The organism is Streptomyces sp. NPDC048389 (assembly GCF_040706335.1).
Lineage (GTDB): Bacteria > Actinomycetota > Actinomycetes > Streptomycetales > Streptomycetaceae > Streptomyces.
In genome coordinates this window covers 8,523-64,459 of the sequence record NZ_JBEZKP010000023.1, presented here as the reverse complement: position 1 = coordinate 64,459, position 55,937 = coordinate 8,523, and the positions used below count along the sequence as shown (strand labels likewise).

Sequence of the window (55,937 nt, the reverse complement as noted above, 5' to 3'; positions counted from 1 at the left end):
CCGTCGAGGCGCTGCGCGGCGCGGACGCCTCGTACAACGCGGACGTGGCGCGCCGGCTGCTGGCGGGCGAGACCGGTCCCGTACGCGACGCGGTGCTCCTCAACGCGGCGGCCGCGCTGGCCGCGCTGGAGCAGGCGGACGGCACGCTGAACGAGCAGCTGGCGGCCGGGATCGCGCGCGCCGCCCGGTCGATCGACTCCGGGGACGCCAGGGCGGCGCTGGAGCGCTGGGTGGCGGCCAGCAACGCGTAGCCGTCCGCGGGGGAGCGGTCCGCATGGCGGACCTCTCCCTTGCGCTGTCCGCGACGTATGGCAGGATGCTTCCCAAGGTCATGAGTGACAGCGACTACGGCCCCGGCCCGCTGTCCGGCAACCCTCCGTCCGTGGCGGGGTGCCCCGGGTGAAGACCAGGCCGCAGGCAACAAGGTCTGCGGCAAGCGCGGACCCCCGCGGTGTCGTCGAACGCCGTGTCCCCGGGGTCCTGGTCCTCAAGGGAGCAGCCTCGTGAGCAAGCGAATGCGATAGGGCGTCCGAGCCCCTTCTTCACCATCCTCCGCACGGCGGACGCCGTGCGTCGAGGCACACCCGTATCCGGGTTCCTGAAGCCGATTCGCCTCATCCGCCGGGAGATACCGCCATGTCCGCGTACCCGAACACCGCCGAGACCGCTGCCGCCGACACCGCCGCCGGCCCGTCCCTGTGTCCCCCGCTGCCGGTCCTCGGACGGGACGTCACCGTCCCGCTCGTCACCGGCGGCGAAGTCACCTATGCCGCCCTCGACTACGCGGCCAGCGCCCCGGCGCTCCAGCGCGTCTGGGACGACGTCGCCGCGTACGCCCCGTACTACGGCAGCGTGCACCGCGGCGCAGGGTACCTCTCGCAGCTCTCCACCGACCTGTTCGAGAACAGCCGCACCCGGGTGCACGAGTTCCTCGGGTGCCGTGAGGACGACCAGGTCGTCTTCACCCGCTCCACCACCGACTCCCTCAACCTGCTCGCCGGCGCGCTCCCCGCCGGATGCCGGGTGTTCGTCTTCGAGACCGAGCACCACGCGTCGCTGCTGCCGTGGCGGGACGCCCGGGTGACGTACCTGAACGCGCCGCGTACGCACGGCGAGGCCGTCCGCACGCTGGAGCACGCACTCGCCGACCGCGACCCCCACGGCCCCGCCCTGGTGTGCGTCACCGGCGCGTCGAACGTCACCGGTGAGCTGTGGCCGGTGAAGGAACTGGCGGCGGCGGCCCACGCCCACGGTGCCCGTATCGTCCTCGACGCCGCTCAACTGGCGCCCCACCACCCGGTCTCCGTCGAGGAGCTGGACGTGGACTGGATCGCCTTCTCCGGGCACAAGCTGTACGCGCCGTTCGGTTCCGGTGTGCTCGCCGGGCGGTCGGACTGGCTGCGGGAGGCGGAGCCGTACCTCGCGGGCGGCGGTGCCTCGCGCGCGGTGGCACGGCGGGCCGACGGAGGAGTGGACGTCGAGTGGCACACCGGCGCCGCACGGCACGAGGCGGGTTCCCCGAACGTGATCGGCGTCTACTCGATCGCCTCCGCCTGCAAGGCACTCACGGAGGCCGGGTTCGACACCCTGGTCGCCCGTGAGCAGCACCTGATCGCGAAGGTCCGGACAGGACTCGCCGATGTGCCCGAGGTCAGGGTGCTGTCGTTGTTCGGCGACGACGCCCCGCGGGTCGGTGTCCTGTCCTTCGTCGTGGACGGCTGGAACAGCTCGCACTTCGCCGCCGCGCTGTCCGCCGAGTACGGCATCGGCGTACGCGACGGCCTGTTCTGCGCCCACCCGCTCGTGCGCACCCTGCTGGGCAGCGACCCGCAGGACGTCGGCGAGTGCGGCGCGCCGGAGACGGAGCCGGGGGAGAGGTCCCTGAACGCCATCCGCGTCAGCTTCGGCGCGGGCACGCCCGACGAGCACGTGGAGCGGTTCGTAGGCGCCGTGAAGGAGCTGGTCCGCGACGGCGCGCAGTGGAAGTACCGCACCGAGGACGGGCGTTGCGTGCCCGACCGGGGCTGACTCAGGCCGCCAGCCGGGTGCCCACCAGCACCATCCGCAGCGCTCGCTCCGCCGCGTCGGCGAGGAACTCGCCGGCCCGGTCCAGTGCTTCCGGCAGCGGTACGGGCGCCGGCACGATCGAGCCGTAGGCGTCGACGCCCGCCGCGGTGACCTCGTGGACGCCCTGGCCGAGCGTGCCGGCGAGCGCCAGCACCGGCACTCCTGCGGCGCGCGCCCGGTGCGCGACCTCGGCCGGGATCTTGCCGCGTACGGTCTGGCCGTCCAGCGCGCCCTCCGCGGTGATCACCAGGTCGGCGCGGGCCAGCCGGGTGTCCAGGTCGACGTGGTCCAGCAGCACGTCGAAGCGGGGCAGCAGCCGGGCGCCGAGCGCGGCGAGCCCGGCGCCGAGACCGCCCGACGCGCCGGTGCCCGGGGCGCCGCGCAGATCGACCGCGGCCGGCAGTGCGGCGGCGAGGCGGGCCGCCCAGTGCTCGAGGGCCGCCGACAACTCCTCGACCTGGGCGGGGGTCGCGCCCTTCTGGGGGCTGAAGACACGGGCGACGCCGAGCGGTCCGCACAGCACGTTGTACGGGTTGCAGGCGACGAGGACCTCGGCCGCGGCGACCCGCGGATCGATGCCGCCGGTGTCGATCCGTGCCAGGCGCCGCAACTCCCTCCCGCCCGGGGGCAGCTCGGTCCCCTCGGTGTCCAGCAGCCGCACGCCGAGGGCCTGCAGCGCGCCGGCCCCGCCGTCGGAGGTGCCGGAGTCGCCGCAGCCGACCAGGATCCTGTGCGCGCCGGCGTCCAGCGCTGCCCGGATCAGCTCGCCCACCCCGTACGTGGTGGTGGCGCCCGGGTCGCGGCGGCCCGGCGGCACCAGGGCGAGACCGGCGACGGCCGCCATCTCGACGACCGCGGTGCCGTCGCCCAGCAGCGCGAAGTGCGTGGGCACCGGGTTGCCGAGCGGGCCGGTCGCGACACGCGGCACGAGCCGGCCGCCGGTCGCGGCCGCCAGCGCCTCGGCCGTACCCTCCCCGCCGTCCACCAGCGGGATCAGGTCGATGTCGGCGTCCGGCGCGGCCCTGCGCAGGCCCTCCGCGATCGACTCGGCGGCCTCACGGGCGGTCAGCGACTCCTTGAAACCGCTGGGCGCGACGGCGATGCGGTACGGGGCACGGGTCATGGCCGGGTCTCCAGAAGAACGGGCACGCCGAGCAGCGGCCAGACGGTGAGGGCGAACAGCAGCACCACGGCGGCGCTGAGCGGCGCGAGCAGTGCGGACAGCCACAGCAGATCGCGCGGGGTGAACGTGGGCACACCGTCGGGCGGGTCGGAGAAGAGCGTGACCGGCTTGGCGGAGGCGGGCAGCGTGTGGCAGAACCCGGCCGCGGCGGTGGAGGCGAGCGCCGCGGAGACCGGGTTGACCCCGGCACCGGCGGCCGCGGCCACCACCAGCGGGACGAGGACGGCGGAGCGCGCGGAACGCGACTGCAGGACCAGATGGGCGGCCGTGCCGACCACCACGGTCACCGCGAGGAACAGCCACGCGGGCAGACCGTCCGGCAGCCGTCCCACCAGCCACCCGGCGGCGCCCGAGTCGGCCAGCGCCACTCCCATCGCGGCCGTCGCGGCCATGAAGAGCAGCAGCGGCCACGGCACGGTCCGCAGTCCGTCCTTCAGCCGTACGGTCCCGAGAGCGGGCGATGCCGCCACGACCGCGCCGATCAGCGCGACCACGGCCGGCGGCACCCCGTGCAGCGGTTCGCTGCACCACAGGGCCACCACCGTGCCCAGCAACATCACGCACCGGCTCTCCGCGGTCGTCAGCGCACCGGTCACCGGAGTGGGGGAGTGCTCCTGGAGCAGCTCGGGCGTGATCTTCACCGGCGCGCGCCGCTCCGCCCGTGGGGTCGTCGTCAACAGGACCGCCTCCGCGGCCAGATGGGACGAGACGACTGCCAGCGGCAGCCCCAGCAGCAGCCATTCGACGAAGCCGAGCCGCTCACCGGTCTGCTCCCACAGCACGCTGACCGTGATCAGATGCGCACCCGCGCCGATGAGGGTCGCGACGGCGGACAGCAGCACGACCGTCGGGAAGAGCAGCGCCAGCATCACCACCAGCCGCCGCCGGTCGGCGAGCACCTTGGCGAGCGCGAGGAAAACCGGCATGGCCAGCGCCGCACGCCCCGAGGTGGCCGGCACGGCGAACGCGGTGACCACCAGGGCGGCGGTCGTCAGATGCACCAACTGCCGTACCGTGCGCGCCCCGCTGACGAGGAACGCCGCCGCACGGCCGGCGAGTCCGGTCCTCGCCACGGCGGCGGCGAGGACGAAGGCGCAGATCAGCAGCCAGACCGTCGCGTCGCCCAGGGTGGCGAAGAGGGTCTCGGCGCTGATCACCCCGGTCGCGGTGAGGGCGAGCCCCGCCCCGAGCGCCGTGTAGGTGTCGTCGACCGGAGCGACGGTCCAGGCGCAGGTGGCGAGCGCGAACACGGCGAGGGTGAGCCGGGCTTCACCGTTCAGCGACGGGAGGACCGTGGGGACGGCGAGCAGCGCGCAGACACTGAGCGCCGTGCACAGCCAGACCGCCTGGCGAAGGGAGAGGACCACGACGATCAGTCTGGCAGCGGGCCGTGAGCCGCGGATGAGCCGCCGATGAAGGAAGGTTCATCCGTGATCATGCTCTTTGCGCCTTCTACGGCATTCGGTAGCCCATGCCCCGTACGGTCTCCAGTCGCCCGGCGCCCAGCTTCTTGCGCAGCGCCCGCACGTAGACGTCCACGATGTTGGAGCCGGGGTCGAAGTCGTAGCCCCAGACGTGGGAGAGGATCTGCTCCCGGGACAGCACCTGGCCGGGATGGCGCAGGAACAGCTCCAGCAGCACGAACTCACGTGCCGTCAGGTCCACGGTCCGTTCGGCCGCCCGCGCCCGCCGGGTCCGCAGATCCAGGCTGAGGTCACCGCTGCGCAGCACGGTGACCTCCGGGGCGCGGGCCGCGGTGCGCAACCGCAGCCGTACCCGGGCCAGCAGCTCCTCGAACCGGAACGGCTTGGTCATCCAGTCGTCGGCGCCGCCCTCGAGCCCGGCCACCGTGTCCCGCACCGAGTCGCGGGCGGTCAGCACGACGACGGGCAGCGTCATTCGGGCCTCGCGCAGCTCCCGCAGCACGGTGAATCCGTCCCTGCCGGGCAGGCCGATGTCCAGCAGCATCAGGTCGAAGCCGCCGGTGACGGCGTAGTCCAGGGCGGTGTCGCCGTCGGCGGCGACGGTGGTGGTGAAGCCGTTGGAACGCAGGCCCTTCTCGACGAAGGACGCGATCCGCTCCTCGTCCTCGGCGATCAGAATCCGGTTCATCGAGCTTCCTCCATGACGAGTACGAATGTCGCTCCGCCACCGTCGGTGCGGCGCAGTTCGACGCGGCCGCCGCGGTGCCCCTCCGCGATGGCCCGGACGATGGACAGGCCGAGCCCCGCGCCGCTGGTGCGGGCGCCCCTGCGGGCGGTGCCGCGCCGGAAACGCTCGAAGATCACCTCGGCGTCCTGTTCCTGGACGCCCGGGCCGCTGTCGGCGACGTACAGCTCGATACGGCCGTCGAGGTCGCGTGAGCCGATCCGTATCCGGGCTCCGGGGACGGTGTGCTGGACGGCGTTCTGCGCCAGCTGCACCATCGCCTGGGTGATGCGCTGCGGGTCGAGCACGGCCTCGCGGTCGGCGACCTGGTCCAGGACCCAGTCCCGTTCGCCCAGTGCCCGCGCCTTCACGAACACGTCGGCGGTCAGCTCGCCCGGCTGCACCGGCTCCGGGCGGACGAAGTCGGGCCGCTCCGCCTTGGCGAGCAGCAGCAGGTCCTCGACGATCCGGCTCATCCGGTCGAGTTCGTCGGTGACCAGCCGGATCGTCTCGCGCTGCTCTGCCGGGTCGTCGCCCATGACCTCCAGATGGCCGCGGACGATGGTGATGGGGGTACGCAGCTCGTGCCCGGCGTCGTCGACGAACTGGCGCTGGCCGGCGAAGGCCCGCTCGAGCCGGTCGAGCATGGCGTTGAAGGTCTCGGCGAGCGCGGCGATGTCGTCCCGGCCCTGGACGGGGATGCGCTGGGTCAGGTCCTGCTCGGTCAGCTGCTCGGCGGTCGCCCGCACCAGGCGTACGGGCGCCAGGATGCGGCCGGCGACCGCCCAGCCGACGCCGGTCGTGAGCAGCAGCGCCACCCCGGAGATGACGAGCAGGGTGCGGAAGGCGTTGTCCGCGACGGACCGCTCGCGGTCGGCGTGGAACGCGACGACGAAGGCCGCCGGGTATCCGTCACCGGCGGCGTCGATCGGCACCTTCGCCCAGCGCACCTCGCCCGCCGGCCGGTGCAGCACACCGGAGGCGGCCTCGGAGTCGAGGATGGCGGAGAGGGAGGTCCGGTCCGGGTGGAGCGCGACGGAGGCGCGGATCTCGCGCGACTGCCGTATGACGTGGAGGTCACGCCCGGCCGGGCGGGTCAGCCCGAGCAGCTCCTCGTCGGGGTCGGAGTACTGGCGTTGCAGGAAGACGCGCAGCAGCTTCTCCGGGTCGGTGAAGGTGCGGCCGGTGTCGGGGTCGACGCCCTGGGGGACGAAGTTCCCGAACTCCTGGGTCTCCTGGGTGAGCAGCTGGTTGATCCGGTGGTCGATGTCGCGCAGCAGCAGCGACCGGGTGGTTGTGGCGACGGCCGCGAGGGCCACCGACATCATCAGCAGCAGCCAGAGCAGGATGCGGACCCGGGCGGAGATCCGGCGGTCAGTTCTCTTCACCGATGTCGTCGTCGTCATCGTCGTCGGTGGCCGGGGGGCCGGGCACGACCGCGTCCGTGGTCGGGGCGGGTGTCGCAGGTGTACCGGCCGGGGTGGGCGGCGGGCTGCCGGAGGGGCCGTCCGCCGGCGGCGAGGCCGGCCGCGGGGTGCCGTCGAGCTCGACGGCGGGCGGCACCCGGGGCGTCTCGGGGGCGTCGGTCAGGGCGTAGCTGGTGGCCGCGATGCCGAGGGGGATGGCGACGACGGCGGCGAGCGTCACCATGCGTTGGGTGAAAGCCATGCCCGTCATCCTCGGGCCCGGGGAGGAAGCGCGGATGAGGCGGGGATGAGGGTTTCTTCATCTTCCAGCCTCTGCCCCCGGCACCCCTTCAAACGTGTGTGCGGCGCGCAGTCTGCGGCCGTCGGGCGGGGAGCCCCGGGTTACGCGTCGAGGCCGATGGCGAACGCGGCTTCGAGGTCGTGCTGGGAGTAGGTGCGGAACGCGACATGGGTGTCGGTGCCCTCGACGCCCGGGATCTTGCTGATCCGCCCCGGGATCACGTCCGCCAGGTCGTCGTGCCGGGCCACCCGCACCATCGCGATCAGGTCGTAGGTGCCGGTGACCGAGAAGACCTCGCTGACACTGTCCAGCGCCGCGATCGACTCGGCGATCTCGGGGATACGGTCCACGCTGGTCTTGATGAGCACGATCGCGGTGATCATGGCTGGCTCTCTCCCTCGGTCGCTGAAGATGCGCTCACTCTAGTCCCACGTCCGTAGCGGCCCCACGCGTAGACGAAGCCCACTCCGAACCCCACCAGGTGCGCAAGGTAGGCGACGCCCGGCCCGCTCCCGGCCCCCCTGGCCGCCAGCCACTGGAGCACGAACCAGAAGATCAGCACCGCCCAGGCGGGGAACCGCAGCGGCAGGAAGAAGAGGAAGGGGAAGAGGCTGGTGACGCGGGCCCTGGGGAAGAGGAAGAGAAACGCCCCGAGTACGGCGGAGATCGCCCCGGACGCCCCCACCAGGGTCTGCGCGGAGTCGGCGTTGACCGCCGCGTAGACGAGCAGCGCGAGACAGCCGGCCCCGGTGTAGAACAGCGCGAAATGGACCTGCCCCATCCGTTCCTCGGCCATCGCGCCGAAGACGAAGAGGAAGAGCATGTTCCCCAGCAGGTGCAGCCAACTGCCGTGCACGAAGAGCGCCGTGAGCGGGGTGAGCAGGGCTTCGGTGGAGCCCGCCATCAGCTCCGCGGGGATCACTCCCCAGCGTTCGAAGTACGCCGCCTGGGCCGCGAGCACCCGGTCGCCGGTGCCGTACGAAAGGTTCAGACCCGAGACCGGGCTGATGGCGAAGATCGCGCAGCACACCGCGATCAGGCCGTACGTCACCGCCGGTCCCGTCGCCGCGTTCTTCACCGCATCCCTGGCCGTGCCCCACCGACTGATCATGGACATAGCATGGCTTAGCGGGACTGAGCGGTACAGAGTGCCTCGCCGCGACATCGGGCAGGCGTGAGGCCGTAGGGTTACAGGCAGTACATCCGCAGTTCGACGGCGCACCGCGGTACCCGACGGCATGAGACAAGAGGACGGCACGATGACGACGGTTCCCTCGCCGACCGCTGACACCAGGTGGCGCTGCACGCTCTGCGGCAATCTGACCCGCTTCGACGTCACACGCTCCTCCAAGGTCGTCGAGTACGTCCATCTGGACCTGGCGGGCGAGCCGAGCGTGGAGGAGCGCGAGGTGGTCAGTGAGACCATCGAGTCCGTCCGCTGCCGGTGGTGCAACGCGGTGGACCGGATCGAGCTGGTGGACAGGCCGGGCGCCGGTTCCTGAACGGAGCGGCCCGCACGGGTGGTAGGGGTGAACGGATCGTGGAGCAGCCTGACAACGGCGCCGAGCCGGCCGGTGCGGCCGGTGACGCCGCCGAGGCGCTCGACCGCCCGCTGCCCGAAGGTGTACGGCGACGGGTCGTCGCCCTCGTCTCCGACGCGTTCGGCGGCCTGACGGTCGCCGAACTCCCCGCCCAGCTCCGCCAGTACGCCCGGTTCACCCCGACCCGGCGCGCCAAGTTCGCGGGGAACGCGATGGCCGCCGCCCTGGACGGCGACGCCCTCTTCCGCCAGCGCATCGGCGAACGGCTCGGCAAGGCGCAGCCCGAGCTGGCCAAGGCCCTGGAGTCCGGATCGCCGCCCGCCGCCGCGGACCCCGTGGACGTCGCGGCGGCCGCCTATGTGCTGCGCCCTCCGGGCTGGGTCAAGATGGTCGCCGCCGCGGGCGAGGAGGTCCAGCGGGCCGACGCGGAGCGGGCCGACGAGGCCGGCCGGCGCGAGCTGGACCGGCTCCGGGAGGAACTGGCCGAGGCGCGCGGCCAGATCAGGTCGGAGACCGAGCGGCTGCGGGCCGAGCTGGACGGCGCCCGCAGGGAGAGCGAGGCGCTCCACCGCAAGCTGCGCAGCGCCCAGGCCGACGTGAAGCGCGGCGAGGCGGCCCTGCGCCGCAAGGAAGAGGAGCTCGACGGCGTCCGCGCGCAGGCCGCGGCCCGGGTCTCGGCCGCGGAGAGCGAGTCGCGGCGGCTCAAGGCGCGGCTGGCGGAGGCGGAGGCGGCGGTGGAGGCGGGCCGTCGGGCCGCCCGTGAGGGCCGTTCCGTCGAGGACATGCGGCTGCGCCTCCTCCTGGACACGGTGCTCGACGCGGCCCAGGGGCTGCGCCGTGAACTCGCGCTGCCGCCCGCGGGCGTGCATCCGGCCGACACGGTGGACGCCGTGGAGCCGGGGCGCATGTCGCCGAAGGACATCGCGGCGCGGGCGCTGTCCGAGACGGACCCGGCGCTGCTCGACCAGTTGCTGGCGCTGCCGCAGGCGCATCTGGTCGTCGACGGCTACAACGTCACCAAGACCGGCTATCCGACGATGCCGCTGGAGAAGCAGCGGCTGCGACTGCTGGGCGGCCTCTCCATGCTCGCCGCCCGCACGGGAGCCGAGGTCACCTGTGTGTTCGACGGGGCGGAACTGGCCGCGCCGGTGCTGCTGGCGCCGCCGCGCGGCGTGCGCGTGCTCTTCTCCAAGCCGGGCGTGACCGCGGACGAACTGATCCGTCAGCTGGTACGGGCCGAGCCGCCCGGACGGCCCGTGGTGGTGGTCTCCACCGACCGGGAGGTCGCCGACGGTGTCGCGAAGGCGGGTGCCCGGCCGGTCGCGTCCGCTTTGCTGTTGAAGCGGCTTTCGCGCGCCTCGTGACCCTGTCGCAACTCCCACGGCTTATGCCCGATTTGGTGTCACCCGGGGTGGGACGTTGCGTCAAGTGTCCATCACTGCGCGTGTGGTGAGAGTAAAGAATGGTGTTCGCGGGTAAGAATTTCCCATGGGGATTTGAAGTGATCACGGGAAGGTCACTAGTGTCAGGCTTCGAACCTTCGCGCGGTTGATCGCCCATCCGGGGCGACAGCGAAGGAACCGCCGAGTTCGTACAGTTCGACCCTATTTCCCCCGGGGACCCGACGTGCGGACGCCGGGGACCGACCATCCCCCCACTGCCCGGTAGGCGGCTCGAGGAAGAAGGAGCTCGCCTTCGTGGCGTCCCACCGTCGTCCCAAGCAGCCGAGCCGCACCCGCGTGACCGTGCTCACCGCGACCGCCGCCGCAGCCGTCGCCCTGACCTCCCAGACCGCCCAGGCCGACCCGAAGCCGAGCAAGAGCGAGGTCAAGGAGAAGGTCGACAAGCTCTACGAAGAGGCGGAGAAGGCCACCGAGAAGTACAACGGGGCCAAGGAGCAGCAGGAGAAGCTCGACGACCAGATCGACGCGCTTCAGGACAAGGTCGCCCGCGGACAGGACGAGCTCAACACCCTGCGGGACAGCCTCGGTTCGGTCGCCAGCGCGCAGTACCGCACGGGAGGCATAGACCCCTCCGTCCAGCTCTTCCTCTCCGGCGACCCGGACACCTACCTCGACAAGGCGTCCGCGCTGGACCAGCTCGGCGCCAAGCAGACCGAGGCCATCCAGGAGATCCAGGCCAAGCAGCGCACCCTCGCGCAGCAGCGTCAGGAGGCCCAGAGCAAGCTCGGCGACCTCGCGGAGACGCGCAAGACGCTCGGCGAGAAGAAGAAGGAGGTCCAGGGCAAGCTCGCGGAGGCGCGGCAGCTCCTGAACTCCCTCACCGCCGCGGAGCGCGCCGCGCTTGCCGCCGACGAGAGCCGCGCCAACCGCGCCAGCGCGCGGGTGGACCTCGGCCCGGCCGTGCCCGCCTCGCAGCGCGCGTCTGCCGCGTTCGCCGCCGCGCAGTCGCAGATCGGCAAGCCGTACGTCTTCGGCGCCTCCGGCCCGAACTCCTACGACTGCTCCGGCCTCACCTCCTGGGCGTTCGCCCAGGCCGGCGTCTCCATACCGCGCACCTCGCAGGCGCAGGCCAACGCCGGCACCCGCATCTACTCGCAGAGCCAGCTCAAGCAGGGCGACCTGGTCATCTTCTACGGCGACCTGCACCACGTCGGCTTCTACGCCGGCAACGGCCAGGTGCTGCACGCCCCGCGCAGCGGCACCGTCGTGCGCTACGAGTCGATCAACAACATGCCCTTCCAGTTCGGCGTGCGCATCTGACGCACGGCCGATCCGGAAGGCCGGGCGGATCGTTCGACGGGATCCCACACCCGCCCGAACGGGGGAATTCGCCCTTTCCATACTGACGCGACGCCCCGCCGGTGACCTGTGATCTCCGGCGGGGCGTCAGTTTGTATGCCCGGTGGGGTCTTTGGCCGCCGGGTGTTCCCCCGGCTACTCTCTGCCGCGCACCGAACCCCGGTTCCCCGGAAGTCCTGCGGAAGGGAGCGCGGCACGTGGTTTCCCACCGCCGAGCCTCACAGCCCGGCCTCACCCGAAGCGCCCGCGGCACCGTACTGTCCGCCGCGGCGGCGACGGCGGCCGCGGCCCTCGCAGCCGGTGCCGCACCGGCCGGCGCCGAGCCCGGGGCCGGGGCGGAGGCGACCCGCGCCAAGGTCGACCGGCTCTACGAGGAGGCCGAGCGCGCCACGGAGCGGTTCAACGAGGCCGGTGAGCGTGTCGAGCACCTCAGGGACAAGGTGGCGCACGCGCAGGACAGGGTGGCCCGCAGCCAGGAACGCATCAACCGGATGCGCGAAGCGCTCGGGTCGGTGGCCGGCGCCCAGTACCGCTCCGGCGGTGTGGACCCGGCGCTCGCCCTGCTGCTCTCCCAGGACCCCGACGGCTACCTCGAGGCCGCGGCCACGCTGGACCGCATCAGCGAACGCCACTCCGCCACGCTGCAGGATTTCCACCGCGAGCAGCGGGACCTCGGCCAGGAACGTGCGGAGGCCACGCGCGACCTCGCGGAACTCGAACGCAGCCGGAACGCGGTGGCCGACCACAAGCGCACCGTCGAGCGCAAGCTCGGCGAGGCCCGCCGGCTGCTGAACACCCTGCCGGCCGGGGAACGCGACCCGCACGACCGCCCCTCGCGTTCCGGCCGCGACGCCCTCCCCGACCTGTCCGGCCTCGCGGCCGGCTCCCCGCACGCGGCGGCCGCGACGATGGCGGCGCGCGGCGCCGTCGGTCGCCCCTACGTCTGGGGCGCCAACGGTCCCTCCGGCTTCGACTGCTCCGGCCTCGTCCAGTGGTCCTACGCGCAGGCGGGCGTCGGTCTCCCGCGCACGTCCCAGGCCCAGGCGAACGCGGGCCGCCGTGTGCCGCTGTCGCAGGCCCGGCCGGGGGACATCGTGACGTACCGCAGTGATGCGAGCCATGTCGGCATGTACGTGGGCAACGGGCAGGTCGTCCACGCGCCGTATCCGGGCGCGTCCGTCCGGTACGACCCGGTCGGGATGATGCCGGTGCACGCGGTGACGCGGGTGTAGGGGGCGAGGCGGGTGCGGGGCCCGCGGCGGGCGTGTTCCCCCGCCTGTCCCTTCTCCGCCCGGACCCGGTACGGCGCTTCGCGCGGTGGCCTCAATCTCCCCCCTGCGGCCTGGTGGCCGTGGGAGGTGCCCCCGGGCCGGGCTGGATTTCCCTCCGCGACGTCAGCCTCGGCGGCGATCGAGGCGCGGAGGCCCGGGGCAGAGCCCCCGGTTCGGGAAGGGGCGGGCAGGGGAACAGGCTCCGCGCAGCGGTCCGCGTACCCGGCCGGTTACGTACCATCGCAGGATGGCAGGCCACCCGCACAAGCAGCACGCCACGCCCGCAGCCGCCGCTGCCGCGCTCCTGCTGCTCGCGGGCTGTGCCGCCGCCGACCCGCCCGTCGACCCCGCCGTCGAGGAGATCCGGCAGACGCTGGACGCCCGCGCCGCCGCCCTGCTCGAGCACGACCGCGCCGCCTATCTCGCGGCGCTGGAGCCCGGTGCCGACGGCCTTCGGGCAGCGCAGGGCGAGGAGTTCGACAACCTCGCCGAGGTGCCGCTGCGTTCCTGGGAGTACCGGATCAAGGGCGTGCGCCACCAGGGGGCGACAGCCGTCGCGGACGCCGAGGTGCACTACCGCATCGCGGGCTACGACGCCGCCCCCGTGACCGCCTCGCGCACGCTGGAGCTGGCCGAGCGCGACGGCCGCTGGTTCGTGACCGCCGACCGGGCGAGCGCCGGCACTCCGCAGCAGCTGTGGCAGCAGGGCGACGTGGACGTCGTACGAGGCAGCCGCAGCATCGTCCTCGGCGTCGGCCAGGACGAGCAGCGGCTGCGTGAGCTCGTGGCGGTCGCCGACCGCGCCGTGCCCGCCGTGTCGGACGCCTGGCCGTCCGAGTGGGCGGGCCGGGTGGTCGTGCTCGTACCGGACTCGACGGAGGGGATGGGCAGGCTGCTGGGCGCCCCCGGCGCCGGTTACCGGGGCATAGCCGCCGTGACCACCGGTGAGACCGGTCGCAGGGCCGCGGCGCCGGCCGACCGGGTCGTCGTGAACCCGGAGGCGTACGGGCTGCTCGGCGACTTCGGGCAGGCCGTGGTGCTCACCCACGAGACCACCCATGTGGCGACCCGCGCGCACACCACCGCCGCGACCCCGATGTGGCTGTCGGAGGGCTTCGCGGACTGGGTCGCCTACCGCGGCACCGGCCGTACCGCCGCGGAGGCCGCCCCGGCGATGCAGGAGGCGGTCCGGACGGGGGACGTCCCGGCGGGACTGCCCGGTGACCGGGACTTCGCCTTCGGCGGGGACCAGGACACGATCGCGCGGGCCTACGAGAGCGGCAGGCTGGCCTGCGAGCTGATCGCGGAGCGCTGGGGCGAGGAGAAGCTCACGGCGTTCTACCGGACCGTCGGCGAGGGGCGGCACCGGGACGGCGCGGTGGAGCGCGCGCTGAGTGAGGAACTGGGCGTCACGTCCGCCGGGTTCACCGTCATGTGGCGGGAATATCTGACCGCGGTTCTGGGCTGAGAGCTGTCGCCGCCGGGGCGTCGCCACCCGGTCCGTCCGCCGGGGTCTTTGCCGCCGTGGTGCTGTCGGCCGGGGTCTTTGCCGCCCCGGGCCTGGGCGCCGCTGTGACCGTCTGCCGCCACAGTTTCCGGCAGGCGTCGACCGCCGCGGCCACCAGCAGTCCGTTGCGCACCACGAGCAGCGCGATGCCCGGCAGGTCGCTCGCCACGACGTGCGAGAACCACACCGGGAACTCGAGGAACGTCACAGCGGTCGCCGCCAGGACCAGCAGGGCGGGCCGGAGCATCCGGCTCGACCGGTGCACCAGGCACACGGCGGCCAGGCCGACCAGCCACACCATGTACTGGGGACTGATCACCCGGCTCGTGGTGGTGAACAGCAGCACGGCGGCGAAGGCCGCGTCGCAGGGCGTGGCGGCCGTGAACTCCCGCGCCCGTACCCGCCACACCGCCAACCAGCCGAGCGCGGCGACGGACAGGGCCAGGGCCAGAGCGCTGACCAGCGGGACGTACGGGCCGAGAAACTCGACGGAGCCGTAGTTGAGCAGCACCTGGCCCTGCCACCCGAAGTGGCGCCAGACATGGAAGACGAGCGCGCCGAGCGACTCGATCTCGGTGCCCCGGTCACGCTGGAAGGCGAGGAAGGCCAGGGCGCCCGGCACCGCGGCGGCCGTCACCAGAGCCGCCGACACCGTGACCGCCGCGGCCGACCAGGAACGGCGGGTCGCCCTGCCGCCGGGCGTGCCGAGGAGCACCAGCAGCGGCCACACCTTCAGCAGCGCGCCCACCCCGGCGAGCGCGCCCATCACCCGGGGCCGGTGCACCCCCGCGAGGAGGGCGCCGACGGCCACGGCCGTCACCATCAGGTCGTACCGGGCGTACACGGTGGGGCCGAGCAGCGGCACGCCCGCCACCCACACCCAGGCGCCGCGCCGTGCGGCGCGGCTGCGGTCCGTACGCAGCAGCATCACCAGGACCAGCAGGTCGCACAGGAGCACGAGCAGGAAGAACGCCGAGGTGTAGCCGAGGCCCGGCAGCAGACCGGGGGCGAGGATCGCGAGCGCGGCGCCCGGTGGGTACTGCCAGGTGACGTCGTCCAGCGGATAGGTGCCGGTCCGCAGGATCTCGTGCCAGCCCTGGTAGATCACCGAGACATCGGTCGTGACGTCGGGTCCGGGGAGGGTGAAGAACCCCAGGACGAAGAGCAGCAGTACCGCCCTTGTCACGACCCACACCGCGACGGGATGCCGGGCGACGCTCGCCACCGTCATACAGTTGTGCCCCTTTCGTACCGGAACGGGCATCCTCATGATGCCGGGCGGTCCGGTGCCCGGAGGTGAGGCGTGGCCGTGCCGGAGCCGGGGCGCGGGCCGTTCGGTACGGAGGCCGACGGCGTTCGGTACTGTCGGCGGCGATGCACAAGACCTTGATCGTGACCAACGACTTCCCGCCCAGACCCGGCGGCATCCAGGCGTTCCTGCACAACATGGCGCTACGGCTGGACCCCGGGCAGCTCGTCGTCTACGCGTCCACGTGGAAGCGGAACCGCGAAGGGGTCGAGGCGACCGCGGAGTTCGACGCCGAGCAGCCCTTCACCGTCGTCCGGGACCGTACGACGATGCTGCTGCCGACCCCGCGCGTCACCCGCAGGGCCGTGCAGCTGCTGCGCGAACACGGCTGCGAGTCCGTCTGGTTCGGGGCGGCCGCCCCGCTCGGACTGATGGCCCCCGCCCTCCGCAAGGCGGGCGCGCGGCGGCTGGTGGCCACCACCCACGGCCACGAGGCCGGGTGGGCCCAGCTGCCCGGGTCCCGGCAGCTGCTGCGCCGGATCGGCGAGGGCACGGACACGATCACCTATCTGGGTGAGTACACGCGATCACGCATCGCAGCGGCGCTCACCCCGGAGGCGGCGGCGCGGATGGTGCAGCTGCCGCCGGGCGTGGACGAGAAGACCTTCCACCCCGCCTCCGGCGGGGACGCGGTCCGCCACCGTCTCGGACTGAGCGACCGCCCGGTCGTGGTGTGCGTGTCCCGACTCGTGCCCCGCAAGGGGCAGGACACGCTGATCCGGGCCATGCCCGCGATCCTTTCGCGGGTGCCGGACGCGGTGCTGCTGATCGTCGGCGGCGGGCCGTACGAGAACGAACTGCGGGGCCTTGCGGCGGAGACCGGGGTCGAAGGGTCGGTGCGCTTCACCGGCGCCGTGCCGTGGTCCGAACTCCCCGCGCATTACGGTGCGGGTGACGTCTTCGCCATGCCGTGCCGTACCCGCCGGGGCGGACTGGACGTCGAGGGCCTCGGCATCGTCTACCTGGAGGCGTCGGCGACCGGACTCCCGGTCGTGGCCGGTGACTCGGGAGGCGCGCCGGACGCCGTGCTCGACGGCGAGACCGGCTGGGTGGTGCGCGGCGGCTCGCCGGAGGAGTCGGCCGACCGGATCGTCACGCTCCTTCAGGATCCGGACCTGCGACGGCGGATGGGCGACCGGGGGCGGGCCTGGGTCGAGGAACGCTGGCGGTGGGACCTGCTGGCGGAACGGCTGGTGGCACTGCTGTAGGGCGCGGTGGACGCGTGGCGCCTGCGGCGGGCGGGCCCCTCCCCGCCCTTCCCGGCGGCGGGCTTCGCCCGGACCCGGTACCCCTCCGGGCGGTGTCTCAGGGCTTGGCCCCGGCCCTTGCTCTGCCGTGCGAGCGGCGCACCGGCCTGACCGGTCGCGGCAGGTCCTGCGGGGTGTGTCGGGGTTGGCCCCGGTCTCGGTGTCCGCTCCGGGGGTGTGTCGGGGTTGGCCCCGGTCCCGGTGTCCGCTCCGGGGGTGTGTCGGGGTTGGCCCCGGTCCCGGTGTCCGCTCCGGGCGTGCGCCGAGCTTGGTCCGGGGGCGTTTGTCGTTCCGTGTCGGGCTTCGGGGCTTCGCCCACGCCCGGTACCGCGCTTCGCGCGGTGGCCTCGAACGCCCGCCGGGCCGGATGTGCCCGGGGACGACTCCAGCCGCATCCAGCCGCACCGGGGAAGCTCCCGTACGGGGAGTCCGGGGCGCCGGGGCGGGGGCGGGGCCCGACGGGAACGGCGAGTTCCAGCCCCGCCGACGTCCGAGGCGCCGGGGCCGGGGCGGAGCCCCACGCACCCCCGCGCACACCGCTCAGGCGCGGTAGATCGCTTCGATCTCTTCCGCGAAGTCCTTCGCCACCACGTTCCGCTTCAGCTTCAGCGACGGCGTGATGTGCCCGGCCTCCTCCGTGAACTGCGACGGCAGGATGCGGAACTTGCGCACCGACTCCGCCTTGGAGACCGCCGAGTTGCCGTCGTCCACCGCCTTCTGGACCTCGGCCTGGAGATCCGCGTCGTCGCGCAGCGAGGCCGCCGTCGAGCCGGCCGGCTTGCCGAGGTCGGCCGCCCAGCGGGCGAGGAACTCCTCGTCGAGGGTGACGAGCGCGGCGACGAACGGGCGGCCGTCACCGACGACCATGCACTCGGCGACCAGGGCGTGTCCGCGGATGCGGTCCTCGATCACCGCGGGGGCGACGTTCTTGCCGCCGGCGGTGACCAGGATCTCCTTCTTGCGGCCCGTGATGGCGAGGTAGCCGTCCTCGTCGAGGGTGCCGATGTCGCCGGTGTGGAACCAGCCGTCGGTCAGCGCCTCCGCCGTCGCGGACTCGTTGTTCCAGTAGCCGGCGAATATGTGCTCGCCGTGCAGCAGCACCTCGCCGTCGTCGGCGATGCGGACCACCGAGCCGGGCAGGGGCTGACCGACCGTGCCGATCTTCTGCCGGTCCCACGGATTGAACGCGGTCGCCGCGCACGACTCGGTCAGGCCGTAGCCCTCGAGGACGGTGAAGCCGATGCCGCGGAAGAAATGGCCGAGCCGTTCGCCGAGCGGCGCGCCGCCGGAGACCGCGTACTCGCCCCGGCCGCCCAGCACCCTGCGGAGCTTGCCGTAGACCAGCTTGTCGAAGACCTTGTGCTTGAGCTTCAGGCCGAGCGACGCGCCCTGCGGGCTGCCGATGGCGCGGCTGTAGGCGATGGCCGTGTTCGCGGCCTTGTCGAAGATCTTGCCCTTGCCGTCGGCCCGGGCCTTGGCCCGCGCCGCGTTGTAGACCTTCTCGAAAACCCGCGGCACACCGAGGATCAGCGTCGGCCGGAAGGAGGCGAGCTCGTCGGTGAGGTTCTTGATGTCCGGTACGCAGCCGAGCTTGATCGGCGCCATCACGGCCGCGATCTCGACCATGCGGCCGAAGACGTGCGCGGCCGGCAGGAAGAGCAGCACCGAGCTCTCGCCCGTACGGAACAGCGGCTTGAGGCGCTCGACGAGGTTGCCGCACTCCGCGAAGAAGGCGCGGTGGGTGAGGACACATCCCTTGGGGCGCCCCGTGGTGCCGGAGGTGTAGACGATCGTCGCCGGGTCGTCGGCCTTGGCGCTCGCGCCGTGCTCGTCGACGGTGGCGTCGGAGATCTCCGCGCCGGCGGCGGTCAGTTCGTCGATCGCCCCCTTCTCGAGCTGCCAGACGTTGCGCAGCGCCGGCAGCGAATCGCGTACGGACTCGACCGCGGCGGCGTGCGTGCCGTTCTCGACGATCACGGCGGCGGCGCCGGAGTCGCCGAGGATCCACTGCACCTGCTCGGCGGAGCTGGTCTCGTAGACCGGCACGGTCACGGCACCGGCGCTCCAGATCGCGAAGTCGAGCTGGACCCACTCGTAGCGGGTGCGGGACATCACGGCGACCCGGTCGCCCGGCCGGATGCCCGACGCGATCAGGCCCTTGGCGGCTGCCCGCACCTCGGCCAGGAACCGGGTGGCGGTGACGTCGGCCCACGCACCCGCGACCTTGCGTCCCATCACCGCCACATCCGGGTGCTGCGCGGCATTGCGGCGGATGAGATCCGTCAGGTTGCCGTCCGTCGGGACCTCGTACAGGGCCGGAAGGCTGAACTCGCGCAAGACTGCTGCTCCTCATCGGGCGCCGGCGCCACGGCTCTGTGTGATGCACCGGCTGCGGTCCAAGATCGGGCAGGTGCTCGGTGGGGGTGAGCACGACTGGACTGCCCGGACGTTACCCACCAGTACTCAGTTCCCGATAGGGGTTCCCGGCCAATGTTCTATGCGTCACACGTTGATGGCTGTACTTCGCGCAGCGTATTCCACTCCCGCCGCAGAGCCCAAGTAACCGCAGGCAGGGCCCCTCTACCCAGCGCGGATGGGGCGCTCTAGGGTGATCGTCATGCGAGGCATGCGAGTCAACGTGGTCAGTGACGTGCACGGGAACGCGAAAGATCTCGCCATCGCCGGCGACGGTGCCGACGCCCTCATCTGTCTCGGTGACCTGGTGCTCTTTCTCGACTACGCCGACCACTCGCGCGGCATCTTCCCCGACCTGTTCGGCACCGGGAACGCCGATCTGCTCGTGGAACTGCGCACCGCCCGGCGTTTCGAGGAGGCGCGGGACCTCGGGCGCCGGCTCTGGGCCGGACTCGACACGGACCGGGACACGGCCATCGAGTCGGCGGTGCGCCGCCAGTACGCCGAGTTGTTCGCGGCCTTCCCCACCCCGACGTACGCCACCTACGGCAATGTCGACATTCCGTCCCTGTGGCACGAGTACGCCCGCCCCGGCACCACCGTCCTCGACGGCGAGCGCATCGAGATCGGCGGCCGGGTCTTCGGTTTCGTCGGCGGCGGACTGCGCACCCCGATGCGCACGCCCTACGAGATCTCCGACGAGGAGTACGCCGCCAAGGTCGAAGCGATCGGCGAGGTCGACGTGCTCTGCTCGCACATCCCACCGGACGTCCCCGAGCTGACGTACGACACCGTGGCCCGCCGCTTCGAGCGCGGCAGCCGTGCCCTGCTGGACGCCGTCCGCCGCACCCGGCCGCGGTACGCGCTCTTCGGCCACGTCCACCAGCCGCTGGTCCGCCGGATGCGGATCGGCGCGACCGAGTGCGTGAACGTCGGGCACTTCGCGGCCGGTGGACGCCCCTTCTCCCTGGCCTGGTGAACTCCCGCCCCACCGGTCCGACGACCTCCCGTCCCATCCGCCTGGTGACCTCCCGTCCCACTGCCCGGTGACGTCCCGGTGTCGCCCCGGGCCACGCGCCGGTCGGTGCTGCGGTCGCGATAGCCTGCACCCCGTACACCAGCCCGGTCCGTACCGCACTGTGAGGGAGCCGCAGCGATGGCGGAACACACCAGCTCGAGCATCACGATCGATGCGGCGCCGGCCGAAGTCATGGGCGTCATCTCCGACTTCGCCCGCTACCCGGAGTGGACCGGCGAGGTGAAGCAGGCGGAGGTGCTCGCCACCGACGCCGAGGGCCGGGCCGAGCAGGTCCGCCTGGTGCTGGACGCCGGTGCCATCAAGGACGACCACACGCTCGCCTACACCTGGCACGGCGCCGACGAGGTCAGCTGGACCCTGGTGAAGTCCCAGATGCTGCGGGCCCTCGACGGCTCGTACCGTCTCGCGCCGACCGGTGGCGGCGACCGTACCGAGGTGACGTACCGGCTCACCGTCGACGTCAAGATCCCGATGCTCGGCATGATCAAGCGCAAGGCCGAGAAGGTCATCATCGACCGTGCGCTGGCCGGCCTGAAGAAGCGTGTCGAGAGCGGCACCGGCGCCTGATGCGCAAGGTCCTCGTCACCGGCCTCGGCGGCGCGGGCCGCACCACCGTCGCCGCTGCCACGGCGCTCGCCTGCGCCCGCAACGGCAGCCGCACACTGTTCCTTTCCGTCGATCCGGGCGACGTGCTCGGCGCACCGGTCACCGCCGGCCACGAGCGACCCGCCCGCGTCGCGGGCGGTCTGTGGGCCGCCCGCATCGACGCCGGTGCGGACTTCCGCGCCGAGTTCCTGGACCTCCAGGAACGAGTCTCCGCGGCCCTCGACCTGCTGGGTGCCGCCCGGCTCGAGGACGCGGAACTGACGCCGCTGCCCGGCAGCGACCAGTTCGCCCTGCTGCGCGCGCTCGCCGTCGCCTCACGCGGCGACTGGGACGTGCTCGTCGTCGACATGCCGCCGCTGCGCGAGACGATCGCGCTGCTCGCGCTGCCGGAGGAGCTGCGCCGCTATCTGCGCCGCCTGCTGCCGCCGGAACGCCAGGCCGCCCGCGCCCTGCGCCCGGTCCTCGCCCAGCTCGCGGGCGTGCCGATGCCGGCGCAGTGGCTGTACGCGACCGCCGGGCGCTGGGACACGGAGCTCGCCGGCGTCCAGTCGGTCGTGGAGTCCTCGGACACCACCCTCCGCATCGTCGCGGAGCCGGGCCCCAGGGCCGCCGCTGCCCTCCTCGAGGCCCGCACGGGGATCGCCCTGCACGGACTGCGCGTCGACCTGCTCGCGGCGAACCGGATGCTGCCCGAGGAGTCCGCCGACCCCTGGATCGCGGCGCTCACCGCACAGCAGGAGAAGTGCCTGCAGGAGTGGCACGGCACCTGGCAGCCGGTCTCCTCCATATGCGAGGTGCCCCACCTCGGCCGCGACCCGCAGGGCCTCGACGACCTCGCCCTCCTCCACACCCGCGCGGTCACCGCGGCCGGCGAGGACCCCGGCGACGGCGGCGGACTCGCCGTCGCACCGGAGCGGGACGGGGCGCAGCCGGCCGGCGGCCCCGGCCGGATCACCGGACCGCCGGCGGCCGGTCACCCGCCGCGGACCGGGGACGCCGTCTACGCGTGGGAGCTGGACCTCCCCGGCGCCGTCAAGGAGACGCTCTCCCTCGTCCGCCGCGGGGATGAACTCCTGATCGCCGCGGGCCCGTTCCGCAGGAACCTGCCGCTGCCCTCGGCGCTGCGCCGTTGCACCGTCGCCGGAGCGGGCCTCGCGGACGGTGTGCTCAAGGTCCGTTTCACGCCCGACCCCGGACTGTGGCCACGGACACCCTGAACGCCCTGCCACCGTTCGGGTAACGTCGAAAGCACACCATCCCCGTCGCGGCACACCCAGGAGTACGTCATGAGCGAAGCGACCGAGCGCCCCGACGCCGACGCCTGGGCCTCCGCCTGCGAGGAGGACCTCCGGGAGGAGCAGGCCCGGCGCCGCGCACAGTACGGCCCGCCGCCCGGCTCTGCCGCGGAGGAACTGCGTAAACTCTTCGACGTCGTCGCGGAGAAGGTCACCACCTTCCAGTCGTCCCTGCCGGGCATGGCGGCGCAGAGCGCCGTCCAGCAGTTCGTCGGCCAGGCGAAGGCCGCCGTCGAGCCGGTGATCGAACGGAATCCGCAGGTCTTCGACCATCTCGCCGCTGCCGGCAGCGAACTGCTCGCCGCCTACCGGTCCGCCGTCGAGGGCCAGGAGCGCCGCTGGACCCGCGGGACCGACCCTGCAGAGGACTCTCGGAAGAGTGGCGATCCGCGCGACGAAGGCCCCGAAGGCAGCGAGCACATCGACCTGGACTGACCGGGCCGTGCCCGGCCTCGGGTACGGTTGGCTCCAGCGGGGCTCGACCGAATACTGAGGGACACATGGGACTCACCATCGGCGTCGACATCGGCGGCACGAAGATCGCGGCGGGAGTGGTCGACGAAGAGGGCGCCATTCTCGAGACGCACACCGTGCCGACCCCGTCGACTCCCGAAGGCATCGTCGACGCGATCTGCTCGGCCGTCGCGGGCGCCGGCTCCGGGCACGACATCGAGGCCGTCGGTATCGGAGCCGCCGGCTACGTCGACGACAAGCGCGCCACGGTCCTCTTCGCGCCGAACATCGACTGGCGCCACGAGCCGCTCAAGGACAAGGTCGAACAGCGCGTCGGCCTGCCCGTCGTCGTCGAGAACGACGCCAACGCCGCCGCGTGGGGCGAGTACCGCTTCGGTGCCGGCCAGGGCCACGAGGACGTCATCTGCATCACGCTCGGAACCGGCCTCGGCGGCGGCATCATCATCGGCAACAAACTGCGCCGCGGACGGTTCGGCGTCGCCGCGGAGTTCGGGCACATCCGGGTCGTGCCGGACGGCCTCCTCTGCGGCTGCGGAAGCCAGGGCTGCTGGGAGCAGTACGCCTCCGGCCGTGCCCTCGTCCGCTACGCCAAGCAGCGCGCCAAAGCCACGCCGGAGAACGCGACGGTACTGCTCGGCCTCGGCGACGGCACGGCCGACGGCATCCAGGGCAAGCACATCAGCCAGGCCGCCCGGCAGGGCTGCCCGGTCGCCGTCGACTCCTTCCGCGAGCTGGCCCGCTGGGCAGGGGCCGGTCTCGCGGACCTCGCCTCCCTGTTCGACCCGTCCGCGTTCATCGTCGGCGGCGGTGTCTCCGACGAGGGAGACCTCGTCCTCGACCCGATCCGCAAGTCCTTCCGGCGCTGGCTGATCGGCGGCCAGTGGCGCCCGCACGCCCAGGTGCTCGCCGCGCAACTCGGCGGCAGGGCCGGGCTGGTGGGCGCGGCCGACCTGGCACGCCACGGCTGACGGCTCGTACCGCACGGGTCAGGTGCCCGCCATGCTTCCCGAACGGCTCAGCCTTCGCCGAAGCGCGGCGGGCACCGCCGTATCTTGCTCCCATGCCGATCGACCCGATCACCGCCGCCCTGCCGAAGTCCCGCACCGACCCGGACGGTTCGGCCGTCGTCCGGGTCCTGAGCTACAACGTCCGCTCCCTGCGCGACGACGAGACGGCGCTCACACGGGTGATCCGGGCCTGTGAGCCCGACCTGGTGTTCGTCCAGGAGGCCCCGCGGTTCTTCCGCTGGCGCAAGCACGCGGCACGGCTCGCCGCCCGTACCGATCTCGTGGTGCTCTCCGGCGGCGCGACGGCGGCCGGGCCGCTGCTGCTGTGCTCGCTGCGGGCGACGGTCGAACGGACAGAGGACCTGCTGCTGCCGATGCGCTCCGGCCTCCACCGGCGCGGCTTCGCCACGGCGGTCGTCCGGTTCGCGGGCGCGCGGGTCGGGGTCGTGAGCTGCCACCTGAGCCTGCAGAGCGACGAGCGCCACGCACAGGCCGACATGCTGCTGCGCCGCCTGAAGGCGATGGACGTGCCGCACGGGGTGGTCGCGGGCGACATCAACGAACGGCCGGACGGCCGGAGCTTCCGGCGCCTGGCGGCGGAGCTCCAGGACTGCTGGGCGGCGGCGCCGTGGGGCGGGGAGCACACGTCGACGGCGCGGGATCCGCATCAGCGGATCGACGCGGTGTTCGCGTCGGAGGGGGTGGAGGTGCTGGGGTGCGGGGTTCCGCGCGACCTGCCGGGCGTCAGGCCGGCGGACCTGCGGGCTGCGTCGGACCACTTGCCGGTACTGGGGGCGCTGCGGTTGCCGGCGACGGGGTGAGGCGCGGGGACGTGTACGCCTGCGGTGGGCTTGTCCTCTCCCCTCCCTTTCCCGAACCGGGCTCCGCCCCGGACCCGGTACGGCGCTTCGCACGGTGGCCTCAGCTCTCCCCATGCGGCCCGGCGGCCGTGGGAGGTGCCCCCGGGGCGGGCTTGATTCCGCTCCGCGACATCAGCCTCGGCGGCGATCGAGGCGCGGGGGTCCGGGGGCGGAGCCCCGGTTCGGGAAGGGACGGGCAGGGGAAACGGCCCCGGGCAGCGGCCGGCTACCCCGCGCGCCGCGCCTCCGCCGGCGTCACACCACCGCGCCCGGCCGGCTACCCCGCGCCCCGAGCCTCCGCCGGCGTCACACCACCGCGCCCCGTCCCGGATCGTCCGGCTCGTCGTCGCCGTGCGACATCCGCGCCACCAGCGTCGCGAAACCGCCCAGGAAGCCGCCGATGCACAGCGTTGTCAGCCACCACGTCATGTCCCACTGCAGGATCACCGCGATCAGCATCAGCACCGGCCCGCCGATCACCGCCAGCCACGCGAACCTGGCCGTCGCGTCGGTCTCCGGCAGCGGCGGCGGCTCCGGTGGGACGAAGTGGCCCTCGTCGGTGTCGTCGAAGTCGTCCTCGGACGGCTGCGCGACCTGGTAGTCGCGCGGGCCGCCGACGCCCGGCGCGAAGGTCACCGAGCTGCCGAGCGCGGGCTTGTCCTCCTCGGGCGGCGGTGCGGCCGGGCGCCCCGGAGTCTCGTTCACGTCGCCCTCGAGCAGCGCCAGGTCCTCCACCGATTTGAACGGCTTCACGCCCGGCGGGTCGGACGGTTCGTCGCCGTACCCGGCGACGATCGCCGCCCACGCGGCGTCCTCGTCGATCGGCTGCGGCTCGCGGTCCGCGTCGTGCTGGTCAGCCACCTGTCGTGCTCCCTCCCAAGGCTTCCGGCGCGGGCGACCCCGTGGTCCCCGCGCCCGGAGCGAGCCGGCCGATGAACGCGTAACTCTCCTCGAAGATCCGCTCCGCATCGTGGTCCAACGTCGCCACGTGGTAGCTCTGTTCCAGCAGGATCTCGGTGACATCCGTGGAGGACACACGACTGAGGATCCGGGCGGAGTCGGCGGCCGGCACCACATGGTCCTCCGGGCTGTGCAGCAGCAGCAGGGGCTGGGTGACCTGCGGCAGCTCCCCGTCGATCATCCGGAAGAACCGGCGCACCGAGTGCGCGGCGTGCAGCGGCACCCGGTCGTACCCCAGCTCTTCGACGCCTTCCTTGGCGATGTCGCTGGTCAGGCCCTTCGTGGAGGGCACCAGATGGCGGACGACGGGCAGCAGGGACGCCATCGCGCCGTGCACCTTGTTCGCCGGGTTGACCACGACGACGCCCCGTACCGCGTCACCGTGCTTGGCGGCCAGCCGGAGCGTGAGGGCGCCGCCCATGGAGAGGCCGAAGACGAAGACCACCTGGCAGCGCTCCCGGAGCGACCGCAGCTCGCGGTCCACCTCGGCGTACCAGTCCTGCCAGCCGGTGACCTGCATGTCCTGCCAGCGCGTGCCGTGGCCGGGCAGCAGCGGCAGGGAGACCGTCAGTCCCCGCTCCGCCAGGTACTCGGCCCAGGGCCGCAGCGACTGAGGGGAGCCGGTGAATCCATGACAGAGAAGAACGCCGACCTGACCGCCGTCATGGCGGTAGGGCTCGGCTCCGGGAAGCACCGGCACCGGGGATCTCCTGTTCGTAGGTGTGCGAAGTCTGGTTTGTGCGAAGTCTGGTTTGTGCGAAGTCTGGCTTGTTCGAAGTCTGGTTTGTGCGCGGTCTGGCTTGTGCGCGGTCTGGTTTGTACGAGGTCTCGGCCGTGCGGGGTCGTGAGGTGTATCAGGCCCGCACGGCGAAGGGCGTACTTCACGGTACGCGACCGGACCGACACCGACCAGGGCCGTAGCCGCACGGTGGGCCGGATGTGACGTGACCCGGCGCGGGGAGCGGGGGCGGGCGTCGGGTTAAGGTCTGTTCGACAGCAACAGGAGGCATTCGAGTTGATCTACGGCGCCATGAAGTTCTCCATCGGAGGCTCGCTGAAGCTTGCCTTCAGGCCCTGGGTGGAGGGTCTGGAGAACGTTCCCGCCGAGGGTCCGGCGATCCTCGCGAGCAACCATCTGTCGTTCTCCGACTCGTTCTTCCTTCCCGCGGTGCTGGACCGGAAGGTGACGTTCATCGCGAAGGCCGAGTACTTCACCTCGCCCGGTGTGAAGGGCAGGATGACGGCCGCCTTCTTCAAGGGCGTCGGCCAGCTCCCCGTGGACCGCTCGGGCGCGCGCGGCGCGGGTGAGGCGGCGATCAAGGCCGGTATCGACGTCCTTGAGTCCGGTGGTCTGTTCGGCATCTACCCGGAGGGCACCCGCTCCCCGGACGGCCGCCTCTACCGCGGCAAGCCCGGTGGCCTCGCCCGCGTGGCGCTCGCCACCGGGGCGCCGGTGATCCCCGTCGCGATGATCGACACCGAGAAGATCCAGCCGCCCGGCAAGGTGATCCCCAAGCTGATGCGCCCGGGTATCCGGATCGGCAAGGCGCTGGACTTCAGCCGCTACCACGGCATGGAGGGCGACCGCTTCATTCTGCGTTCGGTGACCGACGAGGTCATGTACGAGATCATGAAGCTGTCCGGTCAGGAGTACGTCGACATCTACGCGACGGCCGCGAAGCGCCGGATCGCCGACGCGGAGAAGGCCGAGAAGGCCGCCCGCGCGGAGGCCGAGAAGGCGAAGAAGTCGCAGCGGCCGGCCGCCTGAGCGGCCGCGGTACCGGTACGGGGTGGGGGTCGTGGCCAGACGCGAGAAAGTCGTGCGGATGTCGGTCGAGCAGCCGCTGTGGCGTGCGCTGACCGCCTACCGCGTACTGACCATGGTCTACGCGGTGCTGCTGTTCGTCTTCACGCGGCAGAAGTTCGAGCGGCCCATGGTCGCGGTCTGCTTCCTCGCGGTGCTGGTCGTGTGGACTCTCGCCACTCTCCCCAAGGTCGCGAACGCGGCTTGCTGCACCAAGCGATTCCTGGCGGCGGACCTGACCATCGCGCTGACCGGCATCCTCCTCACCCCGCTGGCCGACGCCCAGGCCCAGACCCAGGACGGCCCGACCCTCCCGTCGATCTGGACGGCCGGCTCGGTGCTCGCCTTCGCCATCAAGGGCGGCTGGCGCTGGGCCGGTTTCGCGTCCTCCTTCGTGGCCGTCGCCAACATCGTGGAGCGGGGCGAGCCCAGCCGGGACACGTTCCACAACGTCCTGCTGGTGTGGGTCGCCTCCATAGCCATCGGTTACGTCGTCGAGGTGGCCCGCGCCTCCGAGCGAACCCTCGCCCGCGCCCTGGAGATCGAGGCCGCGACCCGTGAGCGGGAGCGCCTGGCACGCGACATCCACGACAGCGTGCTGCAGGTGCTGGCGATGGTGCAGCGGCGCGGTACGGCCCTCGGCGGCGAGGCCGCGGAGCTCGGCCGGATGGCAGGCGAGCAGGAGGTCGCGCTGCGCAGCCTGGTCGCCGGGGGTCTGGTCCCCGCCTCCCGGCTGTCCGAGGACGAGTCGCAGGGCGCGGTGGTACGGATCGTGGACGTGCCGGACGACGACGGGCCGGGGCAGCCGTGCGATCTGCGGACACTGCTCTCCCCGCACGCCGGGTCTCGGGTGACGCTCTCGGAGCCGGGCGCTCCGGTGCTGATGGACCGCGCGGCGGCGCGTGAGCTCGCCGCCGCCGTCGGTGCAGCCCTGGACAATGTGCGCAAGCACGCGGGGGACGGGGCCCGGGCCTGGATCCTGGTCGAGGACTGGCCCCACGAGGTGATCGTGACGGTCAGGGACGACGGGCCGGGCATCGCGGAGGGCCGGCTCGCACAGGCGGAGGGGGAGGGGCGGCTCGGGGTCGCCCAGTCCATCCACGGGCGGCTGCGGGATCTCGGCGGAACGGCCGAGCTGCTCTCGGTTCCCGGCCAGGGCACGGAAGTAGAGCTGAGAATCCCACGGGGGAAGGCAGGAAGATGACCGACCAGCAGACGATCAGGGTGATGGTGGTCGACGACCACCCGATGTGGCTGGACGCGGTCGCCCGCGACCTGGCCGCGGCCGGGTTCGAGGTGGTCGGCACGGCGGGCGACGGCGCGCAGGCCGTCCGCCGGGCCATGGCCGTCACGCCGGACGTGCTCGTACTGGACCTCAACCTGCCCAAGATGCCAGGCGTGCAGGTCTGCAAGGAGCTTGTCTCCGCACTGCCCGGGCTGCGGGTGCTGGTGCTGTCCGCCAGCGGTGAGCACGCCGATGTCCTGGAGGCGGTGAAGTCGGGAGCCACCGGCTATCTGCTGAAGTCGGCCGGCACCGAGGAGCTGACGGACGCGGTGCGCCGCACGGCAGCCGGCGACCCCGTGTTCACACCGGGCCTCGCCGGTCTGGTCCTCGGCGAGTACCGGCGTCTCGCCTCCGAGCCGGTGCCCGCGGCCGGCGGGAACGAGCCGAAGGCGCCGCAGCTGACCGAGCGGGAGACCGAGGTGCTGCGCCTGGTCGCCAAGGGTCTGTCGTACAAGCAGATCGCGGAGCGGCTGGTCATCTCGCACCGCACCGTCCAGAACCATGTGCAGAACACCCTGGGCAAGCTTCAGCTGCACAACCGCGTCGAACTGGTGCGGTACGCGATCGAGCGCGGTCTGGACGACGCCTGACCGCGTCGCGGACACCCCCGGGCCAGTCACCCGTATGAGTGAAGGGTGCACGGTCAACAACCCGGCATTCCACAGAAATTGACCATTCGGCCCATCCCTGAGTGACCTGCGTCACCATTAGCGTGACGGTCACAGGGCTCACCAGGCGAAGGGAAGTTTTCCATGCGCGTCGGAGTACTGACCGGGGGCGGCGACTGCCCCGGCCTCAACGCGGTCATCCGCGGCCTCGTCCGCAAGGGTGTGCAGGAGTACGGCTACGAGTTCACCGGCTACCGCGACGGCTGGCGCGGACCGCTCGAAGGCGACACCGTCCCGCTCGGCATCCCGGCCGTCCGCGGCATCCTGCCCCGCGGCGGCACGATCCTCGGCTCCTCCCGCACCAACCCGCTCAAGGAAGCGGACGGCATCCGCCGGATCAAGGAGAACATCGCCAAGCAGGAGGTGGACGCCCTGGTCGCGATCGGCGGCGAGGACACCCTCGGCGTCGCGGCACGGCTGTACGACGAGTACGGCGTCCCGTGCGTCGGCGTTCCCAAGACCATCGACAACGACCTGTCCGCCACCGACTACACCTTCGGTTTCGACACGGCCGTCGGCATCGCCACCGAGGCGATCGACCGGCTCCACACCACCGCCGAGTCCCACATGCGCGTCCTCGTCGTGGAGGTGATGGGGCGTCACGCCGGCTGGATCGCCCTCCACTCGGGCCTCGCGGGCGGTGCCAACGTCATCCTCATCCCCGAGCAGCGTTTCGACGTCGACCAGGTCTGCGCCTGGGTCACCTCACGCTTCAGGGCGAGCTACGCCCCGATCGTGGTGGTCGCGGAGGGTGCCATGCCCAAGGGCGGGGAGGCGGTCCTCAAGGACGGCACACGCGACTCCTTCGGCCATGTACGGCTCTCGGGCGTCGGCGAGTGGCTGGCCAAGCAGATCGAGAGCCGTACGGGCAAGGAGGCCCGCACCACCGTCCTCGGCCACGTCCAGCGCGGTGGCACCCCCAGCGCCTTCGACCGCTGGCTGGCCACCCGCTTCGGGCTGCACGCCATCGACGCGGTGCGCGACGGCGACTTCGGCAAGATGGTCGCGCTGCAGGGCACCGACATCGTCCGGGTGCCGATCGCAGAGGCGACGGCCAGGCTCAAGACGGTCGACCCGAAGCTCTACGAGGAGGTCGGCGTCTTCTTCGGCTGACGCGGCGGTGGGCCACTTCTCGGGCTGACGCGGCGTTGGGCGGCTTCTTGAGGGCGCGGCGGGGCCGTATATTCGCGGCATCCGGATATGTGCGGATATCCGACCCACAGCGCGTAAACCGGGAGAGACCGTGGAAATTCTCGCCTTCGGTGTCCAGGCCGACGAAAAGCCGCTCATCGAGAGGGCCTTCGCGGAACTCCACGAGGACGTGCGGTGTCTGGACGTGTTCCTGAACGCGGACACCGCCGCCATCGCCGCCGGCCACGAGGTGATCTCCACCAGCGTCAACGCCCAGTTGGACGCCGAGGTGCTTCAGACCCTCGCCGCCGGCGGCACGAAGATGATCGCCCAGCGCTCCACCGGCTTCAACAACATCGACCTCGATGTGGCGGGGCGGCTCGGACTCACCGTCGCCCGGGTGTCGTACTACTCGCCGTACTCGGTCGCCGAGTTCGCCTGGACACTCGCCATGGCCGTCAACCGGCGTGTCGTCCGGGCCGCCAACCGCACCCGGGACTTCGACTTCCGGCTCGACGGCCTCATGGGCCGCGACCTGCACGGCCGCACCGCCGGCGTGATCGGCACCGGCAGGATCGGCGAGGCGTTCACCCGGATCGCCCACGGCTTCGGTATGCGGCTGCTCGGCCTGGACGTCGCCCCCAACCCCGTCTGCGGAGAACTGGGCATGACGTACGTCGACGACAAGCACGAACTCCTCGCCGCCGCGGACCTGGTCAGCCTGCATGTGCCGCTGCTGCCGGCCACCCGGCATCTGATCGGCGCCCGGGAACTGCGCGCGATGAAGGACGACGCGATCCTGGTGAACTCCAGCCGCGGCGGCCTGATCGACAGCGAAGCCCTCGTCGGCGAACTGCGCAAGGGCCGCTTCCTGGGCGTGGGACTCGACGTGTACGAGGCGGAGGCCGGTCTGTTCTTCCTCGACAAGTCCATGGAGGCGGTCGACGACGACACCCTGGCCAGGCTCATGACCTTCCCCAACGTCCTGGTCACCTCCCACCAGGCGTACTACACCGCGGACGCGGTCGCCCAGATCGTGGACACCACCGCCCGGAACATCGGGGACCACATCGCCGGCCGGCGCGGCGAGAACGTGCTCGTCCCCGCCGCGCCCACCCCCTGATCCCGTCGCTCAGCCGACCAGCACACCCGCCAGCAGCGACGCCGTCAGCGCCGCGCCGTTCATGGTCAGCACCGACTCCGGATGGAACTGCACGGACGCGAAGCCGCTGCCCCGCAGCGCGTGGACGTCCCCGGTCGCCTCGTCCCGACTGAGCTCGATCCGGTGCATGGCCAGTTCCGCGGCGGTGACCAGGTCGCAGCGCGCGGTGAAGCTGTTGTAGAAGCCGACCGTCTCCGGGCGGCCGAAGAAGTCGATCCGCTCCTGCGCCCCCTGGTACGGCTCGTCCTTGCGGACGATCTCCAGGCCCAGCTCCGCCGCCAGCACTTCATGGCCGAGGCACACGCCCAGCACACCGTGCCGGTGCCCCTTCAGAAGATCGGCGGCCAGGGCCCGCAGGAAGCGCATCTTCGGATCGGAGTCGTCGGCCGGATCGCCGGGGCCGGGACCCAGCACCACGGGCCCCCGGTGGCCGAGCGCACGCTCCCGCAGCCCCGGCTCGTCGAACCGCAGGACTGTGACCTCCAGGCCGGTCGAGCGCAGCAGATGCGCCAGCATGGCGGTGAAGGTGTCCTCCCCGTCGACGATCAGGGCGTGCCCGGAGAGCCGCGCGGCCTGCTCCTGCATTCGCAGCCAGAACGGGGCGAGACCGGCCCGGCGGGAGTCCAGGGCCGCCCGCACACGCGGATCGTCGGCCAGCCGCGGGACCGGCCCCCGCGTCCGGGCCGGGCCCGGCCGCACCCCCAGCGCGGCCAGCACACCGGCCGCCTTGGCATGGGTCTCGGCGACTTCCCCGGACGGGTCGGAGTGCCGTACCAGGGTCGCCCCGACCGGCACCCGCAGAGTTCCTGCGGCGTCGATGTCGGCGGTGCGGATCAGGATCGGCGAGTCCAGCGTCTGCGCGCCGCCCGCGTCCTGCCCGATCAGCGCCAGCGCCCCCGCGTAGTAGCCGCGCCCGCCCACTTCGTGGCGCTCGATGACCCGGCAGGCGTTCTGCACCGGCGAGCCGGTGACCGTGGCCGCGAACATGGTCTCCTTCAGCACCTCCCGCACGTCGAGGGTGGAACGGCCCCGCAACTCGTACTCGGTGTGCGCGAGGTGGGCCATCTCCTTCAGCCGGGGCCCCACCACCACACTCCCCCTACGCCCTGGGGGCGTGGTGGGACCCCCACCCATGTCGCCGACCGTGCACATCATCTTCAGCTCCTCGTCGACCACCATGGAGAGCTCCTCGCGCTCCTTGTCGTCGTCCAGGAAACCGAGCAGTGCCTCTGCGGTGGGCCCCTCCGGCGGGTAGCGGAAGGTGCCGCTGATCGGGTTCATCACGACCGTGCCCCCGCTCATGCGCACATGCGCCTCCGGGCTCGCGCCGACCAGCGTGCGCTCGCCGGTGTGCACGACGAAGGTCCAGTAGGCGCCTCGCTCACCGGTCAGCAGCCGGCGGAACAGCGCCAGCGCGTCGGCGCGGCCGAAGCCCGGGAGCCGCCCGGTGAAGGTCCGGCGGATGACGAAGTTGGCGCCTTCGCCGCGACCGATCTCGTCGTCGAGGACGCGACGGACGATGCCCGCGTACTCCTCGTCGTCGACGTCGAACTCTCCGCCCACGACACGCACGGCACGGCGGGGGAGCGCGGACAGCGCCTCGGCGAGCGGAAGCCGGTGGCACTCCTCGGCGACCAGTACCGACAGGGGCGTGCCGTCGTCGGTGACGTCGAAGCCGCGCTCGGCGATCTGGCGGAACGGGACCAGCGCGAGCGAAGGTCTCCCACCCACCGGGAGGTCGGCGAGCCGCTCCACCTCCCGGACCTCGCCGATCAGGACCTCGACGGTGTCGTGGTCATGGCCGGGGGTACGGCGGCGCAGCAGCGCGAAGGGAGGGCAGTCGTCCTCGAGCAGCCTGTCGATGATCATGCGGTCGGTTCCTTCCGGATGGGAGGAACGGCCGGCCCCCGCGGAGTGCGGGAACGACTGAAGGCCGCCCCTCGGGCGGCCTTCGCGATCGGATGTTGCGCGCGATGTGTCAGTGGGCCGCCGAATGTGCGGTCCACCACCAGCTCTGTGCCTGCTGCGCCAACATGCCGCCGACCCTAACCCATCCGCCCCGGTGCCGTAGCGATGTGCAGGGGCCGACGTCCGGCGCGCCCGCGCGTACGGCTGTCTCACTGGGTGAGCGACGGCATGGACGCCCTCCGGGACCCCGTAATGTTGACGACGTGACCGTGAACGCTAAGACCACCCCCGCTGGTGGCAACACCTGGCGAAACCTGCCCGCGGCGCAGCAGCCCGAGTACCCCGATGCCGAGGCTCTGCGCGAAGTAGTCGCGGACCTCGAGTCGTATCCACCGCTCGTCTTCGCGGGCGAGTGCGACCAGCTGCGCGCCCGGATGGGAGCCGTCGCCAAGGGCGAGGCGTTCCTGCTCCAGGGCGGCGACTGCGCCGAGTCGTTCGACGCGGTGTCCGCCGACCAGATCCGGGCCAAACTCAAGACCCTGCTCCAGATGGGCGCGGTCCTCACCTACGCCGCTTCGGTGCCCGTGGTGAAGGTCGGCCGTATCGCCGGCCAGTACTCGAAGCCACGCTCCAAGCCGACCGAGACCCGCGACGGCGTCACCCTGCCGACCTACCGCGGCGACTCCGTCAACGGCTTCGACTTCACCGAGGCCGCCCGGGTCCCGGACCCCGAGCGCCTGAAGCGGATGTACAACGCCTCCGCCTCGACGCTCAACCTGGTCCGTGCCTTCACCACCGGCGGCTACGCCGACCTGCGCCAGGTGCACGCCTGGAACCAGGACTTCGTGAAGTCGTCCCCGTCCGGCCAGCGCTACGAGCAGCTCGCCCGCGAGATCGACAACGCGCTCAGCTTCATGAAGGCGTGCGGCACCGACCCGGCGGAGTTCCGCACGGTCGAGTTCTATGCCTCCCACGAGGCCCTGCTGCTGGACTACGAGGGTGCCCTGACCCGCACCGACTCCCGCACCGGCAGCCTCTACAACACCTCGGGCCACATGGTCTGGATCGGTGAGCGCACCCGCCAGCTGGACGGCGCGCACATCGAATTCGCCTCCAAGATCCGCAACCCGATCGGCATCAAGCTGGGGCCGACGACGACGGTGGACGAGGCGCTGACCTACATCGACCGTCTCGACCCCGACCGGGAGCCCGGCCGGCTGACCTTCATCGTCCGCATGGGCGCCGACAAGGTCCGCGACAAGCTCCCCGAGCTGGTCGAGAAGGTCACGGCCTCGGGCGCGACGGTGGCCTGGGTGACGGACCCGATGCACGGCAACACCTTCGAGGCGGCGTCCGGGCACAAGACGCGCCGCTTCGACGACGTGCTCGACGAGGTCAAGGGCTTCTTCGAGGTCCACAAGGCGCTCGGCACCCACCCGGGCGGCATCCACGTGGAGCTCACCGGTGACGACGTCACCGAGTGCGTGGGCGGCGGCGACGAGATCTTCGTCGACGATCTGCACCAGCGCTACGAGACGGCCTGCGACCCCCGGCTCAACCGCAGCCAGTCGCTCGACCTGGCCTTCCTGGTGGCGGAGATGTACCGCGACCAGTAATGGATCAATGACAGCCCGATGACCGTGGGGCGTGGATCGATGTGATCCACGCCCCACCGTCGTACCCGGGACTTTTGCCGTCCCCGAAGGGCGGGTAAGGTTAGGTTAGCCTCACCGAGCAATCGGTACGGGCGCGCCGAGTCGATCCTGCCGGGAGGTGAACCGCGTGTATGTCTGCTCTTGCTTCGGTATCACTGAGAAGCAGGTCAAGGAACACGCGGAGGCCGGTGCCTGCACCCCCCGCCAGATAGCTTCCGTTTCCAAGGCGGGCACGGACTGCGGTTCCTGCGTTCGGCGTATCCAGGGGATTCTCGGCCGCGGCGCGTGCCCTCGCCGTGAGCTGCTGGACCAGGGCAAGGGCGCGTCCGTACTGGCCGTCGACGCCGACGGGACCCGCCCGGCGCTCGACGAAGCGGCGTAGCCTCCGGCTCCCGATCGGCCTTCCGGCTTCCGGCCTTCCGGTCTCCGGTCGGCCCTCGGGCCCCGATCGGTCCTCCGGTCCCGGTCGCCGGTCCGGCCGGCTCGCGGTCAGCTCGCGGTCAGCTCTCCGGCTGCTCGATCAGCTGGGCGATGTAGAGCGCCTCACCGAGCTTCTCGACCAGTTCCAGCTGGGTGTCGAGGTAGTCGATGTGATGCTCCTCGTCGGCGAGGATCGACTCGAAGATGTTCGCCGAGGTGATGTCCCCCTTCGTCCGCATGACCTCGATGCCGCGCTTGAGGCGGTCGATCGCCTCGACCTCGACCTGCCGGTCGGCCTGGAACATCTCGGTGACCGTCTGCCCGACGCGTACATGGAACAGCCGCTGGTAGTTCGGCAGGCCGTCCAGGAAGAGAATCCGGTCGGTGAGCACCTCCGCGTGCTTCATCTCGTCGAAGGACTCGGCACGGGTGTACTTGGCGAGCTTCGTCCAGCCGAAGTTCTCCTGCATCTTCGCGTGCAGGAAGTACTGGTTGATCGCGGTCAATTCGGCAGTCAGCTGCTCATTGAGGAACTCGATGACCTCGGGGTCGCCCTGCATTGCAGAGGCTCCTTCCGCGCGTGTGTCTGGGCAGGTTCGCGCATCCTCGCACCACAGCCACAGGTCGTCCAGTAAGTGCACGCTTAGTAGGAGTTGCCCGAATCGGGCCAGACCTGGTCATGACCACCCCTCCCGGTCTGTCACCATTGAAGGCATGGGTCAGCCGGAGAGCCGGGATTACCGCGCACAAGAGGAGTCCGAGCTTCCGCCGGGGCAGCGACTGCAGCGAGGCTGGCCCGTCACCCACTACGGGCCCGTGCCCAAGTTCAAGCCGGACCGCTGGGAGTTCAGGGTCTTCGGCGCCACGGCCGACGGCGAGAAGCACTGCTGGAACCACGAGGAGTTCTCGGCGCTGCCCTTCTCGACCGTAGAGGGCGATCTGCACTGCGTGACGAAGTTCAGCATGCTCGGGGCCGAATGGGGCGGTGTGCAGGCCCGCACGATCGTGGCGCTGGCGCCGCCCGCACCCGCCGTCAGCCATGTCATGGTCTGGGCGGAGTACGGGTTCAGCGCCAATCTGCGCCTCTCGGACTTCACCGCCGACCGCACGATCTTCGCCACCCACAAGGACGGTGAGCTGCTCACCGCCGAGCACGGCTTTCCGCTGCGTCTGGTGGTGCCGCATCTGTACGCCTGGAAGGGCCCCAAATGGGTCCGCGGTGTTGAGTACATGACGTCCGACCGCCGCGGTTTCTGGGAGGAGCGGGGCTACCACAACATCGGCGACCCCTGGCGGGAGCAGCGCTACTCCTACCAGGAGGAACCGGGGGACGGCCCGGAGCTCTGAGCCTCGGCCGGCGCTTCCCGGCCGGTGCTCTCCGTCGCCCCGCGCCCCGCGCTTCCCGGCGGTCGTGGTCCGGCTCAGCGGTGCGTGGGGACCGGGACGCGATGAGGAACGCCATCGCCGGCCCGCCCCCGGAAGAGCCGGCCGGCTGGGCGTCCACGGCGCCCGGGGGCTGGGGCTCAGCGAAGGCTCTTCAGCCGCGCAACGTCCGCCGCGTGCCCCTCCTTGCCGCCGGGGGTCTCGATGACCAGCGGCACGCCTTCGGTGGCGGGATGCGACATGAGCGCACGGAACGGCTCCTCGCCGATGTGCCCCGCGCCGATGTTCTCGTGACGGTCCTTGTGCGCTCCGGCCACGTCCTTCGAGTCGTTCGCGTGGATCAGCTTGAGCCGGCCCTCACCCACGGTCCCCACCAGCAGGTCCAGGGTCTGCTCCATCCCGTCGGCAGCCGCCAGATCGTGCCCGGCCGCGAAGATGTGGCAGGTGTCCAGACAGACGCCCAGCTTGGGATGGGCGTCCAGTGCCTCGAAATAGGGGCCGAAGTCCCAGGTCCGGGAGCAGAGTGAGGAGCCCTGCCCGGCGGTCGACTCCAGGAGCAGGAACGGGTCGTCGTCATGCGTCAGCTCGTCCAGCAGCGGCAGCAGCCGCTCCCGCACCTGCGCCAGCGCCACCTCACGGGGGCGGCCGCCCGTCGCGGAACCGGTGTGCACCACCACGCCCAGCGCGCCGATCTCCCTCGCCCGGCGCAGCGAGTGCCGCAGCGAGAGGACGGACTGCTCGGCCGTGGCCTCGGTGTGAGAGCCGAAGTTGATCAGATACGGGGCATGCACCCAGGCCGAGAGGGACTCCGCGGCGCACTCGGTCCGGAACTTCTCGTCCTGCGCCGGGTTGCCCTTGGGCATGGCCCAGCCTCGCGGATTGGCCACGAAGACCTGCACGGCCTCCGCACCCAGCTCCCGTGCGTAGGCGAGTCCGGTCGTGGCGAGGCCGCCGGCCACGGGGACGTGGCCGCCGACAGGGTTGCGCATCAGAGTCAGAGTCCCTTGATCTTGATGGTGATGGTGCTGCCCTCGGGCGCCTGGCCGCCGCCCTCGACGGACTGGCTCTCGACCTCGTCGCCGAGGAACGGGAAGTTCTTCTCGGTCTTCACCACGAAGCCCGCCTCCTCCAGTGCGGCAGTGGCCTCGTCCACCGGGTCACCGACCACGTCGGGGACCTCGACCATCCGGGGGCCCTTGGAGACGGTGAGCGTGACCGTGTCACCGCGGGCCAGCCGGGTGCCCTCGGCCGCCGACTGCCGGGCGACCGACCCGGCCTCCTCGGCCGAGTGGATCCGCTCGTCGGCGACCTCGACCTTCAGCCCGGCTGCCTCGAGCTCGGAGGTCGCCTCGGCGACGGCATCGCCCGTGACATCGGGGACGTCGATCGGCGCGCCCCTGCTGACCACGATCGAGACCGCCGTGTCGGGGCTGCGACTGCTGCCCGCGGCCGGGTCGGTGCGGATCACCGAGCCCTGCGTGACGTTCTCGTCGAACTCCCTGGTCACCACGCCCGGCGCGAGCCCCGCCGCGCGGAGTTCGCGCTCCGCCCGCGCCAGCGGTTTGTTCTCCACCTGCGGGACCTTCACGATCTTCGGACCGCGGGAGATGGTGATCGTCACGGAGCCGTTGCCCCGTATCCGTTCGTTCGTACCGGGGTCGCTCCTGATGACGGTGCCGCGGGCGACGGTCTCGCTGAAATCGTGGCGGACCGACTTCACCTCGAGTCCGGCCTTGTCGAGGACCTGACGGGCCTCCGTCTCGCTCTTGCCGATCAGCGCCGGTACGCGGGTGAACTGGCCCGAGTTGATGTACCAGACGCCTGCGCCGACACCCAGCACGGCGAGCACCGCGACCAGCAGGGTGATCAGGCCGCGGCGGGACAGCGCGACGCCGCGGCCCGGCGAGCGGACGGGTTCCCGCTCCGGCGCCTCGGGGTGCGGCAGGATCAGCCGGGCCGTGTGGTGCATGCCCGGCTCCTCGCTGGGCAGTGCCCGCGGGATCACATCCGTGCGGTCCTCGTCGAAGGGCGCGCCGGCCGGCGCGGCGTCCGCGCCGTCCTCCGGCCGGGTCCGCAGGGGTGCCGCGTCCAGCTGGCCGGCATCGAGTGCCGCGCGGGCCTCACGCGTCCGGGCGAGCAGTTCCACCGCGTCGTGCGGGCGCACGTCGGGATGGCGGGCGGTCGCGCTCGCCACCAGCTCGTCCAGCTCGACGGCGAGCCCGGGGAAGAGCGCGGACGGCGCCGGCACGTCGGCGTTCAGATGCTGGAAGAGCACCTGGGCCGGAGTGTCGCCCGCGTGCGGCTTGGCGCCGGTGAGCATCTCGTAGAGAACCACCCCGCACGCGTACACATCGGCGCGGGTATCGGCGGTGCCGTACTCGATCTGCTCCGGCGCGAGGTAGGAAACGGTGCCGAGAACCGTGCCGGAGGTGTTGGTCACGGAACCGACCGCCCGTACGAGACCGAAGTCGGCGACCTTCACCCGGCCGTCGTCCCCTATCAGCACGTTCTCCGGCTTCATGTCCCGGTGGACGAAACCGGCCCGGTGCGCGGCGCCGAGCGCCGCCAGCACGGACTCCAGGATGTCGAGCGCCGCCCGGGGCCGGAGCGCGCCGCGCTCGCGCAGCACGTCCCGCAGCGTGCAGCCCTCGACGTACTCCATGGCCAGATAGACATACGCCCCCTGGGCGCCCTGGTCGAAGACGCCCACGACATTGGGGTGGGCGAGCCGCGCCACGGACTTGGCCTCGCGGATGAAACGCTCCACGAACGTGGCGTCCGTGGCGAGATCCGGGTGCATCACCTTGAGGGCGAGCTCCCGGTCGAGACGGGTGTCGACGGCCCGGTAGACCGTGGCCATGCCGCCGACGGCGATGCGCTCATCGACTCGGTAGCGGCCGTCGAGCACCTGCCCGACGAGGGGGTCCTGGAGGGTCGTATCCACGCGCCGATTCTACGAGCCGGGTCGGACAGGTCCGACGGCCGTGCGGAAGAGGGCCGGGACTGCAGCCGACCTGTGACGCGCGGGGCCCCTCTTCCCCCCGACCCGGGCTCCGCCCGGACCCGACCCGGGCTCCGCCCCCGTACCTCATCTCGCGCCTCAATCGCCGGCGGGGCTGGATGCGCCGGCCTCGTCGGGGCTCCGTCCCGTACCCCCGCCTCAGTCGCCGGGCTGGAACGCGCCCGGCGGGGCCGGGTGTGTCCGGCGGGGCTGGATTTCCGCGCAGCGACGACCAGACCGATCGGGGGTACTCCCACGGCCACCGGACGGTGGGGGAGGGCGTGAGGCCACCGCGCGAAGCGCGGTACCGGGGCGCGGGGCCCGCCTGCCGTGTGGCGGGGGTAGCGCTGCGGTGCAGCGGGAACGGCGGGTGGGGGGACAAGCCCGGCGCAGCGGCCGCGCCGCCAGCGCCCACCGCCGTCCGCCCGTCAGAACGCCGGCCGCTCCGGGTCCAGCGTCGCGCGGCCCTCGACCGGGGACGACGCCTCGGCGAAGTGGCGGCGGGGGATCCGGCCCGCCCGGTACGCCAGCCGCCCCGCCTCCACCGCGTGCCGCATGGCCTCCGCCATCAGGACCGGCTCCTGCGCCCGCGTCACCGCCGACGCCAGCATCACCGCCGCGCACCCCAGCTCCATCGCGAGCGCCGCGTCCGACGCCGTGCCGGCGCCTGCGTCGAGCACCACCGGCACGCCCGCCTGCTCGGTGATCAGCTGGAAGTTGTGGGGGTTGCGGATCCCCAGCCCGGAGCCGATGGGCGAACCGAGCGGCATGATCGCGGCACAGCCCACGTCCTCCAGCTTCTTCGCGAGCACCGGGTCGTCGTTCGTGTACGGAAGGACCGTGAATCCGTCGTCGACCAGTGTCTCCGCCGCGTCCAGCAGCTCCACCGCGTCCGGCAGCAGGGTCCGCTCGTCCGCGACGACCTCGAGCTTGATCCAGTCGGTGCCCAGCGCCTCCCGCGCCAGACGCGCGGTGAGGACCGCCTCACCGGCGGTGAAGCAGCCTGCGGTGTTGGGCAGGACCCGGATGCCAAGCCGGTTCAGTACGGACAGGACGGACCCTTGGACGGTCGGGTCAAGGCGGCGCATCGCCACGGTGGTGAGTTCCGTGCCGCTCGCGACCAGGGAGCGTTCGAGTACGTCGAGGCTGGGTGCCCCGCCGGTACCCATGATCAGCCTGGAGTCGAAGGTCGTCCCGCCGAGGATGAAGCGGTCGTCTGCCATGCGGATCAGCCTCCCTGCACTGCGGTGAGAATCTCGACGCGGTCACCGTCGCCGAGGGGGGTGCCGGGCCACTGGCTGCGCGGGACGACGGTCTCGTTGACGGCCGCGGCCACACCCGAGGGTGCCGCGGTGAGTTCCGCGACGACGGTGTCCAGCGTGGTCCCTGCGGCAAGATCGCGTGCCTCGCCGTTGACGGAGATGTTCATGCGGACTGCTCCTCGAGCGCGGTGTCCTGGAGGCCCGGGTCCTGGAGGCCGGAGTTCCGAAGACCGGCGTCCTGGAGGCCGGGGTTCCGAACATCGGGCTTCTCGACACCGGGCTTCTCGACACCGGGCTTCTGGAGGCCGGTCTCCGGAAGTGCGGGCCCCTGAAGGGCCGGCCCCCGCGCCGACGGGTGCCCCGCCGTGAAGCGCCGCGGCGAGAAGGGCCGGGCCACCTCGGGAAGTTCGCCGCTCACCAGCGCCTGGGCCAGCACGTCGCCGGTGACGGGCGTCAGCAGCACCCCGTTGCGGTAGTGCCCGGTCGCCAGCAGCAGCCCCGGCAGCTCCGTGCAGCCCAGGAGCGGCGCGTTGTCGGGGGAGCCCGGCCGCAGCCCGGCGCGGGTCTCCACGAGGGGCAGCTCGGTGATGCCCGGTACCAGTTCGTGCGCGTCGCGCAGCAACTCGTACACCCCGCCCGCGGTGACCGTGGTGTCCCAGCCGAGTTCCTCACTGGTCGCGCCGACGACGAGCTCGCCGTCCTCGCGCGGCACGAGGTAGACATGGCTGCCGCGCACCACGGCGCGCACGGTGCGGGAGAGGAACGGCGCGTAGGCCCGCGGCACGGTCAGCCGCAGGACCTGGCCCTTCACCGGCCGTACGGGCACCGGCACGTCCGCCGGTACGCCCTTCAGCCGGCCGCTCAGGCTGCCGCCCGCCAACACGACCTGACCGGCGCGCACTTCCGTGCCGTCGGCGAGGGCCGCCCCCACCGCCCGGTCGCCCTCGACGAGCAGCCGCTCCGCCCAGGTGCGGCGGAGGCCCACACCGGCCCGCTCGCAGGCCACGACCAGCGCCGCCGCCAGTCGCCGCGGGTCGACCTGGTGGTCGCCGTCCACCCGCAGACCGCCGCGTACGCCGGGCGCGAGCATCGGCTCCAGGCGGCGGCACTCGCGACCGGAGAGCCATTGGGAGTCCAGCCCCGAGCGACGCTGCAGCGCGTGCAGTTCGCGCAGATGCGCCCGGTCGTCGGCGTCGAGGGCGACGGCGAGCGTGCCGCAGGAGCGGTGGCCGACCTGCTGCCCGCTCGCCTCCTCCAGCTCGGCGACGAAGGCCGGGTAGCGGCGGGCCGATTCGAGATTGAGTCCGAGCAGTGTCTGCTCGCCGTAGTGGAGTTCGGTGACGGCGGCCAGCATGCCGGCGGCGACCTGCGCGGCCCCGCCGCCCGGCTCCGGGTCGGCGACGGTGACCCGCAGGCCCTGCTGCGCGGCGCGCCAGGCCGTGACCAGGCCGATGATTCCGCCCCCGACGACAAGGACGTCGGGGGTAGGTGGTGTACGAGACGACATGGGCGTCCAGCCCCTCCCTTCGCCGGCATGACCCGGATCAGGTTCGTACGGTCGGAGGCCGGTCAGCCTCCCTCTCAGCCCGGTGCGTCCGGGCTCCCGCGAGTGCCTTACGGTGGCCACCCTAACCCCCCGCCCCGACGCCCAGTAAGGGAGCCGCAGCAGTGGCGAAGACCCTCGACGGACTCGTTCTCTCCCCGGTCGCGGACCAGGCCCCGGGCCAGGTGGGCACCCGCACGCGGTTCAGGTACCACGAGGAGCGGGGCAGGATCTGGGCCGAGTACGCGGGCGGTGACGTGGTTCGCGGGCACCTTGTGGGGACTCGGGAAGGCGACCGGCTGGACTTCCGTTATGTGCAGCTGAAGACCGACGGCGAAACCTCCTCCGGTCACTGCGTCTCCTCGGTCGTGGAGCTGCCGGACGGGAGGGTGCGGCTGGAGGAGACGTGGGAGTGGGAGTCCCGGGAGGGCAGCGGGACGAGCGTGGTGGAGGAACTGCCTTCCTGACCGGTCGTCAGGTACGTAAGGTGTGCGGGTGGACGAACGGCAGCAGCAGACAGCGGAGCGGCGTCGGGTGGTGATCGTCGGCGCCGGCATGGCCGGTGTCCAGACGGCGGTCGCCCTCCGAGAACTCGGCTTCACCGGTCCGGTCGCCGTGCTCGGCGCTGAGCCGCATCAGCCGTACGACCGGCCACCGCTGTCCAAGGCCGTCCTGCTGGGCACGGCGGAGGGCTCGGCGTTCGACATCGACTTCGAGGCCCTCGACGTCGAACTGCGCCTCGGCGTCGAGGTGACCGGGGTGCGTACGGGCGCCCACGAGGTGGACACCGCGACCGGCCCCGTCCCGTACGACGTACTGGTGCTGGCCACCGGCGCGGAGCCAATCACCCTGCCGGGCGCGTCCGGCGTCCCCGGCGTCCATCTGCTGCGCACGCTGGACGACGCCGCACGGCTGCGGCCGCTGCTCGCCGAGAAGCACGACATCGTCGTGGTCGGTGCCGGCTGGATCGGCGCGGAGTTCGCGACGGCCGCCCGTCAGGCCGGCTGCGCGGTGACCGTCGTGGAGGCCGCCGACCGTCCGCTCGCCGGCACCATGCCCGCCGAGGTCGCCGCCCCGATGGCCGCCTGGTACGCGCAGTACGGGGCCGAGCTGCTCACCGGTGCCCGGGTCGACGCGGTCGAGCCGGGCACCGTCGTGCTGGCCGGGGGCCGCAGGATTCCGGCCGGTGCCGTCGTCGTCGGCATCGGCGCCCGGCCCGCCACCGGCCTGCTCGCCGGCTCCGGCATCGAGCTGGGTCCCGACGGGGCGGTCGTCGCCGACCGGTGGCTGCGCGCCTCCGCTCCCGATGTGTACGCCGTGGGGGACTGCGCCTCGTATCCGTCCGGCCGCTACGGGGAGCGTCTGCTCGTCCACCACTGGGACAACGCGCTCCAAGGGCCGCGCACGGTCGCCGCAGGCATCACCGGCGATGAGGGCACCACCGGCGCCGCGGGTATCGAGCCGTACGACCCGGTGCCGTACTTCTGGTCCGAGCAGTTCGGCCGTTTCGTCCAGTACGCCGGCCACCACGGCACCGCCGACACCCTGCTCCGGCGCGGCGACCCCACCGAAGACGCCTGGTCGGTGCTCTGGCTGCGTGGCGGCGCCCTGGTGGCACTGCTGGCCGTCGGCCGACCGCGTGACCTGGCGCAGGGACGCAAGCTGATCGTGTCCGGGGCGGCGCTGGATCCGGGGCGGGCAGCCGACCCTTCGGTCCCCCTGAAAGCCGCGGCCAGGCCCCTCTGAAGGGGGCGGCCGGATCCCGCCGAAGGCGTCGGCGGGGCCCTTGGAGGGCCACGGCGGGGTCCCTCTGGACGAGCGGTACGGCAGGTCCCGGCTTCCGGCTGTCGGTCCTGGATGGCAGGCTTGTCCCGTGACCGAGATTGACGCAAAGATCGATGCTCTCGTCCCCGCCTGGCTCCACCTGCCGGACATCGCGGAAATGCTCGATGTCGAGGTGACGCGCGTGCGGCAGTTGGTCAAGGAAGGCCAGCTGATCGCGGTGCGCCGCGGCGAGAACCGGGCGCTCCAGGTGCCTGCCGCCTTCATCGACGGCAACAAGGTGGTCAAGGGCCTCTCGGGGACTCTGACCCTCCTGAGGGACGACGGCTTCACCGACGAAGAGATGCTGGAGTGGCTCTTCACCTCCGACCCGACCCTGCCGGGCACGCCCGCGCAGGCGCTCAGCGAGAATCGCGGTACGGAGGTGAAGCGCCGGGCACAGGCGCTCGCCGTCTGACGTATCGGAAACACCAACGCGGCGGGATGTACGGACCGGGCCGGACCCGGCCCGTACATCCGGCCGCCCGACGGGGGGATCGCCTCATGGCCACGGCTCGCTCGCTGCTGTCCGACGCCCGGCTCTATCTGTGCACGGACGCCCGTAAGAGGCAGGGTGACCTTCCCGAGTTCCTCGACGCCGTGCTGGCGTCCGGCGTGGACATCGTGCAGCTGCGGGACAAGGGCATGGAGGCCGGTGAGGAGCTGGAGCACCTCCAGGTCTTCGCCGACGCCTGCCGCAGGCACGGCAGGCTTCTCGCGGTGAACGACCGCGCCGATGTGGCGCACGCCATCGGCGCGGACGTGCTGCACCTGGGCCAGGGCGACCTGCCGGTGCCCGCCGCGCGGGCGATCCTCGGCGACGGCGTGCTGATCGGCCGCTCGACGCACGCGGAGTCCGAGGCGGCCGCCGCCGCGGTCGAGCCGGGCGTGGACTACTACTGCACCGGCCCCTGCTGGCCCACTCCCACCAAGCCGGGCCGCCACGCTCCCGGTCTCGATCTGGTGCGGTACGCGGCGGCGCTGAGCTCCGAGCGGCCGTGGTTCGCCATCGGCGGCATCGACGCGGGCAATCTGGACGAGGTGCTGGACGCCGGCGCGCGCAGGATCGTCGTCGTACGGGCGATCACCGAGGCCGATGACCCGGCGTCGGCCGCTGCCGGGCTGGCGAAGCGGATCAGAGCCAGGTGCTGACCTCGGCCGTCGCGGCGGTGGCTCGCAGCACTGATCGTCCGTTTTCTGTCCAAGGGGTGGACAAGAGATGGGCAAAGGGGACATTTTTCCCTGATCCGCTTGGGGGACCCCCGTCGTCTGGCTAACCTGCCGGTATGGCCCTCGGTACTGCTTCCACCAGAACTGATCGCGCGCGCACGGTGCGCGACATGCTTGCGACGGGAAAGACGTCGTACTCGTTCGAGTTCTGGGCGCCCAAGACGGAAAAGGGCGAGCGGAACCTGTGGAACGCGCTGCGCAGGGTCGAAGCGGTCGCTCCGCACTTCGTCTCGGTGACCTACGGCGCCGGCGGCTCCACCCGCGCAGGCACCGTCAGGGCGACCCAGCAGATCGCGGCGGACACGACCCTCACGCCCGTCGCCCACCTCACCGCGGTGAACCACTCCGTCGCCGAGCTGCGCAACATGATCGGCCAGTACGCGGACGCCGGTATCCGCAACATCCTCGCCGTCCGCGGCGACCCGCCCGGCGACCCGATGGGCGAGTGGGTCAAGCACCCCGAGGGAGTGCAGTACGCGGCCGACCTGGTCCGGCTCATCAAGGAGTCCGGCGACTTCTGCGTCGGTGTGGCGGCGTTCCCCGAGATGCACCCGCGCTCGTCCGTGTGGGACGAGGACGTCCGGCACTTCGTGGACAAGTGCCGTGCCGGCGCCGACTACGCGATCACGCAGATGTTCTTCCGGCCCGAGGACTATCTGCGCCTTCGCGACCGGGTCGGTGCAGCGGGTTGCGAAACCCCGATCATCCCCGAGATCATGCCCGTCACCAGCGTCAGACAGATCGAACGGTTCGCCACCCTCAGCAACGCGCACTTCCCGGCCGAGCTGAAGATGCGGATCCTCGCGGTCAAGGACGATCCTGCCGCTGTACGCTCCATTGGCATCGAGTTCGCGACGGAGTTCTGCGCGAGGCTGCTTGCCGAGGGTGTCCCAGGGCTGCACTTCATCACGCTCAACAACTCCACCGCGACGCTCGAGATCTACGAGAATCTCGGACTGCACGAGCAGTCCTGACCGGTCGTACCCGCCCCGCCCCGGGGCCGGCGGCCGTACGAGAGGGGCGGACATGGGCTGGACGGTCCTCTACGTCGCGTTCGGCATCGTCGCGCTGTGGCTGCTCGGCGAGGTGCTGCTGCAGTACAAGGCACGCCTGCGCTGGCGGGTACTGGCGTTCTGCGGCTTCCTCGGGGTCGTCATAGGCGTGCTGCTGCCCTCCGTCGTGGTGATCGCGCTGGGAGCCATGGCGTTCGCGGTCGGCCAGACCTATGTGACGCTCTCCTTCCGGCGCGGCTTCTCCACCGGCTGGGCCCTGGGCGGGAGCCCCGGCGTGAGCAGGCGGCGCAGGTCCGGCGCCGCCCCGCAGGCCGACCGGGAGCCCACGCTCGAGGTCACCGACCTGTCCTACGACACGCCCGAGCAGGGCCGGGCCGCGGCCGAGGACGACGCGGGCGTGTACGAGCCGCAGCCGATGCCGGACGACACCGGCCAGTACGGCGTCTACACCCCGGCGGCCTACGCGGCCCACCAGGACGAGCCGCAGCACGACGTTCCCGCGGAAGAGGCCCCCGGCCAGGTGCCGTACGCCTCGGGGTACGGCGCCTATGACGCGTACGCCGACCACTCCCGGCAGCAGCCCGCGGAGCAGCCCACCTACGCCGGCCAGTACGACTACGGCAGCGGCCAGCAGTACGCCACCTACTCCGACCCCTATGTGGGCGGCCAGCAGTACAGCACCTACGACACCTACGGCGAGCAGCAACAGCAGCAGTACGCCGCCTACGCGCAGCAGGACGGCTACAGCGAGACGCCGCCCGGCGGTGTATGGGTGCCGCAGCAGCGCGAAGGCGACGAGGAGCAGCCGCCCACCGCCTACTACGACTCCGGCTACAACGAGCAGCAGTACCGCTACTGAACAGCCGCTACTGAACAGCCGCTACTGAGCAGCGCTACCGCTCATGAGCGGTATTACGGGTCCGTTGAGGCGGTACCGCTCCTGAGGAGCGACTGCCCGTGCCGAGCGGCGGTGGCAGTGCGGCGGTGGCAGTGCGGCCGCTCAGCGCGAGCCGCGGAAGTCCGGGCCCTCCACGATCAGTCCCGCCACCAGTGCTCCGGACATGCCCGCGTGCGCCAGCCCGCCGCCGGGATGCGCCCAGCCGCCGGCGAAGTACAGACCGGGCAGCGGCCCGGAGTTGGGCTCCGGAAGGAACGCGCCGGACCGGCCGGCCAGAGCCGGGGCCGGGACCGCCGCGCAGGCGGTGTCGCGGCGGGTGTCGTCGGGGGTGCGCACCTCACGCCACAGGATCCGCCCGCGCAGGTCCGGCACCGCGGACTCCGCCGCCGCCACCATCCGGTCGGCCGCCGCTTCGGCCGCCTCGGCCCAGGTCCGCCCGTCGTTCAGCCCGGCCGGCGCGGTAGCCGTCAGAGTGACCGACTCGTGGCCGTCGTCGGGCCGCAGCAACGGGTCGTCGGGGCGCATGACGGTCACGGTCGGGTGCGTGCCTGTGGTGCCGGCGTCGATCGCGTCCCATTCGGCCGCCGCGTCCGGGGCGTGTACCACGGTGCGGTGCACGGCGTCGTCCGGCCGGCCGCCGCGCAGCGCCAGATGGACCGTCAGCCGCCCGGTGCGCGCATCGGGCCGCCGGTGCGGGGACTCGTCCCGGCGGTCCCACGCCACGATCCGGTCCTCGAACAGGGCGGGCACCGGGGCTCCGGACACCACGACGTCCGCCTCCACCGGGCCGCCGCTCTCCAGCTCCAGGCCCACCACACGGCCGTCCTTCTCGAGCACGCCCGTCACGGCGGTGCCGAGGACGAACTCCACCTTTCTGGCCAGGCACCGCTCGTGCACCGCGTCGGCGAGGGCGCGCAGGCCGCCCTTCACGTACCAGGAGCCGAAGGTCTGCTCCATGTACGGCAGCACCGCGGCGGCGGCGGGCGCGGTGCGCGGATCCAGCCCGTACGCCGTGGCATGGCTGTCGAGCAGCGCGGCCAGGCGCGGGTCACGCAGCTCGCGGGCGCCGATCTCGCCGAGCGTGCGGGCGGACCGCCGCAACAGGCCCTGCCGGAGCGCCGGATAGGGGTCCTTCGAGAGCGGAGAAGTGTCCGCGGGCAGCGGTTCCTCCAGCAGCGGACGGCGTGAACGCTCCCAGGCGTCCCCGGCGCGGCCGAGGAACCCGCCCCAGCGTTCGCCCGAGCCGGGCCCGAGCGCCGTCTCCAGAGCGGAAAGGATGCCGGCCCGCGACACGTTGGGCAGCAGGACGTCCGTCCCGTCGGCGAAGACGTGCCGGCTCGCCGGATCGACCTGAGTCAGCTCGACGCACCGTTCCAGCGGCTCCTTGCCGGTCTTGATGAACAGGTCCCGCCAGACAGCGGGGAGATGCAGCAGACCGGGGCCGGTGTCGAAGGCGAAGCCGTCCCGCTCGAAGCGCCCCACCGAGCCGCCGTGCGTGGACGCACGCTCGTACACCGTCACCCGGTGGCCTGCCACGGCCAGCCGGGCGGCAGCCGCCATGGCGCCCATCCCGGCGCCGATCACCGCAATCCGTGCCATGCCCGTGACTTTATTACCCGCGTCCGGCGGGCCGCGGTCCGGGGCGGCGGAGCTCAGGCCCGGGCGCCTCCGGACGGCGCACCTCTGGCCGGAAGGGCTTCACACCCCCGCGCCCGCCAGCCGTTTCTCCTCCCGGCGGCGCGCCCTGCGCCGCAGGAAACTGCGGATCCTGGCGGCGAGGAAGACCACCGTGACGATGCCCAGTGCCAGCAGCGTGCCCGCGATCACCGCGGCGGCCACCGGATTGAAGACCGCGAAGGAGATGATTCCGGCGACGCCCAGGTCCTCCGCCAGGCTCACACCGATGTTGCTGAACGGCTCGGGCGAGGTGTTGACGGCCATGCGGGTGCCGGCCTTGACCAGATGGCTGAGCAGCGCGGTGGAGCCGCCCACGGCGGCCGCCGCGATCTCGGGCAGTGACCCGCTCTGGCCCGCCAGCAGCGCGGCGACCACGGCACCGGCCACGGGGCGGATCACCGTATGGACCGAGTCCCATATCGAGTCGACGTACGGGATCTTGTCCGCCACCGCCTCGCACAGGAAGAGCACGCCGGCGACGATCATGACATCGGTGCGCTGCAGCGACTCGGGCACCTGGTCGGAGACGCCGGTCGCACCGAAGACGCCGAACAGCAGGATCACCGCATAGGCGTTGACCCCGCTGGCCCAGCCGCTGGTGAAGACGAGAGGGAGTACGGACACGGACGCGATCGTAACCAGTTCGGCGGCCCGGCGAGTGAGGATCAGTACGGAGAGCTGAGTACCCGTACCTAGGCACCCACTTGAGTACCCGCGCGGATGGGGCCCGGCCCGCCCGGACGGAAGAGTGGGGGTCACGGAAGGGGCGCGGCGCCGGCACCGCCGGCACGGGGCGGCGGAACGGCGCGGCTCCCCTGACGGAACGGGGGTTGCGGTACGGAGGGCCCAGGACCAAGGGGGAACAACGGGGGACCGGGCTCTTCGGACCAGGGGGAAGCGGGGGACAGGGAACGGGGAGGCGGGGGACGGGAGACGCCGGGCGGGCTGGAGATCCAGCCCGCCCGGCGTTCCTGTGATGCCCGGCCAGGAAAGGGACGTCGTCAGTCCCGGCGGCCGCTCACCCGGCCGTGCAGCAGCAGCGACAGTGCCCCGTGCACATCGTCCAGTGACCGCTCCCGCTGGAACGCCTGCCAGTCCAGCGCGGCCACCAGCACCATCCCGACCAGCGCGGCGGCCGTGAGCGGGATGTCGATCTCCTCGCTCAGCTCACCCGTTTCCACACCCTCCCGCAGCACCGTCTCCACGACGGCCACCGCCTCCTGGCGCACCACGAGGAGCGTGGACTGCCAGGCGCGGTTGGTGCGCCACAGCTCGGCGACGTACAGCTGGGTGAAGGCCGGGTAGCGGTCGATGAAGACCAGACCGGCCCTGATCATCTCGTCCAGCGCCTCGACCTTGGAGCCGCCGCGGTCCGCCGTCCGGTCCGCGGCCTCCTGCAGCGAGGCCGTGAGGAGGCCGACGCCGAAGCGCAGCAGCTCCTCGAACAGCTCTGTCTTGCTCTTGAAGTTGTAGTACACCGTGCCCTTGGCGACTCCGGCCCGCTCGGCGATCTCGTCGACCGTCGTCGCCGAGAAGCCCTGCTCGGCGATGAGCGTGACGGCTGCCTCGTAGAGCTTGGCGCGGGTCGCCCGGCGTCTGGTGCTGCTGCTGTCCATGACTTCGATTCTCACAGGTCCGCCCGCCGTCACAGAGTCAGCTCGGGGTGAAGCCGGTCGAGCGTCCACACCTGCTTGCGCCGCGCGGACAGGGCGGTCAGTGCCAGGGCTCCCGCGGTGAAGGCGAGCAGCACCGCACACGCCTGCCACACCGGACCGGCCCCGCCGCCCGTGATGAGCCTGCGCAGCGCCTCGACGACGTACGTCATCGGCAGGAACGGGTGGACCGCGTTGAAGAAGCCGGGGCTCGTCTGAACCGGATAGGTGCCGCCGGCCGACGTCAGCTGGAGCATCAGAACCGCCAGGACCAGGATCCGCCCGGCGGCACCGAAGCGGGCGTTGAGCCACTGGATGATCGCCGCGAAGCAGCAGGTGACGAGTGCGAGGAAGCCGACCGTGCCGGCCGCGTTCGCCATCTCGAGTCCGAGACCCCAGTGCAGGACGGACATCAGGGCGGCGACCTGGAGCAGGCCGATCGACGCCACCGGGAGCAGGCCCGCCAGCGCGATCCGCCATGCGGAGGCTCCGGTGGACAGGGCCCGGCGGTTCAGCGGCTGGATGATCATGTACGCCACCATCGCGCCGACCCACAGGGAGAGCGGGATGAAGTACGGGGCGAAGCCGGTGCCGTAGTTGGGCGCCGCATGCAGGGACCGGCCGGCCAGCTGGACCGGGTCGGCCATCACCTCGGTGCGGCGGTCGCGCTCCTTCTTGTCGTAGTCGGGGATCTTGTCGACCCCCTTGTCCAGCCCGGCCGCCAGCTCGGTCGACCCGTCGGCCAGCCGGAACAGCCCGCCGTCCAGCTCACCGGCGCCCTTCTTGAGCCTGCCGACGCCCGTGTCCAGGTCGGTGGAGCCGGCCTTGGCGGTGGTGAGTCCGGCGTGCAGCCGGGCCGCGCCCGTGGCGACCTTGTGCGCGCCGCTGTTGAGCTCGTTGATCTTGCCGACCGCGTACTCCAGGTCCTCGTCCAGCTTCGGGGACCGCTCGGCGAGGGCGTCGGCCTTCTTCTCGAGGTCGGCGAGTTGCTTCTGCAGCTTCTTCAGGTCGCCGTCGCTGTTGGCGACCAGCACGTTGAGGTCGTCCGCGATCGTGGCGACATCCGCCGCCGTCACCTTGGCCCGCTTCAGCTCCGGGCAGGCCCGGGTATCCGGTACCAGGGCCTCCTCGCACTGGGTGCGATGGATCTCGCTCAGCGCGTCGGCGGACTTGTGGGCCAGGACGGTGGCGGCCGGGGCCCGTTCGACCAGTCGGTCCAGGTTGTGCTGGACGGCACGGGACGTGTCGGCCACCAGCCGTGCCGAGTCCCCGATCGACTTGCCGTTGTCCTTGAGATAGGGGCGGGCGCGGGCGGCAGAGCCCTTGACCCTGTCGGCCAGCTGCTGGGTGCCTTCGGCGACCTGACGGGACCCCGTCTCCAGCTCACCGGCACCCTTGTGCAGCGTGTTGATGCCTCCGGCGAGCTTGCCGCTGCCCTTCTTGGCGTCCTTCAGGCCGTTCGCGAGGTTCTCGGAGCCCTTCTTGGCCTCACCGACGCCGCTCTTGAGCTTGTCGGCCCCCTCAGCGGCCTTCTCGGTCGCCTCGTGGATGTCGGAGAACGAGATGAAGATCCGGTCGAGGAACGAGCGCGAGGTGTCGGTCGAGGCGGCCCTGCGCACCTCGGAGAAGACCGTCCGGGAGATCTGCCCGACGATGTAGTTGTTCGCGTCGTTCGTGCGGACCTGGAGCGCACCCGTCTCGGGGGAGTCGCCCGAGCTCGAGGCGATGCGCCGGCTGAAGTCCGCCGGCACGGTCAGCGAGAGGTAGTACGTGCCGTCCTCCACACCGTCGCGGGCCTCGGCGTCGCTGACCTCGTGCCACTCGAAGACCTTGCTGTCGCGCAGGTGCTCGGTGATCTCGTCCCCTGCGGCGAGCTTCGTGCCGGCCGTGGTGGCGCCCTTGTCCTCGTTGACGAGGGCGACGGGGAGCCGGTCGAGCCTGCCGTACGGGTCCCAGAAGGAGTACAGGTACAGGGCGCCGTAGAGCAGCGGCAGCAGCAGTACGGCGACGATCGCGGCGGCCGGCAGCTTGCCCCGGCCGAAGCGCTTCAGCTCAAGCGCGGCCAGTTTCGGCGATCGCATCGGCCGGGCCCTCCTCGTCGGTGTCGGTGTGAGTTTGGGCTTGGGTGTGGGTGTGGGTTTCGGTGTCGCGGTGGACGGTGGTGGCGTCGGCGGTGGTGGTACCTGCGCCGGGTTCGACGCTGTTGCCGGTGCCGGTGCCGGTGCCGGTGCCGGTGCCGGTGCCGGTGCCTGGGCCGGTGCCGGTGCCTGGGCCGGTGCCTGGGCCGTGGGCGGGAGGCGTGGGCTCCGTTCCGGTCGCGGAGTCGTGCCCGGTGGTGTCGGCGGCCGGGGCATCGGCGTCGGCGTCCGGGTCGGGCGCCGGCGCTGCCCCGGTGGGCACGGTGAGGGCGTCGTCCGGGGCCTGGCTGCACACGGCCAGCACGGTCGTGCCGCCGTCGGCGATCGAGCGCAGCAGGGCCCAGGCAGTGGCCCGTTCCGCGTCGGAGAGCTTGAGGTCCACGTCGTCGACCGCGAGCAGCCGGGGGCGGGCGATCAGCGCGAGGGCCACGGAGAGCCGCAGTTCCTCGAGCCGATCGAGGTCGCGCACGGCGGTGCGTTCCCGTTTGGGCAGCGACGCGAGATCGAGCCCGGCGGCCGCGAGGGCCCCGTCGACGTGCTTGCGTGCGGCAGCCGCTCGCTCCGTGCGCGGCCTCAGCAGAGCGAGGAGCGAACCGTCGAAGCGTCGCTTCAGCAGCGCCCGCTCGCGCAGGTGCTCGGCCACGGTGAGTGCCGGATCGAGATCGCTGACACCCGGTACCGGGCCGAGCGCGCTGATCCGGCGCACAGCCGACATTCTGCGCGGCAGCGGCAGGCCCGCGACCTCGGCGCTTCCCTCGGTGGCCCGCATGCGACCGGCGAGCGCGAGCAGCAGGCAGGTGCGCCCGGAGCCGGACGGGCCCTCGATCGCCACCAGCGCGCCCGGCTCCGCGTCGACGTCCACCGAGCGGAACGCCCAGCCACGCGGTCCCTTGAGCCCGAACCCCGACGCGCTCACGGCCGCGCCGTGCGGGCCGTCCAGGTCTCCCACCCCGACTCCCATCCCCGAAATCCCTCCGGCAGTTTTGTACTGACCAGTCAGTGCAAAAAGTTACCTCCGAGTCCTGATCGACGCAAAGGGCCAGGTCAACGGGGATTGTCAGTGGGCCCCTCCACGATGGACACATACGGCCACAGCGCCGTCACACGACGACAGGAGGCTCGTCATGGCCAGCTACTCAGCCGCCGCCGCACACCGGCGCCGCGCCACCGGCCCTGCCCCCTCACCGACCGGCCCCGCGCAGGACGTCCACCCCGTCCCGCGCCGGGCCACCGCGCCGCCCGCCGCCCTCGACCTGCTCGCCCGGGCCCGCTCCGGGCTCGACGAGGCGGCGACCTTCGACCAGCCCAACGAGCGGTATGCCACGGCGCATCTGGCCGCCCTGCGCACCGCCGCCGCGGTGCTCGCGGCCCGCGGCCGTCCCGAGACCGGTGAGCGGCGCAGACACGGGGCATCCTCACGGCGGAGCCGTGGGGGAGGGATCCGCAGTGCCTGGGAGGTCCTGCCGGAGATAGCGCCGGAACTGTCCGAGTGGAGCCTGCTGTTCGCCTCCGGGGCCGAGCGCCGTGCCCGCGCCGAGGCGGGCATACGGGGCGCGGCCAGCCATCGCGAGGCCGACGACCTGCTCCGGGACGCCGCCATGTTCCTGCGGCTCGTGGAGCGACTGCTCGTGCTGCAGCCGGTGCTGCCGCAGCCCAGGGGCCGGCAGCCGGAGCAGGCGGCGCCGCAGGACGAGACGGAGCGCCGGCCGGGACCGCGGAGGCAATAGGGTGGGCGCAGGCCAGCCAGCAACATCGCCCGAGGAGCCAACTGCCGTGTCGGAACCGTCCCCCACCGGTGGGGAGACCCCACCGCGCCCCTCTCGCGCCTCAGTCCGCACCGCCGTGGTCTGGGAGGTCCTCAAGGACGCCCTCGACCACCGGGTCAAGGCGACCGGGACGGACCGCCTGGACATCCTCGACACCGGCGGCGGCACCGGCAACTTCGCGGTGCCCGCCGCCCGGCTCGGCCACCGGGTCACCGTCGTCGACCCCAGCCCGAACGCCCTGTTCGCGCTCGAGCGCCGGGCCGCGGAGGCCGGTGTCGCCGACCGGGTGCGCGGCGTCCAGGGCGACATCCACGGTCTCTTCGACGTGGTCGAGCGCGAGGGGTACGACGCGGTTCTGTGCCACGGCGTCCTGGAGTACGTGGACGACCCCGCAGAGGGCGTGCGCAACGCGGTCGAGGCCCTGCGCCCCGGCGGAGCGCTCAGCCTGCTCGCCGCCGGGCTCGGCGGCGCCGTCCTCGCCCGTGCCCTGGCCGGTCATTTCAACGACGCCCGCCAGGCGCTGAGCGACCCCGACGGCCGCTGGGGCACGGGCGACCCGGTACCCCGCCGTTTCACGGCCGAACAGCTCACCGAGCTGGTCGGCCGGACCGGTGTGGAGGTCGGCGCGGTACATGGCGTGCGGGTCTTCGCCGACCTGGTTCCCGGCGTTCTGGTGGACACCGAGCCCGGTGCTCTGGAGGCGTTGCTGAGGCTGGAGGCGGCGGCCGCCGAGCTGCCGGCCTTCCACTCCGTCGCGACCCAGCTGCACGTTCTGGGCGAGAAGCGGGGCTGATCAGGGGCGCAGCCGCAGATGGAGTAGGCCACAGACCCTCCGTCGGCGCGTTTCGCACCGTATGATCGGGGGACACCATCCGGCATGACGGATCGGAGGTTGGGGAATCAACGCCTCAGCACCCCGATCGGGCATGGCGGCCCGGAATGGCGTTTACGAGAGGGCGGGTTTCACGGGGGCGAATCCCTGCCTATCCTGAAAGGGCCGCATACCGGTCGTCCCCGCGACCGACGACGAGGAGGACTCCGTGCCGCTCTCGGAGCACGAGCAGCGAATGCTCGAGCAGATGGAGCGAGCGCTGTACGCCGAAGATCCCAAGTTCGCGACAG

54 protein-coding genes and 2 riboswitches (1 of these 56 only partly in view) are annotated in these 55,937 nt (G+C 72.1%); of the genes, 31 read left to right on the top strand and 23 right to left on the bottom strand.

Annotation, left to right across the window (positions count from 1 at the left end):
- Both trpD and AB0903_RS18035 read left to right on the top strand, forming a co-directional pair.
- A protein-coding gene (gene trpD, locus AB0903_RS18040) for an anthranilate phosphoribosyltransferase (protein WP_366703830.1) crosses the window boundary here: on the top strand, positions 1 to 251 show its 3' end. The gene continues 814 nt to the left of window position 1, outside the view; only the last 251 of its 1,065 coding nucleotides appear in the window; its start codon lies beyond the left edge, outside the window; it ends in the stop codon at positions 249 to 251.
- Positions 252 to 327: 76 nt separating this feature from the next.
- Positions 328 to 445: riboswitch (SAM riboswitch) on the top strand.
- 191 nt (positions 446 to 636) lie between these two features.
- Positions 637 to 2,028 carry an aminotransferase class V-fold PLP-dependent enzyme gene (locus tag AB0903_RS18035; RefSeq protein ID WP_366703828.1) on the top strand — a complete coding sequence of 464 codons (1,392 nt, stop codon included), beginning with the start codon at positions 637 to 639 and terminating at the stop codon, positions 2,026 to 2,028.
- 1 nt (position 2,029) lies between these two features.
- On the opposite strand, the gene AB0903_RS18030 is transcribed toward AB0903_RS18035, so the two are convergent.
- From AB0903_RS18030 to AB0903_RS18000, 7 genes are all read right to left on the bottom strand, one after another.
- Positions 2,030 to 3,190, bottom strand: coding sequence for a glycerate kinase (locus AB0903_RS18030; RefSeq protein WP_366703826.1), 1,161 nt, complete (start codon positions 3,188 to 3,190; stop codon positions 2,030 to 2,032).
- Entirely contained in the window at positions 3,187 to 4,617 is a 1,431-nt protein-coding gene (locus tag AB0903_RS18025; RefSeq protein WP_366703824.1) for an SLC13 family permease, read from the bottom strand. Before AB0903_RS18025 ends, AB0903_RS18030 begins: the two co-directional genes overlap by 4 nt.
- Before the next feature lie 85 nt (positions 4,618 to 4,702).
- The gene (locus AB0903_RS18020; RefSeq protein WP_366703822.1) at positions 4,703 to 5,362 is read right to left on the bottom strand and encodes a response regulator transcription factor; all 660 of its coding nucleotides are present in this window, start codon (positions 5,360 to 5,362) and stop codon (positions 4,703 to 4,705) included.
- The gene (locus AB0903_RS18015) at positions 5,359 to 6,804 is read right to left on the bottom strand and encodes an ATP-binding protein (RefSeq protein WP_366703820.1); all 1,446 of its coding nucleotides are present in this window, start codon (positions 6,802 to 6,804) and stop codon (positions 5,359 to 5,361) included. Before AB0903_RS18015 ends, AB0903_RS18020 begins: the two co-directional genes overlap by 4 nt.
- A complete protein-coding gene (locus AB0903_RS18010) occupies positions 6,773 to 7,066 on the bottom strand; it encodes a small hydrophilic protein (RefSeq protein WP_366703818.1) in 294 nt (97 codons plus the stop codon). The genes AB0903_RS18015 and AB0903_RS18010 overlap by 32 nt, the downstream gene beginning before the upstream one ends.
- 140 nt (positions 7,067 to 7,206) lie before the next feature.
- Complete coding sequence (locus AB0903_RS18005) at positions 7,207 to 7,488, bottom strand: Lrp/AsnC ligand binding domain-containing protein (RefSeq protein ID WP_065488891.1); 282 nt, start codon at positions 7,486 to 7,488, stop codon at positions 7,207 to 7,209.
- Complete coding sequence (locus tag AB0903_RS18000; protein ID WP_366703816.1) at positions 7,485 to 8,216, bottom strand: rhomboid family intramembrane serine protease; 732 nt, start codon at positions 8,214 to 8,216, stop codon at positions 7,485 to 7,487. Before AB0903_RS18000 ends, AB0903_RS18005 begins: the two co-directional genes overlap by 4 nt.
- 148 nt (positions 8,217 to 8,364) lie before the next feature.
- Here AB0903_RS18000 and AB0903_RS17995 point away from each other — a divergent pair, with 148 nt between their 5' ends.
- The 5 genes from AB0903_RS17995 (at position 8,365) to AB0903_RS17975 (ending at position 14,147) form a co-directional block, all read left to right on the top strand.
- Positions 8,365 to 8,607, top strand: coding sequence for a hypothetical protein (locus tag AB0903_RS17995; protein ID WP_366703814.1), 243 nt, complete (start codon positions 8,365 to 8,367; stop codon positions 8,605 to 8,607).
- A gap of 38 nt (positions 8,608 to 8,645) precedes the next feature.
- Positions 8,646 to 10,010, top strand: coding sequence for an NYN domain-containing protein (locus AB0903_RS17990; protein ID WP_366703812.1), 1,365 nt, complete (start codon positions 8,646 to 8,648; stop codon positions 10,008 to 10,010).
- 333 nt (positions 10,011 to 10,343) lie between these two features.
- Entirely contained in the window at positions 10,344 to 11,369 is a 1,026-nt protein-coding gene (locus AB0903_RS17985; RefSeq protein ID WP_366703810.1) for an NlpC/P60 family protein, read from the top strand.
- A 236-nt stretch (positions 11,370 to 11,605) separates the two neighbouring features.
- Positions 11,606 to 12,640 carry an NlpC/P60 family protein gene (locus AB0903_RS17980; RefSeq protein WP_366703808.1) on the top strand — a complete coding sequence of 345 codons (1,035 nt, stop codon included), beginning with the start codon at positions 11,606 to 11,608 and terminating at the stop codon, positions 12,638 to 12,640.
- A gap of 286 nt (positions 12,641 to 12,926) precedes the next feature.
- A complete protein-coding gene (locus AB0903_RS17975) occupies positions 12,927 to 14,147 on the top strand; it encodes a hypothetical protein (RefSeq protein WP_366703806.1) in 1,221 nt (406 codons plus the stop codon).
- Here the strand turns inward: AB0903_RS17975 and AB0903_RS17970 are convergent.
- On the bottom strand, positions 14,110 to 15,417 hold the full coding sequence (locus AB0903_RS17970; RefSeq protein WP_366703804.1) for a glycosyltransferase family 87 protein: 1,308 nt from the start codon (positions 15,415 to 15,417) through the stop codon (positions 14,110 to 14,112). The two genes, AB0903_RS17975 and AB0903_RS17970, sit on opposite strands and share 38 nt — an antisense overlap.
- Positions 15,418 to 15,560: 143 nt before the next feature.
- Here AB0903_RS17970 and AB0903_RS17965 point away from each other — a divergent pair, with 143 nt between their 5' ends.
- A complete protein-coding gene (locus tag AB0903_RS17965) occupies positions 15,561 to 16,703 on the top strand; it encodes a glycosyltransferase family 4 protein (protein ID WP_366703802.1) in 1,143 nt (380 codons plus the stop codon).
- Positions 16,704 to 17,282: 579 nt separating this feature from the next.
- Here the strand turns inward: AB0903_RS17965 and AB0903_RS17960 are convergent.
- Positions 17,283 to 19,079 carry an AMP-dependent synthetase/ligase gene (locus tag AB0903_RS17960; RefSeq protein WP_366703800.1) on the bottom strand — a complete coding sequence of 599 codons (1,797 nt, stop codon included), beginning with the start codon at positions 19,077 to 19,079 and terminating at the stop codon, positions 17,283 to 17,285.
- A 289-nt stretch (positions 19,080 to 19,368) separates the two neighbouring features.
- Here AB0903_RS17960 and AB0903_RS17955 point away from each other — a divergent pair, with 289 nt between their 5' ends.
- The 6 genes from AB0903_RS17955 (at position 19,369) to AB0903_RS17930 (ending at position 24,399) form a co-directional block, all read left to right on the top strand.
- On the top strand, positions 19,369 to 20,136 hold the full coding sequence (locus AB0903_RS17955) for a metallophosphoesterase (RefSeq protein ID WP_366703888.1): 768 nt from the start codon (positions 19,369 to 19,371) through the stop codon (positions 20,134 to 20,136).
- A 177-nt stretch (positions 20,137 to 20,313) separates the two neighbouring features.
- Complete coding sequence (locus AB0903_RS17950; RefSeq protein ID WP_366703798.1) at positions 20,314 to 20,763, top strand: SRPBCC family protein; 450 nt, start codon at positions 20,314 to 20,316, stop codon at positions 20,761 to 20,763.
- Positions 20,763 to 22,019: an ArsA-related P-loop ATPase gene (locus AB0903_RS17945; RefSeq protein ID WP_366703796.1), complete on the top strand. Its 1,257-nt coding sequence runs from the start codon at positions 20,763 to 20,765 to the stop codon at positions 22,017 to 22,019. The genes AB0903_RS17950 and AB0903_RS17945 overlap by 1 nt, the downstream gene beginning before the upstream one ends.
- Positions 22,020 to 22,088: 69 nt before the next feature.
- Complete coding sequence (locus AB0903_RS17940; RefSeq protein ID WP_366703794.1) at positions 22,089 to 22,532, top strand: DUF5304 domain-containing protein; 444 nt, start codon at positions 22,089 to 22,091, stop codon at positions 22,530 to 22,532.
- A 65-nt stretch (positions 22,533 to 22,597) separates the two neighbouring features.
- Positions 22,598 to 23,539: an ROK family glucokinase gene (locus AB0903_RS17935; RefSeq protein WP_366703792.1), complete on the top strand. Its 942-nt coding sequence runs from the start codon at positions 22,598 to 22,600 to the stop codon at positions 23,537 to 23,539.
- Positions 23,540 to 23,631: 92 nt separating this feature from the next.
- Entirely contained in the window at positions 23,632 to 24,399 is a 768-nt protein-coding gene (locus tag AB0903_RS17930) for an endonuclease/exonuclease/phosphatase family protein (RefSeq protein WP_366703790.1), read from the top strand.
- 345 nt (positions 24,400 to 24,744) lie between these two features.
- On the opposite strand, the gene AB0903_RS17925 is transcribed toward AB0903_RS17930, so the two are convergent.
- Both AB0903_RS17925 and AB0903_RS17920 read right to left on the bottom strand, forming a co-directional pair.
- Complete coding sequence (locus AB0903_RS17925) at positions 24,745 to 25,299, bottom strand: hypothetical protein (protein WP_366703788.1); 555 nt, start codon at positions 25,297 to 25,299, stop codon at positions 24,745 to 24,747.
- Positions 25,292 to 26,098: an alpha/beta fold hydrolase gene (locus AB0903_RS17920; protein ID WP_366703786.1), complete on the bottom strand. Its 807-nt coding sequence runs from the start codon at positions 26,096 to 26,098 to the stop codon at positions 25,292 to 25,294. Before AB0903_RS17920 ends, AB0903_RS17925 begins: the two co-directional genes overlap by 8 nt.
- Before the next feature lie 315 nt (positions 26,099 to 26,413).
- Here AB0903_RS17920 and AB0903_RS17915 point away from each other — a divergent pair, with 315 nt between their 5' ends.
- The 5 genes from AB0903_RS17915 to AB0903_RS17895 all read left to right on the top strand — a co-directional run bounded on the left by AB0903_RS17915 (position 26,414) and on the right by AB0903_RS17895 (position 31,409).
- On the top strand, positions 26,414 to 27,166 hold the full coding sequence (locus tag AB0903_RS17915; RefSeq protein ID WP_366703785.1) for a lysophospholipid acyltransferase family protein: 753 nt from the start codon (positions 26,414 to 26,416) through the stop codon (positions 27,164 to 27,166).
- Positions 27,167 to 27,197: 31 nt separating this feature from the next.
- Positions 27,198 to 28,406, top strand: a complete 1,209-nt coding sequence (locus AB0903_RS17910) for a DUF5931 domain-containing protein (protein WP_366703783.1) — start codon at positions 27,198 to 27,200, stop codon at positions 28,404 to 28,406.
- Positions 28,403 to 29,077: a response regulator transcription factor gene (locus AB0903_RS17905; protein WP_366703781.1), complete on the top strand. Its 675-nt coding sequence runs from the start codon at positions 28,403 to 28,405 to the stop codon at positions 29,075 to 29,077. The genes AB0903_RS17910 and AB0903_RS17905 overlap by 4 nt, the downstream gene beginning before the upstream one ends.
- A gap of 162 nt (positions 29,078 to 29,239) precedes the next feature.
- Positions 29,240 to 30,268, top strand: coding sequence for a 6-phosphofructokinase (locus tag AB0903_RS17900; RefSeq protein ID WP_366703779.1), 1,029 nt, complete (start codon positions 29,240 to 29,242; stop codon positions 30,266 to 30,268).
- Positions 30,269 to 30,398: 130 nt separating this feature from the next.
- Entirely contained in the window at positions 30,399 to 31,409 is a 1,011-nt protein-coding gene (locus tag AB0903_RS17895) for a 2-hydroxyacid dehydrogenase (protein ID WP_366703777.1), read from the top strand.
- A 9-nt stretch (positions 31,410 to 31,418) separates the two neighbouring features.
- Here the strand turns inward: AB0903_RS17895 and AB0903_RS17890 are convergent, their stop codons facing one another.
- The gene (locus AB0903_RS17890) at positions 31,419 to 33,317 is read right to left on the bottom strand and encodes an anthranilate synthase family protein (protein ID WP_366703775.1); all 1,899 of its coding nucleotides are present in this window, start codon (positions 33,315 to 33,317) and stop codon (positions 31,419 to 31,421) included.
- A gap of 302 nt (positions 33,318 to 33,619) precedes the next feature.
- Between AB0903_RS17890 and AB0903_RS17885 the strand changes: the two genes are divergently transcribed.
- Complete coding sequence (locus tag AB0903_RS17885) at positions 33,620 to 34,972, top strand: class II 3-deoxy-7-phosphoheptulonate synthase (protein ID WP_366703773.1); 1,353 nt, start codon at positions 33,620 to 33,622, stop codon at positions 34,970 to 34,972.
- A 157-nt stretch (positions 34,973 to 35,129) separates the two neighbouring features.
- Complete coding sequence (locus AB0903_RS17880; protein WP_366703771.1) at positions 35,130 to 35,393, top strand: (2Fe-2S)-binding protein; 264 nt, start codon at positions 35,130 to 35,132, stop codon at positions 35,391 to 35,393.
- 118 nt (positions 35,394 to 35,511) lie between these two features.
- On the opposite strand, the gene bfr is transcribed toward AB0903_RS17880, so the two are convergent.
- Positions 35,512 to 35,991 carry a bacterioferritin gene (gene bfr / locus AB0903_RS17875; RefSeq protein WP_366703769.1) on the bottom strand — a complete coding sequence of 160 codons (480 nt, stop codon included), beginning with the start codon at positions 35,989 to 35,991 and terminating at the stop codon, positions 35,512 to 35,514.
- Positions 35,992 to 36,145: 154 nt separating this feature from the next.
- Here bfr and AB0903_RS17870 point away from each other — a divergent pair, with 154 nt between their 5' ends.
- Positions 36,146 to 36,778 (top strand): sulfite oxidase-like oxidoreductase, encoded by a 633-nt coding sequence (locus AB0903_RS17870; protein WP_366703767.1) that lies wholly within the window; start codon positions 36,146 to 36,148, stop codon positions 36,776 to 36,778.
- 176 nt (positions 36,779 to 36,954) lie between these two features.
- On the opposite strand, the gene AB0903_RS17865 is transcribed toward AB0903_RS17870, so the two are convergent.
- The 5 genes from AB0903_RS17865 to thiO form a co-directional block, all read right to left on the bottom strand.
- Entirely contained in the window at positions 36,955 to 37,803 is an 849-nt protein-coding gene (locus AB0903_RS17865) for a deoxyribonuclease IV (RefSeq protein WP_366703765.1), read from the bottom strand.
- Positions 37,804 to 37,808: 5 nt separating this feature from the next.
- A complete protein-coding gene (gene pknB / locus AB0903_RS17860) occupies positions 37,809 to 39,758 on the bottom strand; it encodes a Stk1 family PASTA domain-containing Ser/Thr kinase (protein ID WP_366703764.1) in 1,950 nt (649 codons plus the stop codon).
- 485 nt (positions 39,759 to 40,243) lie between these two features.
- The gene (locus AB0903_RS17855; RefSeq protein WP_366703762.1) at positions 40,244 to 41,038 is read right to left on the bottom strand and encodes a thiazole synthase; all 795 of its coding nucleotides are present in this window, start codon (positions 41,036 to 41,038) and stop codon (positions 40,244 to 40,246) included.
- Positions 41,039 to 41,043: 5 nt separating this feature from the next.
- Positions 41,044 to 41,244: a sulfur carrier protein ThiS gene (gene thiS, locus AB0903_RS17850; RefSeq protein ID WP_366703760.1), complete on the bottom strand. Its 201-nt coding sequence runs from the start codon at positions 41,242 to 41,244 to the stop codon at positions 41,044 to 41,046.
- Entirely contained in the window at positions 41,241 to 42,584 is a 1,344-nt protein-coding gene (gene thiO, locus AB0903_RS17845; RefSeq protein WP_366703758.1) for a glycine oxidase ThiO, read from the bottom strand. Before thiO ends, thiS begins: the two co-directional genes overlap by 4 nt.
- Positions 42,582 to 42,694: riboswitch (TPP riboswitch) on the bottom strand. (Overlaps the previous gene by 3 nt.)
- Before the next feature lie 51 nt (positions 42,695 to 42,745).
- On the opposite strand from thiO, the gene AB0903_RS17840 reads away from it, so the two are divergent.
- From AB0903_RS17840 to AB0903_RS17815, 6 genes are all read left to right on the top strand, one after another.
- Positions 42,746 to 43,087 carry a hypothetical protein gene (locus AB0903_RS17840; RefSeq protein ID WP_366703756.1) on the top strand — a complete coding sequence of 114 codons (342 nt, stop codon included), beginning with the start codon at positions 42,746 to 42,748 and terminating at the stop codon, positions 43,085 to 43,087.
- A gap of 88 nt (positions 43,088 to 43,175) precedes the next feature.
- Positions 43,176 to 44,366, top strand: a complete 1,191-nt coding sequence (locus tag AB0903_RS17835) for an FAD-dependent oxidoreductase (RefSeq protein ID WP_366703886.1) — start codon at positions 43,176 to 43,178, stop codon at positions 44,364 to 44,366.
- 127 nt (positions 44,367 to 44,493) lie between these two features.
- Entirely contained in the window at positions 44,494 to 44,859 is a 366-nt protein-coding gene (locus tag AB0903_RS17830; RefSeq protein WP_366703754.1) for an Rv2175c family DNA-binding protein, read from the top strand.
- A gap of 86 nt (positions 44,860 to 44,945) precedes the next feature.
- Complete coding sequence (thiE, locus tag AB0903_RS17825) at positions 44,946 to 45,593, top strand: thiamine phosphate synthase (RefSeq protein WP_366703752.1); 648 nt, start codon at positions 44,946 to 44,948, stop codon at positions 45,591 to 45,593.
- 134 nt (positions 45,594 to 45,727) lie between these two features.
- Entirely contained in the window at positions 45,728 to 46,645 is a 918-nt protein-coding gene (metF, locus tag AB0903_RS17820) for a methylenetetrahydrofolate reductase [NAD(P)H] (RefSeq protein WP_366703750.1), read from the top strand.
- 52 nt (positions 46,646 to 46,697) lie between these two features.
- Entirely contained in the window at positions 46,698 to 47,543 is an 846-nt protein-coding gene (locus AB0903_RS17815) for a hypothetical protein (protein ID WP_366703748.1), read from the top strand.
- Between the two features lie 141 nt (positions 47,544 to 47,684).
- Here AB0903_RS17815 and AB0903_RS17810 read toward each other — a convergent pair whose 3' ends face one another.
- The 5 genes from AB0903_RS17810 to AB0903_RS17790 all read right to left on the bottom strand — a co-directional run bounded on the left by AB0903_RS17810 (position 47,685) and on the right by AB0903_RS17790 (position 54,010).
- Entirely contained in the window at positions 47,685 to 49,181 is a 1,497-nt protein-coding gene (locus AB0903_RS17810; RefSeq protein WP_366703746.1) for an NAD(P)/FAD-dependent oxidoreductase, read from the bottom strand.
- A 99-nt stretch (positions 49,182 to 49,280) separates the two neighbouring features.
- Positions 49,281 to 49,883 (bottom strand): DUF4126 domain-containing protein, encoded by a 603-nt coding sequence (locus tag AB0903_RS17805; protein WP_366703744.1) that lies wholly within the window; start codon positions 49,881 to 49,883, stop codon positions 49,281 to 49,283.
- Between the two features lie 377 nt (positions 49,884 to 50,260).
- Positions 50,261 to 50,875: a TetR/AcrR family transcriptional regulator gene (locus AB0903_RS17800; protein WP_366703742.1), complete on the bottom strand. Its 615-nt coding sequence runs from the start codon at positions 50,873 to 50,875 to the stop codon at positions 50,261 to 50,263.
- Positions 50,876 to 50,904: 29 nt separating this feature from the next.
- On the bottom strand, positions 50,905 to 52,992 hold the full coding sequence (locus AB0903_RS17795; RefSeq protein ID WP_366703740.1) for a YhgE/Pip domain-containing protein: 2,088 nt from the start codon (positions 52,990 to 52,992) through the stop codon (positions 50,905 to 50,907).
- Positions 52,964 to 54,010 carry an ATP-binding cassette domain-containing protein gene (locus AB0903_RS17790; protein ID WP_366703738.1) on the bottom strand — a complete coding sequence of 349 codons (1,047 nt, stop codon included), beginning with the start codon at positions 54,008 to 54,010 and terminating at the stop codon, positions 52,964 to 52,966. The genes AB0903_RS17795 and AB0903_RS17790 overlap by 29 nt, the downstream gene beginning before the upstream one ends.
- A gap of 163 nt (positions 54,011 to 54,173) precedes the next feature.
- Between AB0903_RS17790 and AB0903_RS17785 the strand changes: the two genes are divergently transcribed.
- The 3 genes from AB0903_RS17785 to AB0903_RS17775 all read left to right on the top strand — a co-directional run.
- Positions 54,174 to 54,776, top strand: coding sequence for an SAV_6107 family HEPN domain-containing protein (locus AB0903_RS17785; protein ID WP_366703736.1), 603 nt, complete (start codon positions 54,174 to 54,176; stop codon positions 54,774 to 54,776).
- A gap of 46 nt (positions 54,777 to 54,822) precedes the next feature.
- Positions 54,823 to 55,608: a methyltransferase gene (locus AB0903_RS17780; RefSeq protein WP_366703734.1), complete on the top strand. Its 786-nt coding sequence runs from the start codon at positions 54,823 to 54,825 to the stop codon at positions 55,606 to 55,608.
- A gap of 247 nt (positions 55,609 to 55,855) precedes the next feature.
- On the top strand, positions 55,856 to 55,937 hold an 82-nt coding region (locus AB0903_RS17775), incomplete at its 3' end, for a DUF3040 domain-containing protein (protein ID WP_366703884.1).

Excerpts from the sequence above, each read along its gene's own strand:
- AB0903_RS17810 (WP_366703746.1), bottom strand. The coding sequence starts at position 49,181 with ATGGCACGGATTGCGGTGATCGGCGCCGGGATGGGCGCCATGGCGGCT.
- AB0903_RS18000 (WP_366703816.1), bottom strand. The coding sequence starts at position 8,216 with ATGATCAGTCGGTGGGGCACGGCCAGGGATGCGGTGAAGAACGCGGCG.
- thiO (WP_366703758.1), bottom strand. The coding sequence starts at position 42,584 with ATGTCGTCTCGTACACCACCTACCCCCGACGTCCTTGTCGTCGGGGGC.
- AB0903_RS17890 (WP_366703775.1), bottom strand. The coding sequence starts at position 33,317 with ATGATCATCGACAGGCTGCTCGAGGACGACTGCCCTCCCTTCGCGCTG.
- AB0903_RS17790 (WP_366703738.1), bottom strand. The coding sequence starts at position 54,010 with ATGGGAGTCGGGGTGGGAGACCTGGACGGCCCGCACGGCGCGGCCGTG.
- AB0903_RS17955 (WP_366703888.1), top strand. The coding sequence starts at position 19,369 with ATGCGAGTCAACGTGGTCAGTGACGTGCACGGGAACGCGAAAGATCTC.
- AB0903_RS17835 (WP_366703886.1), top strand. The coding sequence starts at position 43,176 with ATGGCCGGTGTCCAGACGGCGGTCGCCCTCCGAGAACTCGGCTTCACC.
- metF (WP_366703750.1), top strand. The coding sequence starts at position 45,728 with ATGGCCCTCGGTACTGCTTCCACCAGAACTGATCGCGCGCGCACGGTG.
- AB0903_RS17865 (WP_366703765.1), bottom strand. The coding sequence starts at position 37,803 with ATGCGCAACCCTGTCGGCGGCCACGTCCCCGTGGCCGGCGGCCTCGCC.
- AB0903_RS18015 (WP_366703820.1), bottom strand. The coding sequence starts at position 6,804 with ATGACGACGACGACATCGGTGAAGAGAACTGACCGCCGGATCTCCGCC.
- AB0903_RS18010 (WP_366703818.1), bottom strand. The coding sequence starts at position 7,066 with ATGGCTTTCACCCAACGCATGGTGACGCTCGCCGCCGTCGTCGCCATC.
- thiE (WP_366703752.1), top strand. The coding sequence starts at position 44,946 with ATGGCCACGGCTCGCTCGCTGCTGTCCGACGCCCGGCTCTATCTGTGC.
- AB0903_RS17950 (WP_366703798.1), top strand. The coding sequence starts at position 20,314 with ATGGCGGAACACACCAGCTCGAGCATCACGATCGATGCGGCGCCGGCC.
- AB0903_RS17815 (WP_366703748.1), top strand. The coding sequence starts at position 46,698 with ATGGGCTGGACGGTCCTCTACGTCGCGTTCGGCATCGTCGCGCTGTGG.
- AB0903_RS18035 (WP_366703828.1), top strand. The coding sequence starts at position 637 with ATGTCCGCGTACCCGAACACCGCCGAGACCGCTGCCGCCGACACCGCC.
- AB0903_RS17940 (WP_366703794.1), top strand. The coding sequence starts at position 22,089 with ATGAGCGAAGCGACCGAGCGCCCCGACGCCGACGCCTGGGCCTCCGCC.
- AB0903_RS17945 (WP_366703796.1), top strand. The coding sequence starts at position 20,763 with ATGCGCAAGGTCCTCGTCACCGGCCTCGGCGGCGCGGGCCGCACCACC.
- AB0903_RS18030 (WP_366703826.1), bottom strand. The coding sequence starts at position 3,190 with ATGACCCGTGCCCCGTACCGCATCGCCGTCGCGCCCAGCGGTTTCAAG.
- AB0903_RS17905 (WP_366703781.1), top strand. The coding sequence starts at position 28,403 with ATGACCGACCAGCAGACGATCAGGGTGATGGTGGTCGACGACCACCCG.
- AB0903_RS17935 (WP_366703792.1), top strand. The coding sequence starts at position 22,598 with ATGGGACTCACCATCGGCGTCGACATCGGCGGCACGAAGATCGCGGCG.
- AB0903_RS17975 (WP_366703806.1), top strand. The coding sequence starts at position 12,927 with ATGGCAGGCCACCCGCACAAGCAGCACGCCACGCCCGCAGCCGCCGCT.
- AB0903_RS17930 (WP_366703790.1), top strand. The coding sequence starts at position 23,632 with ATGCCGATCGACCCGATCACCGCCGCCCTGCCGAAGTCCCGCACCGAC.
- AB0903_RS18020 (WP_366703822.1), bottom strand. The coding sequence starts at position 5,362 with ATGAACCGGATTCTGATCGCCGAGGACGAGGAGCGGATCGCGTCCTTC.
- AB0903_RS17995 (WP_366703814.1), top strand. The coding sequence starts at position 8,365 with ATGACGACGGTTCCCTCGCCGACCGCTGACACCAGGTGGCGCTGCACG.
- thiS (WP_366703760.1), bottom strand. The coding sequence starts at position 41,244 with ATGAACATCTCCGTCAACGGCGAGGCACGCGATCTTGCCGCAGGGACC.
- AB0903_RS18005 (WP_065488891.1), bottom strand. The coding sequence starts at position 7,488 with ATGATCACCGCGATCGTGCTCATCAAGACCAGCGTGGACCGTATCCCC.
- bfr (WP_366703769.1), bottom strand. The coding sequence starts at position 35,991 with ATGCAGGGCGACCCCGAGGTCATCGAGTTCCTCAATGAGCAGCTGACT.
- AB0903_RS17870 (WP_366703767.1), top strand. The coding sequence starts at position 36,146 with ATGGGTCAGCCGGAGAGCCGGGATTACCGCGCACAAGAGGAGTCCGAG.
- AB0903_RS17965 (WP_366703802.1), top strand. The coding sequence starts at position 15,561 with ATGCACAAGACCTTGATCGTGACCAACGACTTCCCGCCCAGACCCGGC.
- AB0903_RS17855 (WP_366703762.1), bottom strand. The coding sequence starts at position 41,038 with ATGGCAGACGACCGCTTCATCCTCGGCGGGACGACCTTCGACTCCAGG.
- AB0903_RS17800 (WP_366703742.1), bottom strand. The coding sequence starts at position 50,875 with ATGGACAGCAGCAGCACCAGACGCCGGGCGACCCGCGCCAAGCTCTAC.
- AB0903_RS17970 (WP_366703804.1), bottom strand. The coding sequence starts at position 15,417 with ATGACGGTGGCGAGCGTCGCCCGGCATCCCGTCGCGGTGTGGGTCGTG.
- AB0903_RS17900 (WP_366703779.1), top strand. The coding sequence starts at position 29,240 with ATGCGCGTCGGAGTACTGACCGGGGGCGGCGACTGCCCCGGCCTCAAC.
- AB0903_RS17795 (WP_366703740.1), bottom strand. The coding sequence starts at position 52,992 with ATGCGATCGCCGAAACTGGCCGCGCTTGAGCTGAAGCGCTTCGGCCGG.
- AB0903_RS17785 (WP_366703736.1), top strand. The coding sequence starts at position 54,174 with ATGGCCAGCTACTCAGCCGCCGCCGCACACCGGCGCCGCGCCACCGGC.